Source organism: Pedobacter caeni (genome assembly GCF_900129215.1).
Classification (GTDB): domain Bacteria; phylum Bacteroidota; class Bacteroidia; order Sphingobacteriales; family Sphingobacteriaceae; genus Pedobacter; species Pedobacter caeni.
Genome location: NZ_FQUQ01000001.1, coordinates 576,339 through 634,009 on the forward strand (window position 1 = coordinate 576,339; position 57,671 = coordinate 634,009).

Consider the following 57,671-nt stretch of genomic DNA (forward strand, 5'->3'; position numbering starts at 1 on the left):
GAGATCAGCAGCAGCACATCTGCATAGCGGATAACGGGAAAGTTTACATTGGTTTGGCCTGGTTGTACAAAACCCTGGTTGTATTTCTTAACATATGGGACCGCAACAAATCCGGAGCTGCCGGTAAAACCTTCAGCAAGGGAAATAGCTTTTCGTAAATCGCCAGGTTCATAAGCAGCGATCAGATCTGTGGTAGGGGTATTCCAACCACTGTTAAAGTTCAGGTTTGTTCCGGGATCATTGGTCACAGCCGTGCCGGAATTGAAGGGTGCAAACTGATACATGAAGTTGCTCGACAAATTGGTTCCTGCGGTTGAATAGTATTGTATTTCAAACACAGACTCTGCATTGTTCTTGTTGGTGGTCAGGAAGATATCCCCATAAGCTGGCAGGATACTATATCCGGTTACCTTTCTCAAAACAGTAATTGCCTCTCCAAATTTTTTCTGCGTCATGTAGACCTCACCTAAAAGTGCATTTGCAGCACCTTTGGTTGCTCTCCCTTTTTCTGAGGAAGGATAGCTGCCCACATCTGGTAGCCCGTTCGCCGCATCAGTCAGGTCCGAGATGATCTGGTTGTAAACTTCAGTTACGCTAGCTCTGCCTTTTGAAGGTGCCTCACCCGGAGATTTAATGGCTTCCAGGCGTAAAGGAACGCCACCAAATTGTCTCACCAGGTTGAAATAATGAAAGGCACGGAGGAATTTCACTTCTCCTGTGGCCTGAGTTTTAGCTGCAGCAGACATTTCAATTCTTCCCACATTGTTCAGTACATCGTTGCATCGGGAAATGGCTACATAACAGTCTCTCCAATAGTCCTGAATGAGGGTGTTTGTAGAGTTTACCAGCAGCTGATCTACCAGCTCCCTGTTTTCCTGTCCCCTTTGTGGCGCATTGTACTGGAAGGTGGTATTGTCCGAACGCATTTCGCCAAATACCCAATAACTAAAAGTGCCCATTCCTCGTAAGCTGCTATACGCGCCTACGACACCTTGCTTAAGGTCTGATTCTGTTTTCCAGAAATTGGCATCGGTTAAACCGGATTCCGGTTCCTGATTTAAAAAGCTCTTTTTGCATCCTCCAACAGAAATAGCGATAAGAAGGAGGGCTAGGAATATATATTTCGATTGATTTCTCATGGTTAAATTCATTTTAAGTTAAAAGGTCATATTAATTCCGGCAGTGATGACCCTTGGCAGCGGGTAACTGGTAAAATCACGTCCGGGAGTCAGCACAGAAAAACCGTCATTGGTGCTTGCCTGAGGATTCGCACCGCTATACTTGCTGAACGTAACCAGGTTCTGGATGCTGCCATATAAGCGGAGCCCCTTGATCACCCTCGAGCTGCTGATGAACTTTTGTTTGAAATTATAGCCCAGGGTGATGTTCTGGATGCGTAGAAAGCTGGCATCTTCGATCCATTGTGAGTTCACTTCCCGATAAAGTGTTCTGCCATTTACGGTAGTAGGTACGAGACCATCCCCGGGGTTCGAAGGGGATCTGAACCTGTTTAATACCTTGCGGTCTACGTTGAACACCCCATCGATATTCGTCAGGAATTCATTTCCGGTTTTCATGATTTGTCCGCCTTGTGAACCAATGATCAGCACATTCAGGTCGAAATTTTTATAGCCGAAACTATTCGTGATTCCGTAGTTGAAATCAGGTTGGGAATTTCCAATAACCGTGAAATCTTTAACCGCTTCTATAATTCCATTGCCATCAAGATCCTTATACCTGACCGATCCGACGATAGAGGAATTGTGTTTTGGCTGTGTGGCAAGTTCATCTGCGTTCTGGTAAATGCCATCAAACACAAATCCGAAGAACTGGCCCAATGGTTTGCCCACCTGACTGATATGGGTATAATTCCCTTCACCACTACGGCCACTATAAATAGGTGCATTGTTGTTGCCGGGGTTCAGTTCTAAAACGATATTCCGGTTAAAGCTGATGTTTAAATTGGTGTCCCAGGTAAACGCACCTGTCAGGTTTTTGGAAGTCAGTCCAAATTCAAAGCCGCGGTTCCTTACTTTTCCAATGTTTACGGTTGCACCGGAATACCCGGACGCAAGTGGAAGTTCCACATTTAAGAGGAGGTCGCTGGTGATGCGGTTATAAAAATCAGCAGTCAGGTTCAGTCTGCTGTTGAAAACGGAGAGGTCCAGACCCAGATCGAATTCATCTGAATTTTCCCAGGTCAGTTTTTCATTCGCAATTGATCCGGATGCCCGGCCACTCGCCAATTGTCCGCCAAAGGAGTAATTTGCTGATCCTATTCCTGAGGCATAGGAGTAATTGCCGATGTTAAAATTACCTGTACGTCCATAACTGGTCCTTAGCTTCAGGTCGTTGATCCATTTAACATTTTTCAAAAACTCTTCTTCAGAGGCCCTCCAGGCAAATGCGCCGGATGGAAATGTGCCGTAACGAACAGTCGCACCGAAACGTGAAGAACCATCAGAACGAATGGTACCGGTAAGCAGATATTTGTCTTTAAAAGTATAGTTTACCCTTGCAAGGTAAGAGATCAGAGACCATTTTTCTACGCCTGCAGATGCTCCGTTGAGTAAGGTTGAAGCATTAATGGTTTTAATCAGGTCATCCGGATAGTTTGTGGCGCCGAAGGAATAACCGTTGTAACGTTCTTTCTGAGCGGTATATCCCACAACTGCATTGATGCGATGGTCTTTTGCAAAGGTCTTATCATAGGCGAGTGTAAACTCAGAAAGCCAGTTGGTATTGGTATTCTGTGCAGTATTGGAGCTTGGAATAGAGAGGTTTGGATTTGGATTCCCCGTTTCACCGATCACAAAGGTCGGATTGAATGCAAAGGAACTGTTATTGGTGTAATCAAGGTTAAAGCTATACTTTGCTTTCAAGCCATCAATGATCTGATATTCAGCAAAAGCAGTGGCCAGTCCTCTGAAATAATCGGCTTTAGTACCAGAAAATTCCAGGGTATTTAAAGGGTTTCCCGCTCCGATTGCACCAGGGGAGGTAATGAATACCGTTCTATTTCCTGAGGCATCCGTAACCGGAACAAGTGGACTAAGCCAAAGCGCACGGGTCAGTACATCTCTTTGTCCGGACTCAAACCCACTTCTGTGCTGAGTACCACCACTTGGGGCAAGGCTGATGCCTACCTTCACTTTTTTACTCAGGTCGGATTGCAGGTTGAAATTCAGGGAGTAACGTTTATAGTCTGTATACCTTACCGTTCCTTCCTGCTCCAGTCTGTTAATGGAAGCCGAATACTTTGTCGATTCAGATCCTCCTCTGATGCTTGCATCCACGCTGTTTTGCATCGCTGTGCGCAATACGGCATCATACCAGTTTGTACCCTCACCATATTGGGCAGGATTTCTGAATTCTGCCGGGATGTCACTCTCTTTTGGAACCAATCCTCTGGAAGCAAAGTCATCGGTGATGATGTCTTTTCTGAATTGTGCATATTCTGTGCCATTAAGTACCTTTGGCCTGCCTTTTTGAGGGACCTGCTGACTACCGATATAGCTGTTTACATTCACTACAGGAGCCCCTGTTTTTCCTTTTTTTGTGGTGATGACAATCACTCCGTTTGAACCTCTTGACCCATAGATTGCGGTGGAAGAAGCATCTTTTAAAACCGTAACGGACTCAATGTCATCGGGGCTAAGAACATTCAGCGGGTTATAACTCTGACCTCCCGTGTTGGAAATGGCAAAACCATCCACCACAAATAAAGGACTATTGGATGCCCCTATAGAGCCGGCACCTCTCACCTGGATGTTTACTCCGCCACCCGGCGCACCGGTAGGCGTGCTGATCTGGACACCCGGAATTTGTCCAACCATTTTCTGATCAATAGAACTTACCGGTAAGTCTTTGATCTGCGAGGCCGAAATGCTGGAAACAGAGCCGGTCAGGTCTTTCTTCTGGCTTGTTCCATAGCCGATCACGATCACTTCAGACAGTTGGTCATTCTGTACTGTAAGTGCCACATTTACAGAAGTCTGGTCTGCGATGGTAAATTCTTTACTGGCGTAGCCAATATAGCTGAAAACGAGGACCGCGCCCTTAGGTGCTTCCAGTGCAAAAGCTCCGGATGTATTCGTTACCGTTCCAGTAGTTGAGTTTTTAACTTTAACAGACACTCCGGGAAGCGGACCTCCGTCGCTAAAGTCTGTCACCTTTCCTGTAATCTTTAAACTTTGTGCATAAATGAAGCTGCTCAGGAAGCACAGACAGCACATCAGACCTATTCCTTTTTTTGATAGGCCGATTAGATTTTTTTTGCTCATAATACGTTGATTTGGTTTAGTAAGGTTTTGTTCATTTTATCGATTTATCAAATAGTTAAATAGGGATTGTTGAGCTAATCTCGTACATCAGATTTGTGTCGGCAACCTGCACCATCCTGCATGGGGACAGTTTTTCAGGAGCAGCCATTGTCCTAAAGAAGAGCATTCAATGCCTGAATTACGATGGTCTGGTTCAGGCTGACGATAGGGGTTGAAAGGGCCTGGTAGGGCTTGGAGCCCATTTAAACCTGTTTATGCCGGGGATCTGGTTTTCCAGAAAACACGTGTGGTATATCGCTTCTTACAGGGGTGAATGCCACATGAGCCTTGAAAGATTAAAATTTGCAGTACAACAACATAGCCGGAAGATGCTTTCTTCCGGCTATACAGGTCTTAAAAAGAAGGCTAAAGATCAATAGTGGTGTTGCGCTGCCGAATAGAATTTGAGTTGAATAATGTCGTTGGGTAAGGCTTTGCTATTCCATGATTTGTGAATGGCAAGGGCAGCACCAACTGCGGTTGCCTGTGCCATAGAGGCGGCAAATACTTCAAGTTCCGGAAATGCTGCCGACAGCAGGTTCATGAATATCGCATTTTTACTAAAGCCCCCATCCACGAAAATCCGTTTCACAGTAGTTCCTTTTAAGACCATTTGTGTCGCATGGTACTGCTGAGCTATCAGATCCAGCATTAGCTGATGGTAAGCGATGAGGTCTGTGGCATAATCGCTGAGCTTTCTTTTGGAAAACAGCGACTCATTTATTGTTCCGGAGCTTGGTTCCACTTTTGGTTCATCGTCTGGTTCAGGGTTTTTCCTGAGCAGTTCTATGATCCCCGGATCGAACACCGCATTGCGGTAACTGATCACATCTCCGCCGAAATGGGCTGCAATGCGCTTTATCTGCTGCTCATGCTCATAACCGGCAAAAACACGGGAGGCTTTTACGGGTTTACCCTCAAACTGAAGGTAACACAGACAATCGTTCTTTAATTCATCTACCGTTAAGGGATCCGAATTAAATGGATTCATACTGATGCACCAGGTGCCTGTAGACAAGAGAATGAAGGGCTCCTGAAAATTGATCAGGTAGGGGATCAATGCTGCTGAGCTGTCATGGAATCCAATACCCACCGCATAATTGTTCCCCGGAAAAGCCGCCGGCATCACATGATCCGATGGCGCAACAGGGGCCAGCTTGTCCAGAATACCTTCCGCCTTGACCCATTTATGATAGTCCTGCTTTTCGAAATCCCAGAGGGCAGTATGACAACCTATGCTGGTAAGGTCAGAATAAACCGCTCCGGAGATCAGATAACTTAAATACTGAGGCAGATGAAGTGCATACTTTATCTGTTCAAAAAGTTCCGGTTTTTCCTGTTTGATCCGGTAAAGTTGTAGTCCGGAATTCAGGCTGCCCAATACAGGAGAGGCCGTCGTATTGGCAAAGGATTCTTCCCCTCCATACTTCGCATAAAACTGATGTTTCAGCTCCTCAGGATAGGGCTTCAGGTAATTATATAAGGGGGCTAAAGGTTGTCCGTCTTTATCGATGTACACCAGACTGGCTCCATAAGTGGTGAAATTAATGGACTTGACCTCAAATTTCGGGTTCTTAAACACCTCCCTCAGCGAGTCAAATATGGAGAGCCTCAGGCTTTCCAGGTTTTCACATGGATCACCATCCTCATCAACAGTTTCTGTAAATCTGGCCGTTCTTTCAAAAACAATATGGTATTGCTCGTCAAAAAGGAATAACTTCTTATTCGTCTTGCCGACATCAAAAATGGCAATTACAGGAACCGGTTTGTTTTGCTGTCCCATTAATTATAATCCTGTAGCGATGGTTTTATTGCCGCGGTTTCTGATCAGTTCTTTTCGCACCTGGCTTTCCCTGTACAAGGTTAAGGGCGACAAAGCCGCACCAGCACGTAAACGGGCCTCGGCAACCAATGGCCTTACATCTGTTCTGAAAGCGTGTTGCAGGATTTCCTGACAACGGACTACATCATTTTCCGCCTGAGCCTGTACCAGTGCTGCACGGTCTACAGAAAGGGCCTGTGCATAAGCAATCATGATGGCTTCCACCGACTGGAGCAGGTCTTCCAGCGGATCTTTTACATTGTGTGAAGCATCAATCATCCAGGCAAGGTCTTTTGTATGGTTCATTCCACGCTGATCCATTCCTTCTACCAGTTCATTGAAGATCAGGAACAACTGATAGGGTTTCATACAACCGGCAGTCAGGTCGTCGTCCCCGTATTTTGAATCGTTAAAATGAAAGCCCCCGAGCTTGCCTTCCATCAGCAATAAGGAAACGATCTGTTCGATATTTGCATTGGGCAGGTGATGTCCAAGATCCACTAATGTGAAAGCTTTAGGGCCAAGTTTATTGGCATACAACAACGATTGTCCCCAGTCTCCAACCGTGGTAGAGTAGAAGTTAGGCTCGAAGGCTTTGTATTCTACAAAGACCTTCCAGTCTGCGGGTAAAGCGGCATAAATTTCCTGAAGACTTTCCAGCGTATTTTGAAAGGCCTTTCTGAAGTTGAGCTGTCCGGGGAAGCAGGAGCCATCGGCAAGCCAGATGGTCAGTGCTTTTGAGCCCAGTTCCACACCCTGACGGATCACCTCTATATTATGCGCAATGGCTTGTTGCCTGACTGCCTTATCCACATGCTGCAGGGAGCCAAATTTATAACTCTGGGGCTGATCAGGCTGATCCTGAAAGGTATTGGAGTTCATGGCATCGAAGTTCAAGCCATATTGACTGGCTATTGCTTTGATTGCCGGAACATTTGAGGTGCTGTCCCATGGAATGTGCAGGGAAACGGCTGCACTGGAGGCGTTCAATTGATGTAACAGGCCGATGTCTTCCAGCTTTTCTTCTATGTTTCCGGGTTCACCCCCAAGAGAGAAACGGCCAAAACGCGTTCCTCCGGTACCTAATGCCCAACTTGGGATACCGATTTGAAAGTCGGTCAGTTTTTGCAGTATCAATGCGGAATTTTGAATTTCGGTGGTCACATAGGCCAGTTGTTGCTGGTGTCTGGAGAATAATCGCTCATTATGAGAGGTGATCTGGTGCTGCTCTAATTTCATAATCTTATTTTTAACGTAAAAAGGCGTTGGCTACGCCACCATCAACGTTTAGTACATTTCCGGTTGATTTGTTCATCAATCCACCCACAAAAACAAAACATGCATTTGCAATGTCTTCAGGGAGGATCATTTCATTGAGTAAGGTACGTTTTGCATAGAAAGCCGGCAACTCTGCCACGGTAATTCCATATGCTTTTGCCCTTCCTTCGGCCCAGGCGCCCTCCCAGATTTTACTTTCTGAGATCACGGCATCGGGATTCACGGTATTTACACGGATATGATCTCCTCCCAGTTCTGCTGCATTTAACCTGCTCAGATGCAGTTGTGCCGCTTTTGCAGAACCATAACCCGCGTTATTAGGGCCGGAAACCAGGGCGTTCTTGCTGACGATATTGATGACATCGCCACCAATGGATTGTTTTCTAAGGACTTCAACACCTGCTTGTGTAACGAGGAACTGCCCTTTCACAAGGATGTCGTACAAGAGGTCCCAGTCTTTTTCAGTATGTTCTTCAATAGGTTTGGAGATGGATATTCCTGCGCAATTGACCACAATATCAACCCCTCCAAATGCTAAACAAGCATAGTGATATGCCTGGCGAACGGCATCAGCACTGGTCACGTCCAGTAGGACCGCTGCATAGGCATCTTCAGCAAATTCGGCTTTAAAGCTTTCTTTTGCCTGAGCCAGTCGGTTGTCATCATTGTCGTTGATAACCACACAGGCACCCTCATTGATGAATTTCCGGGCAATTGCTTTTCCTATACCACCCGCACTGCCGGTAATCAATGCTACTTTTCCGGTAAGTGGCTTAGGCTTAGGCATCCGCTGTAACTTCGCTTCTTCCAACAGCCAGTATTCTATATTAAAAGCTTCCTGTTTTGGCAATGAAGTATATTGGGAAATGGCTTCAGCGCCTTTCATGACATTGATGGCATTGATATAAAACTCTGCGGCAACCCTTGCGGTTTGTTTGTCCTTAGCGAAAGAGAACAGGCCAATTCCGGGATATAAGATGATCACAGGATTGGAGTCCCGGATTGCAGGACTATCTTCGTGCTTACAACTCTGGTAATAATCCCTGTACATTTGCCGGTATGCTTCAAACTCCGGAGCCAGTTTGGTCTTGATTAAATCCAGGTCTGTCCCATTTTCTCCAGTCTCCAGCTTTAATACCAATGGACTGATCTTGGTTCTTAAAAAATGGTCAGGACAGCTGGTGCCCATAGGGGCGAGGCGGTCCAGGTCATTGGAATTGATAAATTCCAGCACTCTGGCATCATCTGTGAAATGGCCAACCATATGTCTTTCACTGGAACAGAAGCCCCTTAAAACGGGAGCAATCAGTGCAGCTTGTTTCAGGCGATGGTCCTGTGTGCTGGCCGCTATTTTTTGTCCGCCAAAGACAGGTCCTTTTTTGCCATATTCAGATTCCAGAAACTCAGAACATTTTTCGACTACTTCCAGCGTGTTCAGGTAACATTCATAAGCGGTATCCCCCCAGGTAAATAAGCCATGGGAACCCAGCATAATGCCCCGGATTCCAGGGTTTTCATCCAGGCATTTGCGCAATTGAAGGCCGAGTTCAAAGCCTGGTTTCTGCCAGGGCACCCAGCCCACTGTTCCTTTAAATAATTCCTTTGTAATTTGTTCTCCATCCGCTGCCGCGGCAATGGCGATCGCTGCATCGGGATGTAAATGATCTATATGGGCAAAAGGTAAGAAACCATGTAATGGCGTATCAATAGAAGGGGCTTTTGATTCCAGGTCATAGATACAATGGTTAAATAAGGCTACCATTTCATCCTCATGGGCCAGGCCTCTGTAAATATTTTTCAGGTTTCTCAGCTGATCTACGTACAATGCGGCAAGGCCAGTCTTTTTGAGGGTGCCTATGTCACCTCCAGAGCCTTTAACCCACATTACTTCTGTGTATTCTCCGCTGAGCGGGTGTTTGGTAATCGCTTTGCAGGAGGTATTGCCACCTCCATAATTGGTGAGGCGCAAATCTGCACCCAGTAAATTTGAACGGTAGATCAGTAATGCGATTTCATCTCCGGCTAGTGTGGCTGCCTTTTCCTCATCCCACAAATAGCTTACATGCTTAAAATCAGTTGTTCGAGAAGTCATAAATTCCAGTAGTTATATAGTTTTATTTGATAGAATTTCCATATCCGACGATCACTACAGACAAGATAATCATTGTTATGCCCAGGATTACGGTCGTCAGGGTTTTTCTTTTTACTCCTGCCCATTCTTTGAGCACCAGGCCCCATATGTTGGCTACCAGAATGATAAATGCCATGTGCAGGATCCAGGAGCTGGCACCGTTACCAAGTTTACTTTCGCCCATTCCATAGAAAAAGAATTGTAAAAACCAGGTGGTGCCGGCAAGTGCAGAGAACGCATAGTTTGCCAGCAGGGGTGTATTTCTATTGGTATAGTCCCCAAAAGTTTTGTTTCTAAAGTTCAGTACCATGCACCAGAATAGGTTGGTGCTGAGGCCGCCCCATAAAATGAGGATATAGGTCACATTGTTCTGGAACAGGAATTCTCCCTGGTTGGGATGGGTACTTTTCCAAATTTCATTGGCCTGATGGGCCATGTCTTTTCCGGCATCAATACCAAATGCAAAACAGGCACTGAGTATTCCGGAAACGATAGACAGGATCAATCCTAAGCCCAGTTTGTATTCCTTGTTTGAGGGGTCTGTCTTTCCGGCAGAGATGAGGTCTTTTTCTTTCATTCCTCCGGCTTTACCGCAAATGATGATTCCGAGTACGCAGACCAGCAGGCCCAGCAAGACCATCTGCCCCCATGGGTTGTTCAACATATCGGAGAAACTGTCTTTTCCGGCCTTAGGCCAGAAATTATAATATAGGGAGGGGATTAATGCGCCGAAAACAGAACATAGACCGAGGATGATGGAGCTTCCCAGAGAAACCCCCAGGTACCTGACCCCCAATCCGTAAGTCAGTCCGCCAATGCCCCATAATACACCAAAGAAATAGGTGAGGAGCAGAATTTTTCCTTGTGTTGCGGCAATGATGGAAGGAAAATCTTCGATGGTTAGGTATGCGGCCAGGGGTGGCACAATGAGCCAGGAAAAAAGTCCGCCTATGATCCAGTAACTTTCCCAGGCCCAGCCTTTCACTTTTTTATAAGGAATGTAAAAGCTACCGGAAGCAAAGCCTCCTGTGAAATGGAAAATGATACCGAGAATTACCTGCATACGTTTAGGGCTATAAATGGTTTAGTTTTATGGCCCTAATTTATACAAGTTGAAAGGATCAACTGTCCTGTACCATCATGGTACTCCGGTAAAAAGAAGAGAAATTCTCTATAAAGAAGCTCTTTTGGTATAATAGAATGGAATTTCTATATGTCTTTTTGAATGGTCAAGGATCAGTTCGGCTGCTACTGCACCCATAAACCTGAAATCGGTAGATATGGTAGTGATGCCATCTAACAGGATCTTTTTCAAAGGAGTTTCATTGTAGGAGATCACCCCAACGTCTTTGCCGATTTTATAATTCATATCGATCATTCGTTCCAGTAAAACCACCAGGTCGTCTTCCATTAAATTGATAAATACTTCTCCTTCATTAATGGGTTCGGTCTCAATGTTGCTGACCACCTGATGGGAAAAAGCGTACTGCTGGCAAAAGCGATGAAAGCCATCCAGGATTTCCTTGGGAAAATAACCTGGTTCAGGAAAAATGATCTTTAGCGTATGGTATTTACTCAAAGGCTCCAGGGCTTGCTCCAATGCCTCATAGATGTTCTTTTCAAAGTTTTCGTATACTGCTCCAAAATCACCATCAATTCCAGGAATGAGCTTATCCAGCAAGATCAGTTTTGCTTTCGGAATAGCGTTAATGATTTCCTCTGCATATTCTTCTCCTTCCATAAAATGAGGGATGATCACATAATGCGTATAATCTTCCTTTTTATTGGTCAGAAAGCGCTTAAAAAGACTAAGATCATTGTTGTAAATGTAAAAATCTACAGAAACATCATGGCCAAGGGCATGGATAAACGCATCATAAACTATTTTTTTATGTGCACTGAGCTTATTGAACAGCAAAAACACCTTTAACTTTCTTTTTACATCTGTACTGCTGATGTAATAGCCCTTGCCCGGAACAGAGTTGATGACCCCAATAGATTTCAGGTATTTATAGCCCTTTTCCGCCGTATCCCTGGAAATCTCCAGTTTATAGCTCAATTCGTTTATAGATGGGAGCAAGGCTTCTTTTTTTAGCTTTCCAAGTTCAACGGATTTGATGATGGCGTCTGAAAGCTGCAGGTATTTAGGCGTTGCAGAGTACTCATCAACATGGATAAAATCAAAAAAGGTTTCGGTCTTCATGGCTTAAAAAAAAGCAATTTACAGATTTGCGGGAATATGCTATAGAAAATGATCAGCCTCCTCATCGATCATTCGTGATTTTGTATAGATTTGAGTAGACTATGAGAGGGAAAATAAAAGAAGAATTAGGAGACCATCTAAATGGGGCTTGCTTAACAGCAGGCTCAGACTGTTTAGTATTAGGTATACAGGGGGATTGGTACTTCCTGCTGGATGAATTTAATGTTTTTGGTATTCTCAGGAAAGGTGAGGTAGAAATAACCGATGAGGAGAAACCTGATTTCTGGATAGAGCGTAACGGAAGAACAGTTCCTGAAGAATGGCATTGGGAAAATTTCCTCAGTCTGCAAGGTTGTCCGTATGACGAGTGGAACGAAATATGGTTCATTACACAATTTGCGAAAGGTTTTTCAAAATTCAATTTACCGGAACTACCTCAGCCGTTTAACAAAGCGAATGACATTGACTATAAATACCAAATAGTGAAAAATTATCTGCAAATAGCAGAAGACTTTGATAATCTTATAGAACCTGAGCCAATAAGCTGGGGGTATTTATTTTACAGGTTTGAGAATGACCTAAGTAGTATCAGGTGGGCTGATGGAAAGCAGATACCCTTTAAAAAGGTATTGATCTCAGGAGAAAGTTCAGGTTTTGATGTTTTAAAAGGTCTGATATATGAAATAGGAAGTTCATTTCAGCGTCTGAAACCGTCGGTGGATAGGGAATTGCTGGATGGAATCAGGAACAGAATATTGTTTTCCATCTGGGCAATTTTTGGGACTAAAGAATTTGAAGTTTACAAATTGGTTTATGATAAACATTCTGAATCGGACTACCTTCTTCAATATGGGACGGAACACTACTTTACATTGTCATTTGAACTTCTTACTTAAATAAGATATATTTATCTATGAAAAAAATATTCCTTTCTTTATTGCTGATCTCAACCTGTAGCCACCTTCTTTTTTCTCAGGAGGTAAATACTGCCAAATTGGATAGTTTCTTTAATGCTTTGGATAGGAATAATCGCGCTATGGGCAGTTTTGCCATCTCAAGAAAGGGGAAAGTGGTGTATCAGAGGTCTATTGGGTATGCTTCGCTGGAAGAACAGAACAAGATTTTGGCATCCAATGTCAGCCAATACCGAATCGGTTCTATTACTAAAGTCTTTACCTCGGTTTTGATCTTTCAGCTCATAGAACAAGGGAAAATCACATTAGACACCAAACTCTCTAAGTTTTTTCCTCAATTTCCGAATGCAGAAAATATTACCATAGAAAATTTGCTTAGCCACACCAGTGGTCTGGCTGATTATGTTAACGATCCGAAAGACCAGATATGGATTACCAACCCACATACAAAAGCCGAACTGCTGGATGTTGTTGCTAAAGGCAAAATACATTTTGAACCCGGAAAAGGAATGTCCTATTGTAATTCTGGATTCCTGCTTCTTGGTTATATACTGGAAGAGATCACTGGTCAGTCTTACGCTAAACTTATTGAGAAACGGATCTCTGCAAAAATTGGCCTGAAGCATACTTTTTCATCAAAAATTAACAATTCAGGAGCCCTTGAGGCCAGACCATATGCCATTGCCGAACCATGGAAGTCAGTAAAAGACCTTTATTTTCCCAATATAATTGGCGTAGGGGATATTTTATCAACACCAACAGATATGCTGACTTTTATCAATGCCCTGACTGAAGGAAAGTTGGTAAGCACCAATAGCTTTGATCTGATGAAGCGTTTTAAATCTCCGGGAAATACAGGAATGGGGCTTTTTGGTGTTCCATTTAATGAGAAGCTAGGTATAGGCCATAGTGGCGGAACCCGGGGCACTTTTAGTTTCCTGGTGAAAATGGAAGCTGATGATCTTGCTTATGCCGGATGTATTAATGGCGCAAATTTTATGCCTAATGATGTTACGATTGCGGCATTAGTTATTTCTTACAACCAGCCTTATAAGATCCCTGTTTTTTTAACTGCTGCAGAGCTGGAACCTTTTCTTGGCAATTATTCATCGGCACAACATAATTTAAAAATCAGTATTACACAAAAATCGGCTACGCTGATTGGGCAGGCAACAGGTCAATCGCCCTTTGTTCTTTCTGCAATTGATAAAAACAAATTTGAATTCATGCAATCCGGTATATCTGTAGAATTCAATAAGGAAAAACAACAGATGATTTTTAAACAAGGCGGAAAGACCAGTTTATTTGAAAAAGAGAAACCACAGTAAGTTTTTGATCAGCTCAGGGAATCTGCTCAAAGAAGAAAATAAAAGGGAGGCACCTGGTCTGGTGCCTCCCTTTTATTTTCATAACTTATTAAATAGCCTATTTCCAGCCGCCTCCCAGCGCCTTATATAAAGACAACTGGTTGAGCACCTGGTGTTTCTTTGCCTGAACTTCATTCATCTCTGCATCCAAAACGTTTCTTTGGCTGGTGATGATGTCCAGGTAAGTTACCCTTCCCGTCAGGAAAAGAATATTTGCCGCTTTAACCGCTGCATTTAAAGCCTTCACTTCGTCAGAAATGTGAATTCTTTTCTGGTTGATGTAGGCCTGTGATTTTAACGCATCCTGGACTTCATTGTAAGCCTTGAGGACGATCTTCTCATAGTTTTGGAAGGCGATACCATAGGCAGCAACATAACTCTCGTATTCCGCACGTATGCGGTGCTGATTAAAAATGGGGGCGGTCAGGCCACCGAGTAATCCATAAGCCAATGCGGTTTGAGGTTGGAACAGTTTACCCAGGTCAAAGGACTGCAAACCGATCTGTGGTGCCAGTACAATGGCCGGCAAAAATGCGGCACTTGCTGCTTTACCTTCTTTCTGTGAAGCAATCAATTCCAATCCTGCCTGTCTGATATCCGGTCTTAAAGCAATCATTTGCAAAGGAGTTCCTTCATCTAAATTTTTTGTAGAAATAAATGGTTCAAGTCCTTTTTCTGTCAGCTGAATAGGCCCATTAAACCTTCCCGTTAAAAAGTTTAAATGATGTTGCATCAGACTAACCTGTTGCAGTACTTCCTGTTCTTTCGCTTTTGAATTGGCAAGCACTGCTTTAAATTGTTGAACACCTAATTCTGTGGCCATGCCGGCTTCTTTCTGAACTTCGATCAGCTGAAGTCCTTTCTGCTGCAGGCCGATATTTCTGTTCAGGATTTTAAGCTCTTCATCCAGGGTCAGTAATTCAAAATAGGCCGTTGCGACACTGCTGACCAGCTCCGTCTGAACCAGTTTTTGCCCTTCATAAGTAGCCAGGAATTTATTCAGTGCTGCCTGTTTTTTGTTTTTAAGCTTTCCCCATAGATCCAGTTCCCAGGAAGTTCTGATACCCACAAAATAGTCTGGAACGGGATTAGGCAGCCGCTCGTTATCCTGTAGGTTTCCGGAGAAATTGGTATCGTAATTACCGATTCCATCAACCGTGTAGAAACCATACCTGCGCAAACCTGCCTCCACGGCAAGGTCTATGTTAGGCAACATGGCACCTTTACGCAGGCGTAAATTGGCTTTCGCCATTTCAATATGGTGCAGGGCCTGCTTCATGTCAGTATTGTTTGCCAGCGCAGTATCGATTAAAGCAATGAGGTGTTCATCCTTAAAGAATTCCTTCCATTGGGTGTTGGCAACTGTTACGGTATCAGTCTTTTGTCCATAAGAAGAAGGTGTGCTTCGGTGTTGGTGTTCAGGAAGTTCTTTCTTCAGGTTACAACTGCTGATCAAGATGATACCCGCTATAACTGTCGCTGCATTTGTGGCAATGGCTACCTTCTTTTTCATCAATGAAGAGAACAATACATAAAGGCCAGGGATTACAATTACACCGACTATCGTTCCGATGATCATTCCACCCACGGCTGCAGTTCCGATAGAACGGTTCCCCAATGCACCTGCTCCACTTGCAATCATTAGAGGAACAAGTCCGGCAGCAAAAGCGAAGGAGGTCATTAAGATCGGACGTAAACGGGCTACAGAACCCTCTATTGCAGCCTGTAAAAAGCCCATGCCTTCCTGCTGCTTGATAATGGCATACTCTACAATGAGAATGGCGTTCTTTCCAAGCAAGCCGATGAGCATCACCAGTGCAACCTGTGCGTATATGTTGTTTTCCAGACCGAACATCCATAAAAACAGGAATGCCCCAAAAATACCGGCAGGTAAGGATAGTAATACCGGCAATGGAAGCAGGAAGCTTTCATATTGTGCAGCGAGGATCAGGTATACGAAAAGTAAACATAGCGCAAAGATGTACAATGCCTGGTTTCCGGAGAGGATTTGTTCCCTCGTCATACCAGACCATTCGATTTCGTAACCTGCAGGTAACTTTTTAGCCACCTTTTCAACCGCTTCAATCGCCTGTCCGCTGCTGAATCCTGCTGTCGCATCCCCATTTAGCATGGCTGAAGAAAACATGTTATAGCGGGTAATCTGCTCCGGTCCATATACCCGTTCCATGGTAATAAAAGTGGAGAAAGGAAACATTTCTTCTTTGTCGTTTTTAATGAAAAGGTTCAACACATCCTCCGGTTTCTCCCGGTAATTAGGGCCTGCCTGTACCATTACTTTATACATTTGTCCGTAACGGATAAAGTTGGTCGCATAAAAACTGCCCATTAAGGTTTGCAAGGTGTTCATTGCATTCTCCACACTGATCCCTTTTTTCGCGGCCAGGTCATGATCTACCTTGATGAGGTATTGTGGAAAGCTTACGTCAAACGTGCTGAATACATTACCGATCTCTGGCGTAGCCTTTAAATCTTCCATGAACTTTTTCATCACCTCTGATGTCTTGTTGAGGTCGTCAGCGCCTGTTTTATCCAGGAGGCGCAATTCAAATCCGGATGAGTTACCAAAGCCAGGAACGGTAGGTGGAGGGAAAAACTCGATGTCTGCATCCATAATATGGGCAGTGGCTTTTTTCAGCTCCGTAATCATTTCCGTGACCGATTCTTTTCTATTGTCCCAGGCCACCAGGTTGATCATTCCCATTCCATAGGAAGCTCCTGAAACTTCGTTCACAATGCTATAGCCCGCAAGGGTGGAAACCGTTTCCACTGCTTTCATTTTACGGCTAATCGCATCAATTTCATTGAGCACACTTTCCGTTCTGTCTACTGTTGCCCCTGGAGGGGTAGTCACATTCACATAGATCATTCCCTGATCTTCTGTAGGAATAAAGCCTGAGGGAAGGATACTGCTCATTCCCCAGGTGGTGATAAAAAAGATGATGAGCAAGGCAAAAGTCAGAATTCGTCGTCCCGCTATCCTGCCAAGCAGGTTTTTATAACCTCCGGCCATTTTGTTGTAGCCCTTATTGAAGACTGCAAAAAATCTGGCCATCCAGCCTTTGGCTTCCGGTTTATCATGCGGAGAACGGAGGATAATGGCACATAGGGCAGGGGTAAGTGTTAAGGCATTGATTCCGGAAATGATAATTGCCGAGGCCAGTGTTAAAGAGAATTGTCTGTAGAAAATACCAACCGGTCCGGAAAGGAAGGCCACCGGGATAAACACTGCCGACATCACCAGTGTGATCGCCACTACCGGTTTACCCACTTCTTTCATCGCAGCGATGGTGGCTTCCATAGGCTGCAAATGTTCTTCTTCCATCTTCGCGTATACCGCTTCGACCACTACAATGGCATTGTCGACCACAATACCGATCGCAAGTACCAGGGCAAAAAGGGTGAGCAGGTTGATGGAGAAGCCCAGCATCTGCATAAAAAACAAAGCCCCGATCAGACATACCGGAACGGCAAGCGCAGGGATTAAGGTAGAACGGAAATCTTGTAAAAAGATAAACACCACAATAAATACAAGCACAAAAGCCTCCAGCAAAGTGATCAGTACGCTGGAGATCGATGCATCAAGAAAACGGGAAACATCATAACCCATGGTATATTTCATTCCCGGCGGGAAGGAATTTTCCTGCAATGAGGCCATCTTTTCCTTCACATTTTTGATGACTTCCTGGGCGTTTGAACCCGGTAGTTGCTTCATCATAATGGATGCAGAAGGCCGTCCATCGGTTTTAGAAACCATTTCGTAATCCAGTGAACCAAATTCTACATCAGCAATGTCTTTGATCCGGATAATGGAACCATCTGCATTTGCCCTGATCGGAATGTTTTTATACTCTTCGGCATCAGAAAATTTACCAGGATAGCGCAATACATACTGCTGCATGTTGACTGATTTATCGGACCCGATTCCGGTTTGTCCGGGAGCAGCCTCCACGTTTTGCCTTCTGAGGGCAGCGATTACATCGTCACTTGAAATCTTGTAAGCCGCCAGACGGTCTGGCTTCAGCCAGACACGCATCGCATAATCCCTTAAACCCATGATCTGGGCAAAACCCACACCTTCAATCCGTTTGAGTTCTTTCAGGATGTTAATGTCAGTAAAGTTATAGATAAAGCGTTCATCAGCAGACTTGTCATCACTGTAGATGTTGAGGTACATGAGCATGCTGTTCACCTCTTTTTCGGTGGTTACACCAGCTTTAATTACCTCTTCGGGCAATTCATCCAACACGGTAGTCACCCTGTTTTGTACGTTTACAGCGGCAATATCAGGGTCTGTACCTACTTTAAAGAACACCTGGATTAAGGTCGTTCCATTGTTGGTGGATACAGAGCTCATATAGGTCATGCCTGCAACTCCATTGATGGCCCTTTCCAAAGGAATGGCAACGGCATTTGTACTTACTTCGGCATTGGCTCCTGTATAGTTTGCGGTGACCACCACCGAAGGGGGCACGATGTCAGGAAACTGGGTTACAGGCAGGGTAAACAGGGCCAGTAGTCCCAAAAGGGTAATAAAAAGCGATATGACCAGCGATAATACCGGTCGTTTTATAAATTGTTCAAACATAATATGATGGGATTTATGCGGATTGCCCTAATGGAGCTATCTGCAATAAATACGGGTTGAATTAGGAAATATGTTTAGTTTTTAGCAATTGGATTAGTGTCTTTTAAGTTAAGGTCGACCGGCTTGATCTGAATTCCGTCACGCAGGTTTTGGGTGCCTTCAAAAACAATCTTATCGGATTTTGTTAACCCGGAGCTGACCATATAGTAATGACCCACTCTTTGTCCGGCCAGGAATGGTGTCATTTTAATCTTGTTGTCTGGCCCTAAAACATAAACATAGGTTCTGTCCTGGATCTCAAAAACAGACTTCTGGTGTACGGCAAGGATTTCTCCGGTTTCTATCGGAACGCTGATTTTACCCGAAGCACCGTGTTTCAATAGACCCTCAGGGTTAGGAAAGGTCGCTTTTAACGACAACGAGCCCGTCTGACTTGCGAATTCACTTTCTGCAAATCGTGCCTGGCCTGCAAAGGGATAAACAGCACCATCTGCAAGGGTCAGTTTAACCTGTTTCTTAAAGTTGTTTTTTACATATCCGGCATCACTGGCAATGCTCAGGTATTCTTTTTCCGTGATGGAAAAGTAGACATTCACAGCACTCAGGTCGGACACAGAGGTGAGGAGGGAACCTTCCTCCAACAGGCTGCCTGCTTTTAACGGCAATCGGTCAATCCGGCCGCTGAAAGGAGATTTGATCAGGGTATTGGACAACCTGGACTTTGCATAGCGCAATACAGACCTGGCTTCGGCAATCCGCGATTCTGCCGCTTTAACTTTGGCTGCTGCCAGATCAAGCTCTGTTTTGGAAACAATGTTGTTTTTTACCAGCAGTTTTGTTCTTTGCTGTTCCAGTTCAACTGTCTTTGCATCGGCAATGGAATTGTTCAATACCGCTTCTGCTTTACTGAGATCAGCCTTATACTCTTCGTCGTTTATCTTAAACAGAATCTGCCCTTCTTTTACTGCTGAGCCTTCTTCTACATATATTTTCTCTAAGAAACCGGATAAGCGGGACCGGACTTCTACATTTTTTACGGCCTGTATATCGGCAATATATTCTTTGTAAATCGTGGTGTCTAACACATGGATCGCAGCAACAGGCACGGATTTGGACTTGTCGGTGGTAGGGGTTTCTTTACTTTCAGAAGAGGTACAGCTGACAAGTGCAAGTGCAACAAAAAGAGGGGAATAAGCTAAAAAATTAACCTTCATGGCAATACTGATTTTTGTGGACGTATGTATTTACGCCCAGATGTATAAATGGTTTAATGGAATTCGCAGGAATAGAATGGATGAGATTAGTAAAGGCCGGGGCTCAGGCAAAGCAGAAATTTGCCCGCGCTTAATGCAGGGGCCTGTTTATGAAATGCCGGTCTATAGGAATTACTAATAAAAAAGAGGGCTTGCCCTAGAATGGTTTTAACCTGAAAAGGTGGGAGTAATAACTCGGTAAACAAACACTTTTTGTTCTGTAAAGCGGATGTTCAATGACAATTAGTTTTCCGATCTGCTTAAACAGAAAAAAGGAAAGAAAAACGATGATTGCAGGTAAGATATAAATGCCGGTCTGGAAAAGACGGTAATTCTCATTCGGAATTTTTATGTCGTCTTCGTAGTTGTGCATTGGAATATCCAGCAGGTCATCAAGTACAATTTCCAGAATTGAGTCGCCCGCAAACGTAGACTGCTTTTGATTTATGGAAGTGTCTCCAGCTTCATAAGCAATAATGTTGAGGTACGCAAACAACGATAGAAAATGAAATAGTTTGATAAACATACGGTTTCAAAGATATAACAATAGGCTACCTGATTGTTTGCAGATAATTGTCTTGACATTTTTATGATAAATGCCGTGTTTACTTTAAACGGTTTGACAGGTAATCTTCAATCTTGCCCTTCAGGCGGTCATGTTCCACCTTGATTTTTTTTAGTTCTTCCTCCTTATACCTTAATCCGGCTGCAGGATCTATAATACAAAATTGCTTTGTGCTTTGCTTGCCCCTGTAGATGTCTACTCTTTCTCCGGAATCCAGAAATTCCTGAGGGGTATACCATATTCTGGTGGCCACTGAATAAATCAGGCACCTGGCCAGCCGGGCTTCTTTTGCAATAGGTTCTTTAGCTACAAATGAAGGATCTTTGATCCTTCTTTCCTTCCAATCTCTGTCGATCATCTCCTTAGTGTTATGTTTTACACTGCAATAATGCTAAAAATATTAGCAAATACAAATTATTGTGTTTCTTTTTACCGGCGGGAACTCCAAACCTGTACAGGGATTAATCTCTTATCATTTCAGGAGAGTCGCAGATTTTTAACTGGCATTTATTTTCTCAAAACTTTTACAATCAGTTTTCAATGAGTAGCACTAATTTTATTAGATTAGAATCATTGATTACAAAATCAACTTTAAAGGGAGATAAATACGGATGAACAAAAAAATACAATCTACAAATACCAATCCTCCTGATCTTCAGCTTGTCCTCGAAAATGAGCTTGTCAAACTTGTTCCACTACAGGAAGGTGATTTTCAACGGCTTTATGCAGTGGCATCAGATCCCCTCATCTGGGAACAACATCCCAATAAGGACCGTTACAAAAGAGATGTGTTTGAAAGTTTTTTCAAGGGAGCAATGGAATCTGGTGGTGCTTATCTGATATTAAATAAAGATTCCGGAGAGGTCGTTGGCAGCAGCAGGTATTATGATTTCGACCAGGAAAAGAAGCAGGTCTTTATTGGCTACACCTTTGTTGGCCGTAAGTTCTGGGGACAGGGATACAACCCTGCCTTTAAGCAGCTGATGATCGATTATGCTTTTCAATTTGCTGATCAGGTGATGTTCCATATCGGAGCAGAGAATGTCCGCTCACAGATGGCCATCGGAAGGTTAAATGCCCTGAAAGTTGGAGAAGAGGAGGTGGCCTACTATGGCGAAACACCTAAAAAGAATTTTGTTTATCAGATCAGTAAACAAGACTGGTCGGGGATTTAAGCCAACATCATATGAAAATCAGCGATAAGGATACAGGTAAGATATTTGAATTATTATCACGCATTCGGGATGAGGACCCTGATGCGCGAAAAGAAGCTGCAGCCTTTGCAGATCAGATTTATTATTGGGAGGAGCAAAATTCCAATGTCCTTCTTGTTTTTGAGCATTGTGAGGTTGATCGGGTACAGAAATGTTTTGCCGGTTATCGGGGCGGAGCTTCCAGTTTCTATATTCCCTCCGGTTTTAAAATTAGAAATGTAACACTGGATAACAGAATTTATACTTTTGTTGCTGAAGATGGGAGGTCGGTTTCTGCGGGTTTAGAAGAAATCGGAAGGATGTGGGACCTGATTCCTTTGGGCGCTGGAAGGGTAAATGAAAGTTATATAGACTGGGCCTTCAGCAATTGCAGCCGGAAAAAGGATACTGCAGACTATACCCAGCAGGGAATAGGGGAATTTACTTTTGCCTATGGCACTTACACTTTCGACGAGTATCAATCAAAGGATCACAGTTTTTCTATTATCGTTCATGTCGATGATGTCAAAGACCTCCATACCTGCCTTTCGGAGATTGATCCGGTTTTAAGACGCATTCCTGAACTGGACAGTACCTCGAGGAAAGAACTCGCTGCTAAGCTATCCATCACAAAAGAGGAACTGGAAATGATTAGTCTCGATGCACTGGACTATTACAGGTATGGAGAATTTGACCTGACCTATTGTTTGCCTGAAGATTCAGCAGTAGAATATGTCAGGGTCTGTTATTCAAAGGAAGGCCTGCCGGTTGAGGCTACCTTCGGCAATTTTTAAATGACCAACCTTACTTCCAGCTTTGGAATTCTCCGGCCTCATAACTGAGTACGCCTGTTTTAGCATCATATGCGTCTTTAGACAGGATAGGGATGGGCATCGCTATTTTCGACTGTTCAGGATGATGGGTTCTATTCACCAGAGTAGTAACCTTCGCAGGAATGATGGGCTTTCCGTTCATGAGGATGTTCTTAATGTCCAGCTTAACTACCGGCAAGTCCTTATAATTGATGGCCGAATTTGCCGCTTTCGGTTTCTCCTTAGCAAAATTGATCACCGCACCATATTGCTCCAGAAAAATGATGTTGTATGGACTGATGGACAATTTTTTTCCTGGAAAAGCCATGGATCCTATGATGACTTTCTTTCCTGTTTGCAGGTCCTGAACACTCATGGTCACCCAGCTGTGTTCATATTCGCCCCAGGCAAACATCAGGTCCTTACTTTTATACCCTGCAGGAAGCGGCTTCCCTTTCACCTCTCCCGACTTATACAAGGTCAGCCGATAAGTGCCCTTATCCCATTTTAGCTTATTCCGGACGCTGATAAAATCGCCCTCCCCATCACTGCTGGCATAATAGCCCTCTCCCTTTAAAGCAGCGGTATCCCTCTCCATCCATCTTGAAAAAATCCCTCCACGGCCAATCTTTCTCTCTTTTCCTCCTTTGACAGGCCTCCCATCTGAGGAGGTCTGGATACCCCCATAAAAAGGAATTCCATTAAATGAACCATTGAATGGGGAAATGTAAAAGTTATACCCCTTGGGGATTTTGGTTTTAATTTCCACATCTACAGAAAAGCGCTGAAAATCTAAATTTGCGGTATCTAAGGGAATAAAAGTGTTAATGAAATGCAAAGGGGCCAACACAATACTATCAGGATACTGAATGTCACTCTGCATTTTTTTCCTAATCTCTTTATCGATGTCAGAATTCTCATATTTCTTTTTAAGCGTTTCTTTATTGGGGTTTTCTGTCTGAGCGGATATGCTATAAGAATTGGTGACCAGTAAGGCCAGCGTAAGGAGTCGTTTCATAAGTATATCAGATATTTGGGACTGCAATATCGATAAAACTAAATGCTTGTAAATGGAGTGTAATGTTAAATATTGTTAACGGTGATTTAGTATCGTTTCCATGACCACCTTTCGCAGGTATTTACTAACCGGTACCTGATGCTTTTGAATGTGCAGGATATTCCCATCAATAGTGTCAATTTTCTGTATCCCTGCAATATAAGACTTATGGGTTTGTATAAACTGTCTGGCAGGTAATTTTTCCAGTAATGATTTGATCGTAGTATGGGTTACGATTTTTTTGTCTTTGAGATGAATGGCTACATAGTTTTCCATTCCTTCGATAAATAAGATGTCAGCAAAGACGATTTTTTCAAATTTACCATTAACCTTTAGAAACAAATAAGTCTGGCCCTGTTCCGAAACGGTGCTCATTTCAAAGTAGTCTTTGGCTTTTGTGGCCGCTTTTAAGAAACGTTCATAGGAAATCGGTTTTAAGAGATAATCCATTACCTCAAGTTCAAAGCCCTGAATGGCATATTGTTCGTAGGCTGTGGTAAATATGACTTTAGGAGGGTTGCGGACCGTTTTCAGGAATTCAATGCCGGTGATGAGGGGCATTTGTATGTCCAGGAAAAGCAGGTCTACAGGTTGCCTTTCCAGCAGGCTGTTCAGCTGTAAAGCATCTTCACAGCTTCCCTTGAGGTCAAGGAAACTGATCTTTTCTATATACCCTTGTAAACCTTTCCGGGCATAAGGCTCATCATCCGTAATGATGCAAGTGATTTTATCGCTCATACCTGAGTTTTAACATGACTTTAAACTGGTCATTTTCCTGTTTTATGTCTAACAAATGGCGGTCAGGGTAAACAAGATTAAGCCGTCGTTTAAGATTTTCCAGGCCAATGCCGCCTGTTTTGCTTTCAGTGGTTTTAATGGTCGGAACATCATTCTCCACACGAAATATGATGTTTTCATCATCTATTTCAGCAGCAATGCTCATCTGATACCCGCCACCTACAAATTTAAATGCATTTTCTATCAATGGCAAAAAGAACAGGGGATACACTTGTTGCTCCTTTAACTGAGGATCGAAAAACAGGCTCAGCTTCAATCTGTCGGTACTCCGTACTTTTTGCAATTCAATAAAGCTTTGCAGGTAGTCAATTTCCAAAATTACATCAACCTGTTGTTGCTGGTCGTAAAGCTGATACCTGAGCAATTCAGAAAACTTTTCAATACTTCTCTTTGCACCGGGCAAGTCCTCGTCCATCTGGAAGTAAATGGTATTTAAAGCGTTAAAAAGAAAATGAGGATGATATTGGGCTTTAAGGAATTTGAGTTCTGTTTCCAGATGTTCATTCGTTATTTTTTCCAGCAGGACCTTATTGTCTACATAAGCCTTTAACCAACTTCTGCTGCGTGCAATGCCGTAGTAAATAATGGCATATAAAGTTGGGATGATGGTCAGGTCTGCTACATCTACCCAGGAAAGTCCATCATCTGTAAATGTGGCCATTGGGATCAGGATCAGGTAGGTCAGGAGCAGATTGACACCTATAAGCTGTAGTAATTCTCTGATGATGCCCTGGTAATTTAAATGATGGCGCCGCCCTTTGTCGTAAAACCGGAAGAGTGCTTCGAAAATGGCAATGCTTAAATAACCCAGCAGGATGCTGCAAAGGATTTCAAAAATGTTTAAAGCTAAGTCTCTTTTCCAAAATTGGGTGTCAACCGCAAGATCATGCAACAACCTGATCGTGAAATAGATCAGGAGGCCATAAAGTGCCGGGAAAATATACTTTTTGAATAACTTCATGTCAGGTGGTTTCTTCTTTCAGCTTTTCAGTTCCCTCTGTTTTTTTGATAGGTTTCATCCCGAATAAAAATCTGCTGACTGCAAAAGGACGGATCAGCAAATGATAAGTCAGTACACTAATAAAAAAGGTGAGAGCTAAAGTATAAATATATTTAGATAAAATACTTTCATCAGGCAGCTGAACAATGTAATACACCAGAATGACGATCACGGTCTGATGCAGGATGTAAAAGGGATAAGCCGCTTCATTTAGATAGCTCAGCAGTTTGTATTTGCGGTTGAGGTAATGTTTTCCATATCCAGTTAACGCAAATACCCATGCCCATGCGACGATTGGTTTTAACGCATAAAATAGGGACGCAAAGGATTCATCCCGAAAATACCAGTTCTCATAACCCGGTTCAATTTTATTCCACCTTAAGTAGTTCAGCAACATCAGTGCTAAAAAGCCTATGGTTAAGGCAAACCTACGGTTACGTTCCAGGCTATCCATCAATTTGGGTTCAAGGATACAGATAAAGCCGGCCATGAGAAAGAGTAACCAGTACACAAAATAGGCGGGATCGTTAATCAGATCATTGGTTTCAGGAAAGGCGGGACTCATCAGTGTATACCAGATGATTCCCGGGAGCATCAGCAGGTATACCCGTTTATCTTTAGCCAGCATTTCCAGTTTTGTTTTGAAACCATTGCTCTTTGAAGAGATCAGCCATGCAAACAAGGGTGCAAACATCAGGTCGTATATAAACAAATAGGCAATAAACCAAAGGTGGTGCCAGCTGAAATTGCCCTTTGGGTAGGGGACAAAATCGAATATCCTTGGGTACCATTCCCAAAAACTACCTTGATATCCACTTACCAGGCGTTCCATATAAACCTGAGGTGGAACAATGATCAATATGCTGAATACAAGAGGAATCAATAGCCTGCGAAAGCGTAAGCCGATGAAGTTTAACGTAGATCTCCGTTGCATCATGTAAAAGCTTACCGTACCGGAAATGAAGAACAACAAAGGCATGCGGAAAAGATGGAGAAACATATTGGACTCCATCAGCAGGTTGCTGGTTTCTGCATTTTTGATATGCCATCCATCTTCCGCAACATAGGGCATGGCCGAATGAAAAAATAATACCCCTGCTATGGATAATATCCTGAGCCAATCAAGATAGGTTTGTCGTGCTGTGTTTTCCATTTTTGTTCTTTTTACACAAGAAAAGAACTTCGCGTAAAATGGAGCGCTTTTTTTTGACCACAGGGCGGATTTTCCTGATCAATAGGTTATTTATGGATTTACAGCCATGTGCAGGGCAATTCTGTTTCCCTCGCTATCCTTAAATTCGGCAACAGATCCATATTCGCCATTGGAGGTTTCAGGATATAAAATTTCCCCTCCGTTTTTCAGGGCTAATTTTAGTGTGGCATCAATATTTTCTGTCCTGAAGTAGATCAGGGTGCCATTTATAGTCGGTTTGTATATTTCTCCTTTCGCCAGGGCTCCTGAAATACCGCTATCGGCTACTGTAAAAGGAAATAATGCCATTTCATTGTGATCGATGGTGTCTTTTTCAAAGTCAAAATTGAAAACGGCAGCGTAAAACTTTATGGCCCTGGCCATATCGGTTACCGGAATTTCAAAATAGACCACAGGGTTGGAGTTCTTTTTGGTGCTCATCTTTGATGTTGTTATTGCGTCTTTTGTAAGGGATTCTTTCTTCTCGCTTTTACAGGAATATAGCGTAATGATCAGCCCGATGCCGGTTAATAAGCAGGTTGTTTTTTTGCTGATCATCTTAAGTGTAAATTGTAAATATCATCATTGGGATAATCGCTTCTATCAAAATGCCTGGTAATTTTTTATCGTATAAATCAGTCCGTTTTCAAATATACAAAATGGATATGTCTAAAATGTGCCAATTCTTGTCCTGTGCCGTCTTTTTGGAAAGGGATAAGGATTGGGATATTTAATTTTGAAGAATTACACCGTCAGATTTCTTAATAAATTAAGTAACTTGATGGCCTGGAATTAAGGACATTAAAATGAAACTCAATATAGACGAAAGCATACATCTCGAACTGATTGGCGAACAACACGCTATTGGATTGTATGAAGTCATTAATGCCCATAGGGCACATTTCTCGGAATTTTTAGCCTGGGGTGACAATGGTCAGTCGCTGGAAAATTTCGTTAATTACATCAAAAATTGCGAACAAAACTATCTGGAGGGAGCTGAAATAAATTTTGTGGTCTTCTCAGATGGAATTCCTGTTGGAAAAATGGGATTACACTATATCAATACGCAAAATAAATGCGCCGAAATTGGCTACTGGCTCAGTAAAAGTGAGGAAGGCAAGGGAATCATTACCAAATCATGCAAAGGTTTGATTGGTTATGCTTTCAAAGAATTGGGTTTAAACAGAATAGAAATTCTTGCTGCGGAAGGCAATGTCAGAAGCCTGGCCATCCCAAAGAAACTGAATTTCACAAAAGAAGGCATATTGAGACAGGCAGAACTGGTTAATGATAAATTTCTTGACCTGGTTTTATATTCAATGCTGAGAGAAGAATGGGAATCATAAGAAACATCATCATCTGTGGCTTTCTGTTGTCTGTGTTTAGTGCATGTGCGCAAAAGCCTAAGGACGATAAGATCAAAGGCTACCGCATGTCGAGACTGACCGGGAATATGGAGTTTTACAACAGCAAAAATGAGAAAATAGTGGAATATCCATTCAGCAACATCACCCTGGACGAAAAAGAATTGGGTTTTTATACCGTAGGAACATTAACCAAACGTGGGATTATGACTGACAGAGGGGTTATGGTAGTCGATACCCTTTATGAGTGGCTGGGCATCATTGACATGAATCTGGCCATCGTTTATGATAAAAGTAAGTATGGATTAATAGATTTTAAAGGAAAGATCATTGTTCCTGTAATTTATGATGATATCACAGAAGCTAAAACTCCCGGCTGCTTTGAAGTAAAGAAAGATGGGAAATCAGGAATTATGAATAAAGAGGGGAAGTTCATTAGCCCACTAAAATAGCATTATGGAAATGATCCTTTTATTAGTATTGTCATTGCCCTTACTGGGGTATGTCGTTTATAAGCAAACGAGAAAAGGGGTTGCCTCATCAGTAAAAACCCTGGAATACGTATTCATTGTGAGTTTTACACTTTCTTTTTTATTGTTCTGCTGCGGGTTAATGATTTATGATGCGGACTATCATAAGGCTATTGATATTGTTGATGGGGGCTATTCGCCTTTTGCATCGAAACACCTGCTCAGTCTCCTGACCTTTTTTTTCCTCGCAGCACTCGGATTACTGATGCTCTGGCTAAAAGGCAGAAAGATGCCTCCCTTGTTGTTTGTACTGATGTTGGTTTTTGTTTTAATCGGCATACCCATCAGTGCTGCGGTATTTTGCCAGGTCACCTATAACACGGAGAACTATGCTGCCTGGATGTTCGGATTCTTACCTTTTGTTTATATCGTAACTACGGTAGCGGTAATTTGTAAATGCGTTGTGGAAGAGGCAGCGGTTGCAAATGACAAGGTTTACCGGAATAAAGTACTGAATTATTTGAACCAGAAGATGTCAAATACCAAACATCAGCCATTTTATATATTGATTTTGATGGTTCCTGTCTTTGTCATCATAGTGGCCATATTGATCTTGTTCGGACAGGAATCAGATTCGATGACCAAGGTGTTTACCGAAACAACAACATGGCGTTTTTCGACTAAGACTCATCCGCCGTTTTTAGATCATCAAGGTCATTATTTATGCACAGTTGCTGTTTGTGGCGATCCGAAAGTAGTAAAACCGCTTCGTTTGGGCCTAAGACATGGGCATGAAATTATCGTAAACAGGCAGTTGCTCATTGCCAATGCTTTTGAAGAGTTGATCCAGGAAAACCTTCCCGGCTTGCATCGGGTAATCAGGGGTTTTTATGATAAATACGGTTATCCCTTGTCAAAAAAGATCACCAGTCAGCAGGGATCAAACCTGGTTTACAGGTTGATGAAACCTCTTGAGTATTTCTTTCTGCTGTGTTTGTATATGTGTAGCACAAAACCAGAGGAAAAGATTGCGAAGCAATATTCGCAATCCTGATAACTCGTTTCATTTAGATCAGTCCGGCGCTGTCAATCATTTTCACCTGTTTACCCATCTTTTTCTGAATCACTTCAAAATGATGTAATTCCGCCTGACTAACCAGTGAGATCGCATCTCCTGCAGTGTCTGCCCGGCCTGTTCTGCCGATACGGTGAATATAATCTTTAGGGGAGCGTGGCAATTCATAATTGATGACAAAGGGAAGGAAATTAATGTCTATTCCTCTTGCCATCAGGTCTGTAGCCACCAATACCCTGAGCTTGCCAGATTTAAAGTCATGCAAGATGTCCGTTCTGGCACCCTGACTTTTCTTGCTGTGAATAGCTAAGGCATTGATCTTATTTTTAAGCAGCTTATTCACAATCGCATCAGCCTGATGAACGGAGGAAGCAAAGACCAATACTTGTTTCATTTGATGATGGTTGATCAAATAACGTAAGAACGGACCTTTCTTTTCATCTGAAACGATATAAGCCAGCTGATTGATCAGGTCTAATGAAGCTTCTTCTTCTTTGATCTCGATGACCAGAGGATCCTGCAACAGGATCTGTTGAATATTTTGAAGGTCATTGTTTAAGGTGGCAGATAACAATATGTTTTGACGCTTTTCAGGTAACAGTGAAATAATTCTGTTCACTTCTTCTTTAAAACCCAGGTTCAGCATCTTATCAGCCTCGTCAAGTACGAAAGTTTCAATGCTGGATAGGTGCACGGCATTTGCATCCACCAGTTCCAATAATCTTCCTGGAGTGGCAACAAGCACATTTATTCCTTGTAAAGCCATCATTTGGGGGTTAATGGAAACACCACCATATACGGCTAAGGTTTTAATGGACTCGGGAACTTGCATGCTAAAGGTAAGGAAAACATCTTTTACCTGCTCCGCAAGCTCACGTGTAGGGACCAATACCAGTACATTGGCGTGGCGGTTTTTTACGCCAAATGACTTTTGTAAATTGTTCAAAAGGGGAAGAACATAACTGGCCGTTTTTCCTGAACCTGTTTTAGCTATGGCCAAAACATCCTTTTTATCTATTATAGCTGGTATTGCTGCTTGCTGAATGGGAGTGGGTACTGTAAATTGCTGATTTACCAATGCTTTCAATAAAGCAGGTGATAAACCCAGAGATGTAAAAGACATGTTACTCGGATTTTTGTGTAAAAATAAACAAAAATTATCGTTAGAAAGCTTTTACTTTACATTAGATTAAAAACCGAAACCCTGATATATGAAGAATGAAGTACGCATGGCAGTTGGTTTGCCTTCTGATTTAGAAAATGAACTCTTTAATTTGAACGATGAAGCTGCTGAACTCCTGGAGGCGGGAAAGCTGGAAGAATCATTGGAAAAAATAAAAATGGCATGGGAGAAATTGCCGCAACCCAAATTCAATACCTCCTGTTCGCGCATGATATTAATAGACCTGATCCCTGTTTTGAATAAGTCAGGAAAACATGATGAGGCACTTCAACTGGTTAAAGACTGGATCCTTGAAGAGGAAAGCAGCGGCTATAAGATCTACGATACCATGCCATATATCTTACATGGGGAAACTTTGTTGTATCTTAACCAGGTAGAGGGGACGAAGGATGCTTTTTATCAGGCGGTTAAGTATGGTGCTACAAAAAGAGATTTTAGCGACCATCCTGATTTTTATTTTGAACTGGCTAAGAAGAAACTGAATGACAATAAGGAGATCCTGGAGCTGTTTCATAAAGAGGTTTTATCTCAGCCCGGGCTCAGTATCAGACCTGGGTTTACGGAACTTTCAGAGGAATTAGCTGAGCGCATTCAAGTGCTAAGGGAACGGGGTGAGGATTTATTTGATGATGGAAAATTTCGGAAAGCTATCCGGATCTGGACTGAGGCTTTGGCATTGGTCCCTGAACCCAGGAATTTGTATGAGGAAACATTTTTGCTGGAAATGTCCCTTGGCGATGGTTATTATATGTTGAATAACTTCAGGCGATCACTGGTTCATCTTTATAATGCAAAGGGGAACATGGAAACCAATGCCTATGAAGACCCATTCCTGATGTTGCGCATAGGCCAGGTGTTTTTTGAATTGGAGCAGGATAAGGAAGCCAAAGAATTCCTGATCAGGGCATACGTGCTGGAGGGACCGGATATATTTAGCGGCGAAGAGGATAAATATTTCAAGTTTATGAATGCACATCTGAGTATCAACTGATCTGTCTGATCAATAACTAAGTAATTAGTCATATATTTACCTCAATAAATCTATCATTAACAATGGAAATTAAAGATCTTACCAAAGGAGAGGCACAGTTGATGCATATTTTATGGAAGCTTGAAAAAGCATTTGTTAAAGAAATTGTTCAGGAATTGCCGGACCCGAAACCAGCATACAGCACGGTATCCACGTTGATCAGAATTTTAGAATCAAAAGGGGTAATTGGATATGAAGCCTTTGGTAAAACCCATAGATATTATCCGTTAATTACCAGGGAGGCCTATAAGCGTTACGAAGCAGAGAAATTGTTAGGAAACTATTTTGAAAACTCCGCTCAGGATATGCTTTCTTTTTTTATCCGGGAAAAGAAGCTTAATGTAAAAGAGATTGATGAAGTATTAAAGATGATTGATCAGATTAAAGATTAGGATATGGCTGTTTACTTATTACAGGCGAACATTTACCTTCTGGTATTTTATGCCTTTTATCAATTGTTGTTAAGAACGGAAACCTATTTTACCCTTAATCGCATTTATCTGCTTAGTGCAGTAGTTTTATCATTTGTCATTCCAATAATAAAACTGGATTGGTCATTTCAGGAAGCGATAAACCCGGTGATAAAGTCACAAATTAAAAGTGTCTGGCTGGAGTCTGAATCCTTCCCGACAACAGGTCCTGATTGGAAAGATTACCTTGTTCTGGTCTATTTAACAGGGCTTATCCTGAGTTCAATACTTTTTATTTACAGGCTTATTCTGCTCAAAAAAATCATTTCAAACCCAGTTAAGGGAATGGCCTTTTCTTTTTTCAGGATCAAAGTAATTGATCCGGACTTGCAGGGGCTGGACCTGATCAATCATCATGAAGAAGCACACATTAAGCAATGGCATAGCTTAGATATTCTGTTGGTAGAATTTGTGAGCTTGTTTAGCTGGTTTAATCCGGTGGTGTATGCCTATAAATTCAGTCTGAAGAACCTGCACGAGTACCTGGCGGATGAACGGGTAGTGTCGCTAAATGGGGAGAAGAAAAAATACGCTTATTTTTTGTTGTCCAAATCGCTGGAAACCATGCCCGCGTTGGTTAATCCATTTATAAAGCAGTCGCAGGTTAAATTACGGATTGCAATGTTGCAGAAAAAGAGATCAAACAAGCTCAACCTTCTTAAATATGGTTTGTATCTGCCCTTAATCTTAATTGCGGTATTATGCTCCTCTGCAATCATAGATCAGAAAACAACAGTAGAAATAAACAGAGAAGCCATGTTTCCGGGTGGATTGACTGAGTTCAGGTCTTTTCTGATCCGGTCAGCAAAACAACATCAGCCTGCCAGGAGAAGGGTGGAAGGAACAGTAACCTTATCTTTCCTGGTTAATGCCGACGGAAAAGTTAGTAATGCGGAGATTGTTAAGGGCGTAAATGAGGAAATAAATCAGGAAGCAATCCGGTTGATTACCAGCAGTCCGAATTGGAAACCTGCAATTGTAAATGGCCAGTTGGTAAATGTTAAATATCAGATAAATATTAATTTTGAGAATAAATCTTAGTTATGAGGCTTTTAAGGCCTTTTTCTAATTATTTAGTTGAGTGAGCTAAATAATTAGTTGTAAAACTAGTTGTTTAGTTATATGTTTGGGTTTATAATTCTAACCCCAGATATATGACCATGTTTAATCCCCTGAAACGAATCAGCAGACAAGGCTACCTTGTCTTTTTTATGGTGTTACTTTTTTCTGTTCAACAGGTAAAGGCACAAATTCAAAATACCGGACAAATTAAGGGCTTTCTTATCGACGAACACAAAGCTGCTCTTCCATTTGCAACTGTAATGCTTAAGAACGAGTCGGATTCAAGCTTATATAAAAGCATGTTGAGCGATGAGAAAGGGCATTTTAGTTTTGATCAGCTGAAAACTGGTCAATACTTCCTGCAGATAGGCATGATGAGTTATGAAAGCATCTATATCAGAAAGATAACGATAGATAAAGAAACCATTAAAGACCTTGGTGTTCTTGCGCTGAGACCAGCCGCAATTCTGTTGAAGGGAGTAAGTATAGCCGGTAAATCGCCCTTTATTGAGCGAAGGGCAGATAAAATCATCATCAACCTGAACGAACTGGCAGATGGTTCATCAATGCTGGAGACGATGAATAAACTACCTGGTGTGCAGGTGAGCCCAAATGATGAACTCCGTTTAAACGGGAGGGGAGTGCAGATTTATTTAGATGGAAAAGCCACGACGCTTTCTGCCGATGCGCTGGCCGGCCTGTTAAAAGGAATGTCTTCCTCAGGTATTCAAAAAGTAGAGCTGATCGCACAACCATCTGCCAAATATGATGCAGCTGGCAGTGGCGGCATTATTAACATCGTTAGAAAGAAAAACTATAAAGCAGGATTGAACGGGAATGTGTACGGGGGACTTGGACATTGGAAGTATAACAAGCACAATGCTGGTCTGAATTTAAATTATAAAACCCAATCTTTTAATGCTTTGCTGACTGCCGATTATTCCTTCAATAAGTATTATGTCAATTCAGAAATCAGCACAGATTTTTTCAATCCACAACAGCAGGCAATTGGATCAAATGCCTCTGAACTGACCAGTGTGCGAAGTACCCGCAATTATACACCTAATCTGGGACTTGATTTTTACCTTTCCAAAAAGACAACACTTTCTGTTTCTGTAAAGCCAGGTCTTCAGTTCCTTCATAAAGACGCGGAATCTGAAATCAGCACTTTCGATGTGACAAAAGCGAGAACGGGCTTTAGCCGATTTTCCAACCTGGTAAAGACCAGAGCAACAAATTTGTCCTCTGGTCTGCGCCTGCAGCATTTGATAGACACTGCAGGTAGGGAATTTACATTGGATTTTGATTATTTCAGGTATGGGAATTATGGAGATCAGGACAATAACAATGATTTTTATGCTCCTTCAGGAACGTTTTTAGAACGGTACAAAAGCATCTTGAATCAGGACAGGGTGTTTAGCGTATATGGTGTTAAAGGAGATTATACCCATCCTTTAGGAAAGCACCTTCAGTTAGAAACGGGATTCAAGTCGAGCTATGTCATTTCTGATAACAGTAACCTTTCCTATGATGCTAATGGTACTGTTCCGATCTTAGATGAGGCAAATACAGACTTCTTCAAATATCAGGAGAACATCAATGCAATGTATGTTACCCTTAGTCAGAACAGCAAAAAACTGACCTGGCAGTTAGGGCTCAGGGGAGAGCATACCTATGGGAAGGGGGAGCAGGTTCAAAATGCTGCAGATTTTCAAAGGAATTATGTGCAGCTTTTTCCATCCCTGCACCTTGACTATAAATTGAGCAAAAACCATAGCTTAAGTCTGGGAGCCAACAAGAGGATTGAACGCCCCGGTTATGAAAACCTGAACCCTTTGGTCAGGATATTAAATTCTACGAATTACCTTCAGGGTAATCCTTCGCTAAGGCCTGCTGTTTCTTACCACCAGGTGCTCAATTTCAGTTATAAAAATGCCTTTATTATGGCACTGGATTATAGCATCACCTTACGCGATTTCACTTCTGTAACCGCCTCCTATGACAATACCGGGATTACGACCACCAAACCTGATAACAACAGGTATTCTCAATACTTTAGTTTCTTCATGGCATTTAACAAACCGGTTAACCGCTGGTGGACCACTTATACAAATGCAAGCCTTGTACAGCGGACTTTTAAAAGCATACTGAATGATCAGGTTTTGAATAACAATGGCCGGCCGGCTTTTAATTTCAGTACCTATAACAATTTTGCAATCACGCCAAAATTTTCACTGATGTTCCTGTTGAATTATTATGGGAAATCTGAAGAAAGAAATATTGTTAATGATCCATATTTTATGTTTACTGCTGGTATCAAACGGGTTTTTATGGGTAAAAGAGCTTCCGCTCAGTTAAATTTTGTGGATATTTTTAATTCCTATAAAAGTCGTTATACCCAGAACTCAGGCGTCATTAAACAACTGTATGAGAACCATTTTGAAACCAGAACGATCAGGCTTAATTTGAGTTATAGCTTTGGTGGTACGTTAAGCCGTACAAAGAACAGCGCAAGTGCCGATGAGGAAAGAAACAGAACGAACATTAAAGAAAATTAAAAGCTTAAATTATTTATCGGAATGTAGAATAGGCTGATAATTTGGTAAATATTGTATCTTGTTTGCTTTTAAGAACAAAATCAATGAGTGTAAGCAATTATAGTAAAGTGAGAAAAATAATGCTTACTGCAGGAGCGGTGATCTCCTTAGTAAGTGTATTTGTTATTTATCCGATAGAATATTCGAAGTCCAGCTATGTGTCGGATTTTATCCTTTCAATTACCGGGATTACCATCGGTACCTTGCTCATTTTGTATGGGCTTACAGGGGGACTTTTTATTAAATATCTGGGATTCCTGGTGCTAAGTGCCATTACAGGTTTCTTCTGCTGGTACTTTTATCCTGTCGCAGACAATTGGTGGTCAGGAGTGATGGCACTATATTGCGGCATCCCGTCCGGAATAATTGCGGCATTGCTATTTTTTATAATAAGATATTATTTGTTCTTTCGAAACAAAGCGTTTCCTGTAGACAGGAGTGCGAGAAATATATTATTTCTCAAACAGCTGGTGTTGTACTTTGTGCTGCTGGCGATCGTATCTGTTTTATTTTTAAAAGGAGGAGATTGGATTTATGATATTTTTCAAAGTTAACTTATCTGCATGAATAACCTTAAACAGTATATTAAAGACAAAAACTGGGCTGAAATTTTAAATCAATGTAAAAGCCTGAACGGGACTGACCGTGCAGAGAGGATAAAATATTTAATATCCTTAGATATTGACCGCGATATTTTAGAAATGCAGGGGCATTTGCTGAACGGACAAGCACGCACGGATTTTTATAGCAACCGACAAAAGGTAGACAGCACGCTGAATTTCGCATTGATTAGCTGTATGAGGGAATTTGAGGACATGAAGAAGATCGAAAGACCAGAACATAGCTGGAATCCCATGTTGGCCTTCCTGGCAAAACCCAGTATCGGGATTGAACCTTTACTCAAATTCTATGAACTTTTTCCGCCGGATTATCTGGCAAAGGTGGTTAAAGCTTCCCAAAAAGACCGGTTCACCACTATTGATTTCAAAATACTGTGGACATTTTACCTGCAGGGCTGGATCGCTTTTGATGAAAGTTATTTTGTTACCCGTTTGTTTACTATAACCATGTTTAACAGGAATACTGAGGAAGATGCCGCCTTTTTACTGGCAAATCGGGAAGCGATCGACAGGGTATTTCTTCAATTCCACAGATATGAAATCCCAGTACTTGACATTTCCAAATGGAAGGCCAGGGAAGGAAATGTCTGTAAAAAGGTAAATGAATTCTGGACGGAAATTATCCGGATCATGCAGGAAAAGGGATATGTATTCGACCGCATCCTCGTGCAGCACCTATTGGAATCTCTGCTGAACAACTGGAAAAAGCCTCATCTGGATTGGCACATCCGGTTGCTGGACTTACTTAATACCAGACCGGAAGAATATCTGCAGCATCAACATTTACTATTTTCTCTCTTAAATACAGGTAGTACCAGTCTGATTAATTTTGCAGTCAAACAAATCAAAGAGATCTCTAAAGCAGAAGGCTTTGATGAAAATGGATTTGTAGGCAATATCACGGCGATTTTTCCAAAAGAGAAGACAGAAAAGTCAATCCTGCTGAGTCTGGATATTCTGGATTCCATTTTGAAAAAGAAAGTACATGAGCATCTGGATATTTCTTCTGAGTTATCCATGGTATTGCTTCAGAATGATCCAAAAGTACAGGAAAAGGGAGCGAGGCTCCTGGTAAACTATGTTGACCCGGAAATCCTGAAGAATGTTGTTGAACCTTACTTAAGTAATTTAAAACTTAAAACCCTTGAAATTCTTGGTTTGGACAGTGCTCCGCTTTCTCCATCAGAAGAAGATGAGGCATTTGAAGCAGCAGAACAATTGGAACAGGTGGTTATTCCTGCAACCTGGGAAGAGTTGTTATTTCAGATCGGTAATTTCATCAGAACTAAGTCTGCCTTAGATTTTGACCTCTTTCTGGAAGGATTGAACCAGTTGCAGGAGGAGATCCCTGCCGATTATAAGAAGCAACTGAAGCCTTATTGTAAGCAATTGTTTGGCAGATTTTGGGATACAGACTTAATGATCTTTTTCTCTGAATTTATGCAACATTGGGTTGGCGAAAATACTCAGGAAAAAGTAAAAACCAGGAATGACAGCATTCCTTTTGTAAAGAATAAGCTGGATTGGATGCAGCAAAAACTGGCTTCTAAAAACAAATTGCCTTTTCTTTCTACCCCAAGCCATCAACCTTTTTACCTGCATCCGAAAGTGCTGGTGCAGCGCCTGCTACAGTATGAGCAAGAACAGGTAAATATTGAAATGGAGGACCTGATAATCGCTTGTAACAGATTGTTATATAAGTATGCAGATGAAGATACACTTGATCTTGTTAAACGCTTAAAAGGAAGCTATGCTCCTGCGGTGCAATATTATTTAGGAGCTGCAGATGAGGTTAAGCCCGCTGAAGATATGCTGGCACTTTGGGCACAGGTAACGAGGATTAAACAACCTGATCAGCTGTTTGCTGAGTTTGAAAATACGGTAGCGAAAAGCTATCCTTCGGTAGTCAGTCCTTTTCATCTGGATTTTGAAGTTGTGGTCGATAAAAGCGAATATGCCACATGGTACAATCTCTTCCTGCAACAAAATTGGAATTATAGCTGGCATAGAAAGGCTGACACCACACATTATCCTGCATTTTTTTACAATTCTGCTCCTTTTTCTATCGGATTCAGGGAAACCATTCCCTTTCAGATGAGTTTAATGCCGCAATACCCTGGCCCATTGTTGTGCCGTTATATCCCAACAAACGCTATGGGAAATGAGGTTCGGGAGCTGGAAAACTGCCTGTACCCAATGCAATTTTTAATGGACCACCAGTTAGATGTGCATGGTAGCGGCTGGCTTTATATAGCTGTTTGTTTATTGTTTGAAAAGAAGATTTCGAGAGATCTGGCTACGGAGTATGTTCAGTTTTCATTGCTAAACAGAAAAAGAGCACTTTCTGACCTGGCCGATATCCTGGGAAAACTGATCGCCAGAGGTTATGCACCTGTCAACAGGTTTATAGAATATTTAGATCGTCCTTTTGTTTCACAAACGATCAGGGAGTTTCAGTGGTTATGCCTGGAAAGGATTCTGGAACATTTCGACGGAGCGCAGCTGCCAATTAACAGCAAGAAAATAATTGCTTATTACACAGAAGTTTCTGTTCATCTTGATAAAGTGCTAGATCAGGATCTTTTAAGCAAAGTAAAGCGCAAATGAATTTAGATTTCGAATATCAGTATCAAAATACTTCTACTATAGATGTAAAGGGCCGGGATAAATCATTTATCCTGGCACATTGCTCTGAAATTGAACAGGACAACGAAGTACCTTGTTTTTTTTATGGCAACATCATCAATTCATTTGTCGCTTCTAAATGTTTGAGCACACTTGGCAAAACCGTACGTTCGCATTTTGCGATTACGCCGGATCAACGTATTAACATGCGCGATCCTATAGTTTCTGTAGGGAATGAGCAACTTCATTTTGAGGCATTTTCATCTTGTAATAGCGTTTATGCGAGGATTGACGTACAGAAAGGCGGAATTGAGGGGGAGTTTATTCAATCGGGCTGCACCAATGTTGATTTTAATGATGTAACCATCCGTGCCTTCAATACGGTTGGCAGGACAGATAAATTGCTGGTCGGAGTAGGTTCAAAGGAGCTAAGGATCATTACTGACCGCGCAGAAAGCAGGGAGAAGAAGGTGAGTTTGCCTGATCGCTGGATTAAAGGCCTTGGGAATGTGCAGGTGTATTTATCTCAAATGGATCTCGTTTTTAAGTTGAACAAAGTTGAAGCGTTGCAACTCTTTAAAGCCATTCCTAAAACAGCGGTTAAATCTGATTATTTTCTATACAAATCCGGGAACAGTTATACTTTTTCTGCTGCAGCAAAACCCAATAGCTTAAAAATCGGTGGCATTCACAGGCTTAATCTGATGGAAAACCTGTTGTTATTTGTTGATAGTGTTTCTTTTTATCAACATGAAGATCAGCAAAGTACAGCAGTGGTGCTGAATTTTAAAGACATACAGATGTTGTTTTTGTTGTCAGAAAGTGTATACAGGGGATTTTCGGGTGAAGGTAAGCATATGGAGAACCTGATGGTTCAACTACCGGAAGAATGGTTATTTGGCATCAACGGTTATTTTAAAACCAATGAGGTTTTTCAGCCTGCGCTTGTTTCAATAGAGCATGACATTCAGCTGGCAACGATGGAGGCTTTGCAGGCTTCATTGTCCAGTATGGGATTGCTGGGTTACGATTTATTGACTAATCAGTATTTTTATAGAAAGCTTCCCTTTAAGTTGTCGCGCTTAAAACGCTTTAATCCAAGACTGCAGAATGCCTTAAAATTGTTCGGTGAAGATGGGGTTGTGGTATTGCAGAACGATAAAAACGGCATCAAAGCGGAGGTTAAAGGAACAGCTGGTGTAAGTCATATTGTTGCCGGAAAAGGGAATGACCTGCAATGTACCTGTACCTGGTTTACCAATAACAAGACTAACAGAGGATTATGTAAGCATATATTGGCGGTAAAGATGAAGCTGTCTGAATAGACAAAGGATAGTTAAGGTCCTGGTCATAAGAATGAGAGCTCAGATGAGTGCCATAAAATTAAAGAAATGAATAAGAATGATTTTTGGGATATGAGCCGCCCATCTGACGGTCCTATCCTTGATGCAGAGTTGATCGCATATGCGGAAAAGGTATTAAATGTACGATTACCGATTCTGTTGATCGATTTGTTAAAGATTAAAAACGGGGGAAGCACCAGAGACTTTGCACTACCTACGACTATAAAGACGTGTTTAGGTGATTCTTATTTAAGGATCGACGAGTTATATGGTATTGGAGATGATCATCTTTCGTCAAAGGCTAATCTGCTGCATAGTGCCTATTTGATTAAAGAATGGGGTTTGCCTGACAAACAAGTTTTACTTCTTGGAGATGGACATTGGTGGATAACTTTAGATTACAGAAATGGTGCAGAACCAACGGTAAATTGGATAGATGTCGAAAATGAGCAGGACTTCTTAATTGCTCCAACATTTAACGCGTTTGTGAACAGTCTTGAATCACTGGATAAATATGAACCAACGGAAAAGAATGATCGCGTGACACATCAAACTATTATGTGGGAAAACTTTTTAGACGAGGAAAAGCTAGCTGAACTGGGGGAGCGGTTTTTGACAGATGTGAATGAAAGGAGAAGAAAAAACGGGTTACCGGACATTCAAAAGAAATAGATCGAACAGGTCAAAAATATGAAATCAAACAAAATAAGCATGGTGTTAATGGTTTTAGGAGGTACCCTGGGACTAGCTCTTTGCTTCTTTGATGCGATGCTCAGTTATTCGGATACTGCAGCAGCAGAATATAGCGGGTTTAAAATGGATATTCCCAGGTATGATGTTTTCCTGATCCGGGCGGTTATGCTTACTTTGGCAGGTGTAGTCGTAGATTGGGGAATAAGCAAGGCCGTAAAATGGTTGTTCTTTTTCATGGCAATTCCAGTGTTAAGATCAGAGGCAATTGCGGGTCTTTACTCTGTCTGCGGCTCATAATATCATCAGACCAGCAACCTTGATAAAGATGGAATAGATTACTATTATTAGTCTCAAATCGTAAGCCGATTAGTAAGAGTTCCTTAGCAGAACGATGATCATTTTAGGTCTTTTAAAAACAATCTAAAACGCCGAACTTAGTTATCGCACATTTGCTTTTTACTAGCTAGCTCGAATGAGAATTGGAAATTATGGACAATGCCCAAAAATATATAAAGTTATACTTAGAAGAATCACAGAAGTGTTTCAAAAAGTGGGGATATTATTATCCACCAAGAGATCGGAATGAATTTGAAAGTTGTAATAGAGAAATTTTTGAAGAACACCTCAATGACTTTAAGACTGAGGTCATAAAAACCGAACTCCACATCGGTTTATTGGATGCGACCGACGAGTTTGGTTTTTATGAAGCTTTCCGGAATAATGACAATGAAATACTAAATAATGTATTGTACCAGGTTACCAGACAGAGACTTCTGGATAGCGGTATGACCGCAAGTGGTACAGACCATAGTAATGTGTTGATGACTGCAGCATCTGCCTTTGCTTGCAATGATTTTGAAATTATAAACCATTTCTTTCCTAAAGAATTGCCTCACTCCAAAGGGATATATTATACTGAAGTCGCCACAAATTTGTTAAAAGTGCTTTATTATAAAGAAGATGAGCTACATGATGGGGCAATAGAAAAAGCAGATAAGTTTCTAAGCAAGAAGATCACCACCTGGGATAAATATGTTGTTTCTTATTTTTTATCATTAATAAACAGGGATGTCACTCAGGCAGATTTTTGTCTGCAAGAGCTTTGTACTGCCTATCAGAAGATGGGTTATCCCAAAAGTAACCTTGACAAATGCTTTGCTTCTGAGATTCATGGGATGTACCGCTTTGCCAGAATTATTGATGAAGCGTTTTTTAATAAAATCAGTCGACCAAAACATGCTTGCTTTTTTGAGGCATTCGAGCTCTGGCAAGAAGAACATCAATATCCGAAAGGAAGGATGTTCTACATCTATCCTCAGGAGATGGATTATATGAACAAAATCTTCGAGGCGCAGCTACCAGTAATGTCTTTAATAGGGGCCAAATCCCCTAAAGGCAGGGAGCATTATAAAGATGTAGAGCAGTTCGCAGCAGACTTAACAGAGAACGTAAAGCATATTCTTTAATTAACACATACAAACGGAGAACTTATGGGAGCCTGGGGTACTGGAATATTAGATAACGATAGTGCAATGGACTTGTATGGCTTTTTTGAGAAGCTATATGATAAACAGATTCTAGATATAGAAAGCATTAAGCAAAAAACAATTGCACAATTCGGCTTACTAAACGAAAATAATGAACCCGTTTATGGGGCCGAAGAATGGCTGGCTTATGCCCTGATTTGTTGGGAGTGTAAGGCATTGGATGAATCCACAATTGGAGTGGTCAAAGAAATTATAAATGACAGGGAAGAAATAGAAGATGACTGGGAAGATCTTGCAGAAAAACGGATTGGTGAAATGGAAAAGTTTCTTGTTAAAATTCAAACGCCTGCAAAACGGAAAAAGACAGTTAGAAAATCGTTTGTTGTAGATGTTCCATTCCAGCCGGGAGATTGTATTGTTGTCGCATGTGAAGACGGGATGTTCAGTGGGTTAATTTTATTGGATATTGACAAAAAACATGCTGATGAACCAAACATGTGGTCATATTTCTTTGGAACAACACGCATCTATAGTGAAAATCCACCCACATTGGAAGAGATGATTAACAGTCATTTTCTGGTGGTAAACTATGGTGAAACCTTTGAAGGTAAGGATGCCAGTTGGATTAAAGATCCTAAATTATGGGTTAGGGGGGCTTTCATTGGATCAGTGAAAAATGAAAAAGAAAAACAAGCCGCAGAAGACAGAATGAAGAACATCAGAATTATAGGAAATGTTAAACTGGATTCAAAGCCCATATATAAATTATCTTATGGTGGTTTTCGCTTAGATGATCGTTATCAACTAAAAAGTCAGACAGAATGGGAAAAGAAACATAAAGAAAGCATGGATCTGTCATATCCGGTTAAGAAATATATCGCGAATGATCCTGGTACAAACAAAAACAGTTGGAAATTCTGGAAGTAAATCAATACTAAAAACAACGACTATAGAGGTACTGAAGCGGCGCTCTCAAGCCCATCCTGAGCTTCCAATGCAGATCTTCCGGATGATCATGAAAACACGACAAAAGCGCATACCTTACATCATTCCAGCAGTTTAGCCTGACGACAACCCTTTATATCACTACGGACTAATAAATACGTCAGAATTTTAATAATTCTTAAGATTCCTTAAGATGCTAAATTAAAAAAATGTAATAGTATAAATTTGTGAATATGGAAAGCCATATACTATTAGTCGAAGACGATGAAGAGATCAGTCGTCTGATTGGAATCTCTTTGCGAAATGAAAACTATAAGGTCAGCAGTGTCAGCAACAGCAAGGATAGTTATGCGGTACTAGAACAGCAGGCGGTAGATTTACTACTTCTGGACATTATGCTGCCAGGAGAGGATGGCATTGCTATGTGCAGAGAGATAAGAGAAAAATATACCATGCCTATCATTTTCTTAACCGCCAAAACCGGAGAAATCGATAAGATAAAAGGATTCTCTGTTGGAGCAGATGATTATATCACTAAACCATTTAGTGCTGTGGAGCTGATCGCAAGGGTAAAAGCACATTTGCGGAGGCATCATCAATACAGCATACTGAGTAATGATCCCATTGTAAAAATAGATTCACTAACCATTGACAAAAGATCTCATCAGGTTGAGCTTGATGGGAATATGATAAAGCTTACCCCAAAAGAATACGAGATCCTTGAATTACTTGCGACGCATAAAGGGAAAGTTTTTAGCATTTCAAAAATATACGAATCCATCTGGAAGACAAATTATTTGCCAGCTGATAATTCTGTGATGGTGCATATTGCTAATTTGAGGCAAAAATTAGAACCAGGTACCAAACATCCCCGGTTTATTAAAACGATCTGGGGCTTCGGTTATAAAATCTAAAAAAATGTTTTCAAAAATAACCATACGCCTTTTTGTAATCGTATTTATCTCTTTTATTATTGGGCTTGGAGGATTTATGCTGACCTATCTTTTTCAAAAAAAAAGACATGAAAGTTATCTGGAACAAATCAGTAAAAGGGCTAAAGAATACGAAACTTTATACCAGAAATCTAAGTCAATAGTAGCTTATTACGAGCTAAATCCGCAGGTTTTGCCGGAAAGAATTATTGATTCGCTTTCGACTTATATGAACAGTTTCAGTACGGAATACAACGCAGACATCCTATATACAGGTATAGATGGAAAAGTAATCTCATCGAATACTAAGATCCTGGAGGTTCCAATTCAGGAATGGATGAAGAAACTTTTTAATCCTAATATACGCAGTGAAGATCTGACAGATAACCTTATATTTCCGGTCATACGGAACCACCAATCCTTTTTTTTTGTTATTCGTGCTCCTTTTGATGAAATCATTGTCCCAACCCTGAGTACAGATTTTCAAATATTAAGCATCTGCTTTTTGGTTTCCATATTTGCTTTTGCGGTTCCTTTCTTCCTGTTTCTGCTACCTTATATCCGGTATATTAATTTGCTATCAAGGGAAGTGAGCGCCATCTCTGAGAAGGGATTTAAAAACCGGGTAACTGTGAAGGGCAGGCATGAACTGTCACATTTGGCTGAAAATGTCAATGAGATGGCGAGTCAGTTGGAAAGCATCTTTGTTCAGGAAAGAAACATGGAAGAAAGCAAAAATTTATTGATTTCTAATATGGCCCATGATCTCAATGGCCCATTAACTGCTATTACCGGCTACCTTAAGCTATTTGATACCAACTTAAGTGAAAATGAAAAAAAAGAATATTTGAATATCATTTACACCAAAACAATGCGCCTGAATTTGTTGATAAATGACCTGTTTGAACTGGTTAAATTATCCGATCCTCAATACCACCTAAATAGGGTCAATACAGACATGACTGAGCTGATTAGAGAGGTGATGATGGAGTACCTGGTATTATTCCATGAAAAAAATATTGACATACGTCTTACTGGATTTAGCGAATCCAGTATGGTCGCTGTTGATATTAATATGTTTGTGCGTGTGCTTGATAACTTGTTCAGCAATGCCTTAAAATATAGTCGGGATAAAAGTGTCTTTCAGATTTCCATAGAAAAACTAAACAACGGATACCTCAGGCTAAGTTTCGAGAGTTCACCACTGAATTTTCCTAAAGAAAAACTTCCATTTCTTTTCGACCGTTTCTTTAAAGCTGATCAGTCAAGAAAAAGCAGCGGCAGTGGTGTTGGACTTTCAATTGCAAAATCAATTATAAACAGGCATCGTGGGGTAATCTTTTCAGAATATAAAAATGAAAATCTAAGGTTTGTAATCGAATTAAGAACGCATCCCAGCCAACTTTAGAAATCTTAATTACTGCTTAAGGATTCTTTATTTTTCCTTAAGCATTTCTTTACATGCTGTGATCACTTTTGTTATAAATAAACAGAAATGATGATAACATTCGCAAAAGAAGCATTACAAAATATCAGACAAACGGGTTCTATTATTGAAAGCTCATCGTTTTTATGTAGGAAAATGACCTCTGCAATCGATTTTTCAAAAGAGTTAAATATGGTAGAACTCGGAGCGGGAACAGGAAAAATGACCAAATGGATTTTATCTCAAATGTCAAAATCTTCCAGCTTAATGAGTTTTGAGGTTAATTCATCTCTCTTTACCCAATTAAGTGGTATAGAAGATGACAGACTTCATGCCATCAATAGAACGGCAGGGGATTTAAGGGTTTTTCAACAAAACAGCACCGTTGATTATATTATCTCAGGACTTCCTTTAGCAAACATAGATCAAGAGGAAAAATCCAGGTTCATTTACGATTGCTATAAGGCACTAAAGCCTGGTGGGTATTTTATACAATTCCAATATTCCTTGAACGACTTTTCTATGATTAAAAATCGGTTTAAGATGGTAAATCTGGGATTTACTTTTTTCAATTTTCCACCTGCATTTGTTTACTATGCAATTAAAACTGCAAAATAGTTTAAGTAGAAATGGCAAAAGAGATAATCAAATTGGTCTGGGCAGCATTTCTGTTCATGCTTCTTGTCCTATACTTCAAATATCATGCGGTTATTACGCCAGCTCAGATTGCTGCATTTCTTCAAAGGAACACGAATGCCCTGATCTTGTGTTATTCGCTGATCTCTGTCCTCAGAGGGCTGACTCTTATTCCATCAACACCTTTTCTTTTAGCTGGGCTAATTCTATTCCCAGGCGCCAGATTGCTCGTTTTTATCATTACTATTACCAGCCTGTTCATGTCTTCAAGTTTGATTTTCTTTTGTTCAGCTCTGCTTGGATTTACTGATTATTTTGAAAAGCTACATCCCGATAAAATCAATCGTATACGAACCCGGCTAAGTCGCCCTTCCGGAAGTTACTTTATATTTTTTTGGTCATTTCTGCCCGTTACACCAACAGATTTGGTCTGTTATGTTGCAGGATCGCTTAAAATAAAATATATTCATTTTATTATTCCGCTTATGATTGGGGAAATCATTATATGTGCAATATATAGCTTCATTAACTTTACAGCATATTTATCACAACTCTTTTAAAAGAAATAAAAATGAAAAAGCTCATCGATAATAAAGACTATAAGGGGATCGAAGAGGCACTCTCAATCCATCCTGAGCTTGCCAATGAAGGCCTCCCATATGATCATGAAAACACCACAAAAGCGCACCCCTTACATCGGCTTTGTGATGGTGTGTTTTCCGGTCAATATACAGAGGAAGAGGCCATTAAAATGGCGGGGATATTTTTAGCCCATGGAGCAAATATTGATGGTAACGAACCTGCATTTAAACAAGATTCACCTCTTACTGCCGCATCCAGTTTAAATGCAGATCAGGTTGCTTTTTTTTATATGGAAAATGGGGCCAGTATCCATCATGCCGGTTGCCACGGCGGAACCGCATTACATTGGGCAGCCTGGTGTGGAAGAAGTAAAGTGGTTAAAAAGCTAATTGAACATGGAGCAGAAGTGAATAAGCGGTGTATAGATTTTAAATCAACACCGCTGTTCTGGGCAGTTCATGCATTAAAGAATGGAGGATCAGATCATTTAACTGAAAGTATGGAGTGCATCAAAATCCTCATTCAAAACGGCGCAGATAAAAAAATTCCAAATGATGATGGAGAAAACATTTGTGATTTACTCAATGATGAAGATGTCATGTTAAAAGAACTCTTGCAATGCGGGTAAAAGTTATGGTAATATATCGCTACTTTTCATTGCGCTTGTTTTAGTTTGTCTGGGGGCCCCATCATAGAAATGATTGCCAATTATTTTTACCTGTGTACAACCCGTAAAATTGAACGCTGGTTTGGTTTTACCTGCGGACAAAAAATCAGACTTTTCTATTTTATTGTTCGAAAAAATCAAGCCTTTAGTACTTCTTGCCGTTAATAGCGGGCTGTCATAAACCTTAAATGTATTGTTTTCTATATTGATGTTCTTATGTACGTAATATCCGGGAACGACTTCCTTATTTTGGGGATTGATGCTGATGATGTAGTTGTCCGGAGCAGAGTTAAAGCCACATTCTATAAACTGGTTATTGCGGATATCCAGGTCCATTACAGGACCGGATTCATACCAGCCGGAAGCATCATTTTCAATTAAAATGGCATGCATTCCCGTTCGGTAATAGACATTGTTTTCGATCACAACCTTCCTCCGGGTGCTGATCAGCGTTCCTCTGGAGATCGTCTTTTCAAAACGACAGTTTTTAATGTTCAGAGAAGGAGTCCAGGTGACGTTTTCTAAGGCATCACCCACTTTAAGTGCTGCAGAAAAAGGTTTCTTCATTTCTACCAGCATTTCCCTTTCTGAAATTAGCTTTGCTGTTTTAATGACGCCCTCTTCAAAAATCTGCAAGGAAGCAGTATGCAGATAAGCTACAGAATCCCCGGCAATAAAAGCCTCGAAACCATAGGTCTGGTGGTGCATAAACCTTAGTTTTACGGTCGTTGGTGATACGATTTCCGTTATTTTTAAATGGGTTCCATGAACATTTACCGGGTCATCGTGCAAGCCGTTAAACCGGCAGTTACTGATGGTGATTTGTCCCTTACAACCCGAAAAATGCATCCCATCAGCAGAAGAGGCGATGAGCCTTCCGCTTCCTTTTTCCGGTTCCACAAAAATGCCGTCGTAATTCAGGTTCTCGGAAAACTGGGAAACAATCCCTAAGCCATGCATTGACTTCATGTGCAGGTTACTTAAGCGGATGTTTTTTGAGCGGTTAATGAAAGCACCCACATAATCGCGGTAACGGTCTCTTATCGTTAAAACCTCAGCCGGTTTACCGTTAAACTTAGAAAAATCCCCACTGAACTTAACCCTGAGTGGCCCGGTTTGTTCTGCCTTGCTCTTTAAAAACGGATCCCAGCTGCTATACAGTAACATTCCTTTTTCAGGACGTACCAATACCGCATGATGGTTCCTGGCGATCCATTTTTCACCATACCATTCCAACCGGCCATCTATAATGGCAAACTTAGAATCCCGATGAATATCCGCAACTACATGCTGCGCTGATACTTCCTTTAAGGTCATTTCAGACATCCCCGGACGTTCGTAGTTGATCGATAAGTTTTGTATGCTGATCTGGCTGCAATCATCTAATACCCAGGTAATCATTTTTCCGTGGAAAACAAATTCCGACCCATTACCTTCAATGGTTACGTTCTTCAATCCTTTGAGGTATAAACCTACCCGCTGTTTCTTTATCGGGAATTCTGTTTCTGAAGAGCTATTAGAAATGTAATACGCTGTTTCGGTAGCCTTGTCCGGCCAGAAATCATATCTTCCTTTGGGAAAATTCAAAACAGTTTGATCCTGACCCTTGCTGGCTTCAATTGCTTTTTTTACACCTTCAGTGGCATCCGAAAAGCTATCCGGCAGGGCACCATACCTGGTCACATCAATAGGTTGTGCTTGCAGACTGAGTGTACAGACCAGTATCAGCAATGAAAAATAATACTTCATGGTGTTCATTGTTTGGAGATTGTCCCCTTGGTTTTTATTTACATTCTAATGTACAGATAAGCTTGCTGATCTGGTCTCATCCGTAGGATAATCCATTAGAATAATAAATTAGTCTATTGAAGGATCAGGGTGATCGGTTAACTTTGTTTGTGAACCACAAATGCAAAACAACCAAATAAACAACCTGAGATCATACTGTAATGTATAAAACAACTATTCTTAAAACCAGCGCCTTTATCTTAATATCCTCCATTGGCTTAGCTGTTAATGCACAAAAACCTAAATTGCCGGACGCGGCCTATAACCTGGTCCTTAAAGCACCGGTGAGCACCTGGGATGAAGCACTTCCTCTGGGCAATGGCCTGATGGGTGGTCTGTTATGGGGCGAAAAAAACACCATCAGACTGTCTTTGGACAGAGGGGATTTATGGGATGAGCGTACGAATGGAGAAAAGGAATGGTGGAAAAAATACACCTATCAGAAAGGTGCAGACATGATTGCCAAAAAGGAATTTAAAACTGTCGGTTCCTGGTGGGACGAACCTTATAACGGAGTCAGCCCGACTAAATTACCTGGTGGCCGGATAGAATTGAAATTTCCGGGTCAGGAAGAAGTAAAGGAGTTTGAACTGATGGAGGCAACCGCCGAGGGAATCACCAGGTTCAGGTCAGGAGCCGTTATGCATACTTTTTACAGTGCGACTGATCCGGTAGCCCTGATGTCTATAGTAGGAGTGGTTCCGGATGCGGTGAAGTTGTTCAGCCCAATGGATGTGTATCGTAAAAATACCAAAGGAGATGGCGGACCAAGTAGTGGAGGATCGGTTAACAAATTAGGTTATCCTGAAGCAATCAAGGGCAAATCAGCAACCGCAGAATGGTACATACAGGAAGCCGCTGACGGACTTAAATATTGCGTGTATATCGATAACAAGAAAAACGGTAAAGAGACTTTGATTGCTTTAACCATCACCTCTACAGCAGATGGCAAAGACCCTTTGGCACTGGCCGCTGAGCGATGCGCTGCCGCATTGCAAAAAGGGTATGTAAAGATGCGCATGCCACATGCAAAATGGTGGGCCGGATTCTGGGAGAAGTCAAGTGTCAGTATTCCAGATACAGCGGTTCAGAAACAATACAACCTGGTACAGTATTTTTATGGTGCAGCATCCCGTTTAAATGCGCCGCCAATGCCACTTCAAGGGGTCTGGACTGCTGATGATGGTACTTTGCCACCCTGGAAAGGGGATTACCACAATGACCTGAATACACAGATGACCTATATTGCTTATCAGCAATCGGGCAGATATAATGAGGGGGCATCCTATTTGAATTTCCTTTGGGATCGCCGTGATTTTTTCAGAGATTTTGCCAGAGACTTTTATGGTACTGCCGGCCTGGCTTGTCCGGGTGTAATGTCTTATTCCGGACAACCTTTGGGTGGCTGGGGACAATACAGCATGTCACCCTCAATGAGTGCATGGAGTGCACATCTATTCTACCTGCATTGGTTGTATACTGCTGATGATACTTTCCTCAAAGAAAAAGCTTATCCATGGAGCTCTGATGTTGGGGAATGCATGCTGGGTCTGTTGAAAAAGGACAGCAATGGTCTGCTTAAACTACCGCTTTCTTCTTCTCCGGAGATTTTTGACGATAGCCCTAAAGCCTGGTTGGAACCCAACAGTAATTACGATCTGATGAGTATAAAAATGCTGTTTCTGTCTTTAAAAGAAATGGCTGAGGAAATGGGCAAAACTGCAGATGCAAAGAAATGGGCTGCTGCAGCATTGGCTCTTGGCGATTTCCATACCAAAGCTGATGGAACACTACTTTTGGATGCTAAAAATGAATTGACGACCAGCCACCGCCACCTTTCCAATATTATCGGGATCTATCCCTTTAACCTGATTACCAGCGAAGGCGGTCAAAAGGACCATCAAATGATTGATGCGAGTACGAAAAGCTGGGATAAATTAGGTACCCGGAGCTGGGTAGGTTATACTTTTTCCTGGATGAGCTGCCTGAAAGCAAGAGTAGGAGATGCTGAGGCTGCAGTCAAAAACCTGGACATTTTCGTTAAGGCCTTCGTGTTGCGTAACGGATTTCATGTGAATGGAGATCAGACCAAAAGTGGTTATTCAGGATTTACTTACAGACCCTTCACTCTGGAAGGTAACTTTCTGGCGGCTCAGGCCGTACATGAAATGTTATTGCAAAGCTGGAGTGCTACTCCTGGTGATCTTCATACTGGTGTGATCCGGATTTTCCCGGCAACACCTGAAAAATGGAAGGATGTTTCGTTTACAGATTTGAGGGCTGAGGGTGGTTATCTGGTCTCAGCGGTAAGAAAAACCAATAAGACAGCGAGCTTTAGCATTACTGCCACAAGATCGGCAAAGTTACGCATCAAAGATAATTTTGGTGGAAGAGCACCCATATGGAATGTTAAAGGGGTAAGGAAAACAGGTGATGTCTATGAAGTTAATTTGAATAAAGGTCAACAATTGAAAGCTTCTTTTAACTAATTTTTGAAGAAGAGGCCCTGTTGGCAAACAAGGTCTCTTCTTTCTTAGCCAAAACTTAAACTTTGGAACTCCTGTTCTTAAAGTAAGGATCTGCTATAAATCATTGAAATGTGTCCAACACAAACGTTTGTGTTGAAATAAGTGTTCACCTGAATACCGCATCAGGATTGAATTTCCCGGTAGTTAAATTACTTCCTTTTATTGAATTAACCTGGATTTTGTTAAGTCCGGATAGCCATTTTCTGCACACAAACCAAAGCTCTTATGGTTTTCCGATTTTATACTGCAAACGTTTGTGTAAATTCATAATGAAGATTACTTTTTTTAATTTGATTCCTGTCGTAATATTATTCAACTAACCAGACAAAATGCGATTAACAGTTAATACTAGGCAAGAGATGGCCATGTCATTGTCAATGTGAAAACGTTATCATAAACAGCCACAGAACCAAGCCCATTTCAATACAACAGATTAAACCAACAACACACCAAATTAAACCAATGAAGAAACGAACATTCTTAACCTTACTCATCCCTCTTTTGCTGAATACTGAGACCGTCCTGAGTCAGTCGCCTGTATTATCCGGTGATTCCATTTTCTATCAAATGAAAAAAGTGGCCGATTGGCAATGGCAGAACTTAGAAAGCCAGGGATGGAAAAACCCTAAAAAAGACTGGACCAGTGGAGCGATGTATACCGGAATGATGGCCTGGGCTAAACTGTCAAACGACGAAAGTTATTACCGTAAACTGATCCAGGTTGGAGAGGATAATAAGTGGGAGGTAGGGAAGTACCGTCATTTTGCTGATGATTATTGCGTAGGTCAGTTGTATTCCCAATTGTATACGATCTATAAAGATCCAAAGTATATCAGAGATTTTAAGACTTTGGCAGATACCATTACCATGCTACCACATCAGGAAGAGCTGGAATGGAAAAACAGGATCTATTTAAGAGAGTGGGCATGGTGCGACGCTTTATTTATGGGACCTCCTGCACTGGGTTATTTAACAGAGGCAACCGGTGATCCTAAATACCTGGACAAGTCTGTGCAGTTATGGAATAAATCAACCAGCTATCTCTACGATAAAGATGAAAACCTGTATTACAGGGACAGTCGTTATTTTGATAAAAAGGAGAAGAATGGAACTAAAGTATTCTGGGGCCGTGGCAACGGATGGGTAATCGGTGGATTGGTAAGGGTACTTTCAGTGATGCCGGAGCACCATCCGGAGCGAAAAAATCTGGAGCAGCTATTTGTGAAGATGTCGGGAAAACTGGCAGAATTGCAGCAAGCTGATGGTAGCTGGCATGCCAGTCTGCTTGATCCTCAAAGCTATCCCTCAAAAGAGACCAGTGGTACCGGATTTATTTGTTATGCAATGGCATGGGGCATCAACCATCACCTGCTTCCTGCCAAAAGCTACCTCCCTGTAGTGAATAAGGCCTGGTCGGCTATGGTAACCTCTGTTCATCCTGATGGGAAATTAGGATATGTACAGGCACAAGGTGCTGCACCTGATAAGGTCGGATTCGAGGATACCGATGTATACGGAGTGGGAGCATTCCTCCTTGCAGGCAGCGAAATGCTTCCATTATACCTGAACAATAGAGATCAGGTGTTCATTAAGGAAGTCTATAATGGTATTGCCAGCCCTAAACAGGAAGTGGTAGCGTTGAAATGGTTGGAGGTTTCGAAGAAAGTAAAAGGGATAAAACCTCAGCATGTTTTGGTGAGAGATGGTGCAACGGGAGTCCTGATGCCTTCCAGCATAATTTACAAAGGTAAAACGCCTCAACAGCTTCGTTTTAATGCAGCACTTTCTGGCGGAACCAGCAGATTTTTTGTGATCAGTACCAAATAATTTTATAGTCAGCAAAAAGTTAAAGAACCAACTCAGCAATGAATAAACTTAAACACCTGTTTCTATTGACAGTACTTATCCTTACTGTTCATCCTCTTGTTCAGGCGCAGTCCTCAAAGAAAACGAAACTAAATCAGACAACAAGCCCGGCACAGGATCGTCTGTATTGGGCAGAATTATTGTACAAAATGTCTTCTCCGGTGATTCTAAACCTCTCCGCAGGAACATTGAAAAAGAACATGCCTGTAGAAGTTCCTCCGGGTCAGAAGACCGATTTCTTTAAAAAAGTAACCTATCTTGAAGCTGTAGGACGTACTATGGCAGGGGTAGCGCCATGGCTTGCCCTTCCGGATGATGAGACCAAAGAAGGTCAGATGCGTAAAAAATTGCGTACGGCACTATTAGAAGGCATCAGAAATGCGGTAGACCCTGCAAATCCTGATTACCTGAATTTCAGAACGGAAAGTCAGCCTATCGTAGACGCAGCATACATGGCTCAGGCATTTTTAAGAGCACCAAAAGCGCTGTGGGATCCATTGGATGCCTTAACGAAAACCAGAATTGCCGAAGAGTTTAAATCTCTGCGTACCCGTACAGGGGCTTATAACAATTGGTTGCTTTTTGCCGGAATAAATGAAGCCTTCCTGATGACTATTGGCGAACAGCCAGATCCGGCAAGGCTGGAGTTTGCCAAAAGAAAAATCCTGGAATGGTATCAGGGAGATGGCTGGTATAGTGATGGACCGAGCTTAAGTATCGATTACTACAACTCTTATGTGATCCATCCAATGCTCGTTGATTTTTTTAAAGTCCTGTCAGATCATAAGAAAATCAAGGATGAACTATATGGTACTGCTGTAAAACGCATGATCCGCTATTCAGAGTTTTCAGAGCGGATCATTGGTCCTGATGGCACTTATCCACCGATGGGCAGGTCTGTAACTTATCGTACAGCGGCTTTTCAGGCTTTAGGTCAGGTGGCATTGATGGAAAAATTGCCTTCAGAAATTAGTCCTGCACAAGTCAGGTCTGCTCTTACAGCAGTCATGCACAGAATGTTTGATCAATGCGACAATTTCGACAAATCCGGTTGGCTGGTACTGGGTTTCTGCGGTTCACAACCTGGAATCGCTGATGTATATACATCTACAGGGAGTTTGTACATGGCAACACTTGGATTTTTACCTTTAGGATTACCAGCAGATAATGTATTCTGGACAGCACCAACAGCAGACTGGACCGCAAAAAAAGCCTGGTCCGGACAGGCATTTAAAAAAGATTATCATGTAGAATATTAAAATTATGACCTTTTTATTTTTAATCTGTCAAAGTAAAAAGGTCATTTTTGTATTTTGCAGCAGAATAACCAGGTTGCTAAATGAAACTTATTAAATTGTCAATATTAACTTTTTCACTATTTTTCCTGACTGGTTGCAGTGATTCAAATATTGAAAAGCAAAAGAAACCGCTCGTAAAGCAAAAACAAGTCCATAAATCCAGTATTTCAGCAGAGGATGCGGCAAAAATGGCAATGAAAAAATTTGATCAGTATTTGCCCGGAATTCTGAAAGAACATGATGCTGTTATCGACCTTCAGGAAGCCGTCACAGGGGATTTTACTGGTGATGGACTTGAAGATGTTGCCATATATTTTTCATTGGCACCTGTGGGTGGGGGGAATGCCATTGTTGGACAAGGGCTGACGTTATACAAAAATACGGGCAAAGGTGTTAAAGTGATTGCCGGATATGAACCGGATTACCTGTTTAGCTTTGATAAAATAAGTAACGGAAAAATTCATGTCACTAAATTAGAATATTCTGAAAATGATGGCAGGTGTTGCCCCTCTATAAAAACAGCGCATACACTCACCATTTCTGGCAACACTGCTTTTTAGTACGGAGTGATGTATCAGGCTTGAATAACAACCGAAGTATAAAGACTATACAATTCCCAACCTAAGGATTGATACAATAGCTTTCCTTCTTCCGTGGCAACAAGGACTTTTTTGGAAATGCCTTTTGACAATGAAATCTTTTCAAGCTCTTTCATCAAAAATCTTCCGAGGCCCTTCCTTTGGTGATGACTTTCGGTAATTATGCGATCATATACTGCAAAATCATCAACAAGAGCCACGCGACCTGTTGAGGCCAGTTCACCATTTTGAGCCAGGATCTTAACAACGTAAGTGGAATGATATTCTTCAAATTCCAGGTGATAATCCTGAGATAAACTCATCTCCGGAAAATCCATAGGCCGGAAACAGGTCATCAAATAACCTTGTGGTTCAATGGTCCAGTTTCCAGGGATGTTTGGGCTTACTTCATCAACCGATGCACAGACTTTTAAAAATACCCAGGGTTCATCAATAGCTTCTGACAGCTCCTTAAAGTCATCATTAAGTTTCGGAAATACATAACGGCTTTTTTGTTTTTCATCACCAACGTCAACCTTAAAACCTGACTTAAACCCAACAGGTAATGGCACCTTTCTTGACAAAGACCAGCCCTTAAGCCAGCTCTCAACAATCACTGAAGAAACATCTTTTTCCATTGAACTAAAGTCCGAAAAAAAATGGAATCCCTGTTTATCCACGATCAAAAAATCTGTTAACCTTATTCTTCATGTGCTTTATTGGATTTAATAATCAACAATTTCGTTCTGATCAATGTTATTTATAAATAGATCTAACCATTTATAAGCTTCTTGTTCAGTATCCTCATCAAGGGGTAAATTTGAATCAAAAGCGATAAGGTTTAACGCCTGTCCTTTTGGCAAATCCCGATTATTAATTAGATTTTTAATGTTATTCCATGTTTCTTCGGAGAGCTTTCCCGATGCTTTCAAAGCTTTAATTTCCGCAATAGCATCTCTATACTTATAATATTTAAAATGTTCTGCCAAAAGCCCCCTAAGTTGTTCTATTGTTGTATTCATGAATTATTGATTTTTCCGGATAACTCGTTCAGGCACTGGCAAGGTATAAACTTTTTCATCATGTGGCAATAACTTCAATTGTTATCCATACGCTTTTTTCAGTTTGTTTACTTATCTTTCTTGTTAAAATAGAATATCAGGAATCAACTTGAAAAAGCATATCTAATCATGAAACACGAGATAGAAAGAGCCATAGATCTTTGCATTGAAGCATTGAATAACAGGAATGGGGAGGCCAGTCAGACAGTTGAGGGAGATGGGGTAAAAGTATTGGAAACGATTCATAAAATTGCGCAAACCCCTTATCAAGGCAGGGGATTGGGCATCGGCGACTTTGGATACCAGTCGTACAGAAGTTCCTGGGAAGATATTTACAAAAGATTTGAAGGTAAAAAAAATATCAGCTATTCATTAGACTGGAAAACGGCGGTATTGTGGCTTTACGACAGCGCAAATTATTCTGAAGCTAAAATTCTGACCTCTGCTCAGAAGATTGTCAATGACGATATCATCTTCAATCATATCATGAAGCACATCATGACCAATCTGGTCCTTAAAAATGAGATTGCAGAGGCGGAAAGATTGATCCCTGATTTTAAGAAGACGAAAATTTTCAAAGAGTCCGATAACCATGATCAGGGGTATTTGATTATTCTTAAACATTATGCTTTAAAAGGAGATCCCGTAGGTTTTTTTAAGTACTTTAAACAAAGTAAACCTGCAGTAAATAAATCTGAACTGAACGAATTGAAAGATTTGTTGGTACAGTTCTTTGCAGCCTCAAATGGAATCGAAGAATCAATTGCCCTATGTCAGCACAAAAACCTTGGAAATAAATACTATTTCAGCGCCCTGGTCGCATTTTCCGGGC

The 57,671-nt window shown here is 41.4% G+C and carries 49 protein-coding genes (2 of these 49 cut by a window edge); 29 read left to right on the forward strand and 20 right to left on the reverse strand.

Going from position 1 to position 57,671, the window contains the following annotated elements; translation table 11 throughout:
• The 7 genes from BUC20_RS02340 to BUC20_RS02370 all read right to left on the reverse strand — a co-directional run.
• Nucleotides 1-1,139, reverse strand: partial view of a RagB/SusD family nutrient uptake outer membrane protein gene (locus BUC20_RS02340; protein ID WP_073229402.1) — the 5' portion only. 379 nt of this gene lie to the left of the window's left edge; the window shows 1,139 of its 1,518 coding nt (coding positions 1-1,139); the start codon lies at nucleotides 1,137-1,139; its stop codon lies off the left edge, out of view.
• Nucleotides 1,140-1,157: 18 nt separating this feature from the next.
• Nucleotides 1,158-4,283 (reverse strand): SusC/RagA family TonB-linked outer membrane protein, encoded by a 3,126-nt coding sequence (locus BUC20_RS02345; protein ID WP_073226897.1) that lies wholly within the window; start codon nucleotides 4,281-4,283, stop codon nucleotides 1,158-1,160.
• A 412-nt stretch (nucleotides 4,284-4,695) separates the two neighbouring features.
• Nucleotides 4,696-6,105: an FGGY-family carbohydrate kinase gene (locus tag BUC20_RS02350; RefSeq protein ID WP_073226901.1), complete on the reverse strand. Its 1,410-nt coding sequence runs from the start codon at nucleotides 6,103-6,105 to the stop codon at nucleotides 4,696-4,698.
• Between the two features lie 3 nt (nucleotides 6,106-6,108).
• A complete protein-coding gene (locus tag BUC20_RS02355; protein ID WP_073226903.1) occupies nucleotides 6,109-7,383 on the reverse strand; it encodes a sugar isomerase in 1,275 nt (424 codons plus the stop codon).
• Between the two features lie 10 nt (nucleotides 7,384-7,393).
• A complete protein-coding gene (locus BUC20_RS02360; RefSeq protein WP_073226906.1) occupies nucleotides 7,394-9,514 on the reverse strand; it encodes a bifunctional aldolase/short-chain dehydrogenase in 2,121 nt (706 codons plus the stop codon).
• A 22-nt stretch (nucleotides 9,515-9,536) separates the two neighbouring features.
• Entirely contained in the window at nucleotides 9,537-10,616 is a 1,080-nt protein-coding gene (gene rhaT, locus BUC20_RS02365) for an L-rhamnose/proton symporter RhaT (RefSeq protein ID WP_073226907.1), read from the reverse strand.
• A 108-nt stretch (nucleotides 10,617-10,724) separates the two neighbouring features.
• Nucleotides 10,725-11,756 carry a GntR family transcriptional regulator gene (locus tag BUC20_RS02370; RefSeq protein ID WP_073226910.1) on the reverse strand — a complete coding sequence of 344 codons (1,032 nt, stop codon included), beginning with the start codon at nucleotides 11,754-11,756 and terminating at the stop codon, nucleotides 10,725-10,727.
• A gap of 101 nt (nucleotides 11,757-11,857) precedes the next feature.
• Between BUC20_RS02370 and BUC20_RS02375 the strand changes: the two genes are divergently transcribed.
• Nucleotides 11,858-12,652 (forward strand): hypothetical protein, encoded by a 795-nt coding sequence (locus BUC20_RS02375; RefSeq protein WP_073226912.1) that lies wholly within the window; start codon nucleotides 11,858-11,860, stop codon nucleotides 12,650-12,652.
• Between the two features lie 17 nt (nucleotides 12,653-12,669).
• On the forward strand, nucleotides 12,670-13,998 hold the full coding sequence (locus BUC20_RS02380) for a serine hydrolase domain-containing protein (protein ID WP_073226915.1): 1,329 nt from the start codon (nucleotides 12,670-12,672) through the stop codon (nucleotides 13,996-13,998).
• Between the two features lie 97 nt (nucleotides 13,999-14,095).
• On the opposite strand, the gene BUC20_RS02385 is transcribed toward BUC20_RS02380, so the two are convergent.
• Together BUC20_RS02385 and BUC20_RS02390 are read right to left on the reverse strand one after the other, a co-directional pair.
• Nucleotides 14,096-18,643 carry an efflux RND transporter permease subunit gene (locus BUC20_RS02385; RefSeq protein ID WP_073226918.1) on the reverse strand — a complete coding sequence of 1,516 codons (4,548 nt, stop codon included), beginning with the start codon at nucleotides 18,641-18,643 and terminating at the stop codon, nucleotides 14,096-14,098.
• A gap of 74 nt (nucleotides 18,644-18,717) precedes the next feature.
• Nucleotides 18,718-19,857, reverse strand: coding sequence for an efflux RND transporter periplasmic adaptor subunit (locus BUC20_RS02390; RefSeq protein ID WP_073226919.1), 1,140 nt, complete (start codon nucleotides 19,855-19,857; stop codon nucleotides 18,718-18,720).
• On the opposite strand from BUC20_RS02390, the gene BUC20_RS02395 reads away from it, so the two are divergent.
• A complete protein-coding gene (locus BUC20_RS02395; RefSeq protein WP_073226923.1) occupies nucleotides 19,856-20,035 on the forward strand; it encodes a hypothetical protein in 180 nt (59 codons plus the stop codon). The genes BUC20_RS02390 and BUC20_RS02395 overlap by 2 nt on opposite strands.
• 18 nt (nucleotides 20,036-20,053) lie before the next feature.
• On the opposite strand, the gene BUC20_RS02400 is transcribed toward BUC20_RS02395, so the two are convergent.
• Together BUC20_RS02400 and BUC20_RS02405 are read right to left on the reverse strand one after the other, a co-directional pair.
• On the reverse strand, nucleotides 20,054-20,422 hold the full coding sequence (locus BUC20_RS02400; RefSeq protein WP_073226925.1) for a hypothetical protein: 369 nt from the start codon (nucleotides 20,420-20,422) through the stop codon (nucleotides 20,054-20,056).
• A 79-nt stretch (nucleotides 20,423-20,501) separates the two neighbouring features.
• A complete protein-coding gene (locus BUC20_RS02405) occupies nucleotides 20,502-20,819 on the reverse strand; it encodes a hypothetical protein (RefSeq protein WP_073226928.1) in 318 nt (105 codons plus the stop codon).
• 253 nt (nucleotides 20,820-21,072) lie between these two features.
• On the opposite strand from BUC20_RS02405, the gene BUC20_RS02410 reads away from it, so the two are divergent.
• Together BUC20_RS02410 and BUC20_RS02415 are read left to right on the forward strand one after the other, a co-directional pair.
• Nucleotides 21,073-21,636, forward strand: a complete 564-nt coding sequence (locus BUC20_RS02410) for a GNAT family N-acetyltransferase (RefSeq protein WP_073226930.1) — start codon at nucleotides 21,073-21,075, stop codon at nucleotides 21,634-21,636.
• Between the two features lie 11 nt (nucleotides 21,637-21,647).
• On the forward strand, nucleotides 21,648-22,448 hold the full coding sequence (locus tag BUC20_RS02415; RefSeq protein WP_073226932.1) for a hypothetical protein: 801 nt from the start codon (nucleotides 21,648-21,650) through the stop codon (nucleotides 22,446-22,448).
• Nucleotides 22,449-22,458: 10 nt separating this feature from the next.
• On the opposite strand, the gene BUC20_RS02420 is transcribed toward BUC20_RS02415, so the two are convergent.
• From BUC20_RS02420 to BUC20_RS02440, 5 genes are all read right to left on the reverse strand, one after another.
• Entirely contained in the window at nucleotides 22,459-23,484 is a 1,026-nt protein-coding gene (locus tag BUC20_RS02420) for a hypothetical protein (RefSeq protein WP_073226934.1), read from the reverse strand.
• A gap of 75 nt (nucleotides 23,485-23,559) precedes the next feature.
• On the reverse strand, nucleotides 23,560-24,261 hold the full coding sequence (locus BUC20_RS02425) for a LytR/AlgR family response regulator transcription factor (RefSeq protein ID WP_073226937.1): 702 nt from the start codon (nucleotides 24,259-24,261) through the stop codon (nucleotides 23,560-23,562).
• Entirely contained in the window at nucleotides 24,251-25,282 is a 1,032-nt protein-coding gene (locus tag BUC20_RS02430) for a sensor histidine kinase (RefSeq protein ID WP_073226940.1), read from the reverse strand. Before BUC20_RS02430 ends, BUC20_RS02425 begins: the two co-directional genes overlap by 11 nt.
• A gap of 1 nt (nucleotide 25,283) precedes the next feature.
• Nucleotides 25,284-26,474, reverse strand: a complete 1,191-nt coding sequence (locus BUC20_RS02435; RefSeq protein ID WP_073226942.1) for an acyltransferase family protein — start codon at nucleotides 26,472-26,474, stop codon at nucleotides 25,284-25,286.
• Between the two features lie 90 nt (nucleotides 26,475-26,564).
• Entirely contained in the window at nucleotides 26,565-27,071 is a 507-nt protein-coding gene (locus BUC20_RS02440; protein WP_084528462.1) for a VOC family protein, read from the reverse strand.
• A 248-nt stretch (nucleotides 27,072-27,319) separates the two neighbouring features.
• On the opposite strand from BUC20_RS02440, the gene BUC20_RS02445 reads away from it, so the two are divergent.
• The 3 genes from BUC20_RS02445 to BUC20_RS02455 are packed head-to-tail and all read left to right on the forward strand — an operon-like array spanning nucleotide 27,320 to nucleotide 29,401.
• Entirely contained in the window at nucleotides 27,320-27,859 is a 540-nt protein-coding gene (locus BUC20_RS02445; protein WP_073226945.1) for a GNAT family N-acetyltransferase, read from the forward strand.
• The gene (locus tag BUC20_RS02450) at nucleotides 27,847-28,329 is read left to right on the forward strand and encodes a WG repeat-containing protein (protein ID WP_073226947.1); all 483 of its coding nucleotides are present in this window, start codon (nucleotides 27,847-27,849) and stop codon (nucleotides 28,327-28,329) included. Before BUC20_RS02445 ends, BUC20_RS02450 begins: the two co-directional genes overlap by 13 nt.
• A gap of 4 nt (nucleotides 28,330-28,333) precedes the next feature.
• A complete protein-coding gene (locus tag BUC20_RS02455) occupies nucleotides 28,334-29,401 on the forward strand; it encodes a DUF6688 domain-containing protein (RefSeq protein WP_073226950.1) in 1,068 nt (355 codons plus the stop codon).
• Between the two features lie 13 nt (nucleotides 29,402-29,414).
• Here the strand turns inward: BUC20_RS02455 and BUC20_RS02460 are convergent, their stop codons facing one another.
• The gene (locus BUC20_RS02460) at nucleotides 29,415-30,545 is read right to left on the reverse strand and encodes a DEAD/DEAH box helicase (RefSeq protein WP_073226953.1); all 1,131 of its coding nucleotides are present in this window, start codon (nucleotides 30,543-30,545) and stop codon (nucleotides 29,415-29,417) included.
• Between the two features lie 88 nt (nucleotides 30,546-30,633).
• On the opposite strand from BUC20_RS02460, the gene BUC20_RS33525 reads away from it, so the two are divergent.
• The 16 genes from BUC20_RS33525 to BUC20_RS02540 all read left to right on the forward strand — a co-directional run bounded on the left by BUC20_RS33525 (nucleotide 30,634) and on the right by BUC20_RS02540 (nucleotide 47,681).
• Nucleotides 30,634-31,596, forward strand: a complete 963-nt coding sequence (locus BUC20_RS33525; protein WP_084528464.1) for a tetratricopeptide repeat protein — start codon at nucleotides 30,634-30,636, stop codon at nucleotides 31,594-31,596.
• A gap of 62 nt (nucleotides 31,597-31,658) precedes the next feature.
• Nucleotides 31,659-32,027, forward strand: a complete 369-nt coding sequence (locus BUC20_RS02470) for a BlaI/MecI/CopY family transcriptional regulator (RefSeq protein WP_073226955.1) — start codon at nucleotides 31,659-31,661, stop codon at nucleotides 32,025-32,027.
• A gap of 3 nt (nucleotides 32,028-32,030) precedes the next feature.
• Nucleotides 32,031-33,146 (forward strand): M56 family metallopeptidase, encoded by a 1,116-nt coding sequence (locus tag BUC20_RS02475; RefSeq protein ID WP_073226956.1) that lies wholly within the window; start codon nucleotides 32,031-32,033, stop codon nucleotides 33,144-33,146.
• 113 nt (nucleotides 33,147-33,259) lie between these two features.
• A complete protein-coding gene (locus BUC20_RS02480) occupies nucleotides 33,260-35,725 on the forward strand; it encodes a TonB-dependent receptor (protein ID WP_073226959.1) in 2,466 nt (821 codons plus the stop codon).
• Nucleotides 35,726-35,808: 83 nt separating this feature from the next.
• Nucleotides 35,809-36,318, forward strand: coding sequence for a hypothetical protein (locus BUC20_RS02485; protein ID WP_073226960.1), 510 nt, complete (start codon nucleotides 35,809-35,811; stop codon nucleotides 36,316-36,318).
• Nucleotides 36,319-36,327: 9 nt separating this feature from the next.
• On the forward strand, nucleotides 36,328-38,991 hold the full coding sequence (locus tag BUC20_RS02490) for a DUF6493 family protein (protein ID WP_073226963.1): 2,664 nt from the start codon (nucleotides 36,328-36,330) through the stop codon (nucleotides 38,989-38,991).
• A complete protein-coding gene (locus tag BUC20_RS02495) occupies nucleotides 38,988-40,334 on the forward strand; it encodes an SWIM zinc finger family protein (protein WP_073226966.1) in 1,347 nt (448 codons plus the stop codon). Before BUC20_RS02490 ends, BUC20_RS02495 begins: the two co-directional genes overlap by 4 nt.
• A gap of 66 nt (nucleotides 40,335-40,400) precedes the next feature.
• The gene (locus tag BUC20_RS02500; protein WP_073226969.1) at nucleotides 40,401-41,024 is read left to right on the forward strand and encodes an SMI1/KNR4 family protein; all 624 of its coding nucleotides are present in this window, start codon (nucleotides 40,401-40,403) and stop codon (nucleotides 41,022-41,024) included.
• A gap of 18 nt (nucleotides 41,025-41,042) precedes the next feature.
• Complete coding sequence (locus BUC20_RS02505) at nucleotides 41,043-41,342, forward strand: hypothetical protein (RefSeq protein ID WP_143166677.1); 300 nt, start codon at nucleotides 41,043-41,045, stop codon at nucleotides 41,340-41,342.
• Nucleotides 41,343-41,533: 191 nt separating this feature from the next.
• On the forward strand, nucleotides 41,534-42,511 hold the full coding sequence (locus BUC20_RS02510; protein WP_073226975.1) for a hypothetical protein: 978 nt from the start codon (nucleotides 41,534-41,536) through the stop codon (nucleotides 42,509-42,511).
• Between the two features lie 24 nt (nucleotides 42,512-42,535).
• Entirely contained in the window at nucleotides 42,536-43,459 is a 924-nt protein-coding gene (locus BUC20_RS02515; protein ID WP_073226977.1) for a hypothetical protein, read from the forward strand.
• A 251-nt stretch (nucleotides 43,460-43,710) separates the two neighbouring features.
• Nucleotides 43,711-44,391, forward strand: a complete 681-nt coding sequence (locus BUC20_RS02520) for a response regulator transcription factor (protein ID WP_073226980.1) — start codon at nucleotides 43,711-43,713, stop codon at nucleotides 44,389-44,391.
• A gap of 4 nt (nucleotides 44,392-44,395) precedes the next feature.
• Nucleotides 44,396-45,817: a sensor histidine kinase gene (locus BUC20_RS02525; RefSeq protein WP_073226982.1), complete on the forward strand. Its 1,422-nt coding sequence runs from the start codon at nucleotides 44,396-44,398 to the stop codon at nucleotides 45,815-45,817.
• A gap of 87 nt (nucleotides 45,818-45,904) precedes the next feature.
• The gene (locus BUC20_RS02530) at nucleotides 45,905-46,453 is read left to right on the forward strand and encodes a class I SAM-dependent methyltransferase (protein WP_084528466.1); all 549 of its coding nucleotides are present in this window, start codon (nucleotides 45,905-45,907) and stop codon (nucleotides 46,451-46,453) included.
• A gap of 11 nt (nucleotides 46,454-46,464) precedes the next feature.
• Nucleotides 46,465-47,031 carry a VTT domain-containing protein gene (locus BUC20_RS02535; protein WP_073226988.1) on the forward strand — a complete coding sequence of 189 codons (567 nt, stop codon included), beginning with the start codon at nucleotides 46,465-46,467 and terminating at the stop codon, nucleotides 47,029-47,031.
• Between the two features lie 11 nt (nucleotides 47,032-47,042).
• Nucleotides 47,043-47,681 carry an ankyrin repeat domain-containing protein gene (locus tag BUC20_RS02540; protein ID WP_073226991.1) on the forward strand — a complete coding sequence of 213 codons (639 nt, stop codon included), beginning with the start codon at nucleotides 47,043-47,045 and terminating at the stop codon, nucleotides 47,679-47,681.
• A gap of 3 nt (nucleotides 47,682-47,684) precedes the next feature.
• On the opposite strand, the gene BUC20_RS02545 is transcribed toward BUC20_RS02540, so the two are convergent.
• On the reverse strand, nucleotides 47,685-49,469 hold the full coding sequence (locus BUC20_RS02545) for a right-handed parallel beta-helix repeat-containing protein (RefSeq protein WP_143166678.1): 1,785 nt from the start codon (nucleotides 49,467-49,469) through the stop codon (nucleotides 47,685-47,687).
• A 200-nt stretch (nucleotides 49,470-49,669) separates the two neighbouring features.
• Here BUC20_RS02545 and BUC20_RS02550 point away from each other — a divergent pair, with 200 nt between their 5' ends.
• From BUC20_RS02550 to BUC20_RS02565, 4 genes are all read left to right on the forward strand, one after another.
• Entirely contained in the window at nucleotides 49,670-51,997 is a 2,328-nt protein-coding gene (locus BUC20_RS02550) for a glycosyl hydrolase family 95 catalytic domain-containing protein (RefSeq protein WP_073226996.1), read from the forward strand.
• A gap of 501 nt (nucleotides 51,998-52,498) precedes the next feature.
• Complete coding sequence (locus BUC20_RS02555; RefSeq protein ID WP_073226999.1) at nucleotides 52,499-53,863, forward strand: glycoside hydrolase family 88/105 protein; 1,365 nt, start codon at nucleotides 52,499-52,501, stop codon at nucleotides 53,861-53,863.
• Nucleotides 53,864-53,901: 38 nt separating this feature from the next.
• The gene (locus BUC20_RS02560; RefSeq protein ID WP_073227002.1) at nucleotides 53,902-55,161 is read left to right on the forward strand and encodes a DUF2264 domain-containing protein; all 1,260 of its coding nucleotides are present in this window, start codon (nucleotides 53,902-53,904) and stop codon (nucleotides 55,159-55,161) included.
• An 80-nt stretch (nucleotides 55,162-55,241) separates the two neighbouring features.
• Nucleotides 55,242-55,760, forward strand: coding sequence for a hypothetical protein (locus tag BUC20_RS02565; RefSeq protein WP_073227004.1), 519 nt, complete (start codon nucleotides 55,242-55,244; stop codon nucleotides 55,758-55,760).
• A gap of 14 nt (nucleotides 55,761-55,774) precedes the next feature.
• Here BUC20_RS02565 and BUC20_RS02570 read toward each other — a convergent pair whose 3' ends face one another.
• Nucleotides 55,775-56,416: a GNAT family N-acetyltransferase gene (locus BUC20_RS02570; RefSeq protein WP_073227007.1), complete on the reverse strand. Its 642-nt coding sequence runs from the start codon at nucleotides 56,414-56,416 to the stop codon at nucleotides 55,775-55,777.
• 87 nt (nucleotides 56,417-56,503) lie between these two features.
• On the reverse strand, nucleotides 56,504-56,800 hold the full coding sequence (locus BUC20_RS02575; RefSeq protein WP_073227009.1) for a hypothetical protein: 297 nt from the start codon (nucleotides 56,798-56,800) through the stop codon (nucleotides 56,504-56,506).
• A gap of 168 nt (nucleotides 56,801-56,968) precedes the next feature.
• Between BUC20_RS02575 and BUC20_RS02580 the strand changes: the two genes are divergently transcribed.
• Nucleotides 56,969-57,671: the 5' portion of a hypothetical protein gene (locus BUC20_RS02580; protein ID WP_073227011.1), read on the forward strand. The gene runs 314 nt beyond the window's last position; 703 of the gene's 1,017 nt are visible here — the first part of the coding sequence; its start codon is at nucleotides 56,969-56,971; its stop codon lies beyond the right edge, outside the window.

Bases quoted from the DNA above. Each gene is read 5' to 3' on its own strand.
- BUC20_RS02345 (WP_073226897.1), bottom strand. From the start codon at position 4,283: ATGAGCAAAAAAAATCTAATCGGCCTATCAAAAAAAGGAATAGGTCTG.
- BUC20_RS02350 (WP_073226901.1), bottom strand. From the start codon at position 6,105: ATGGGACAGCAAAACAAACCGGTTCCTGTAATTGCCATTTTTGATGTC.
- BUC20_RS02355 (WP_073226903.1), bottom strand. From the start codon at position 7,383: ATGAAATTAGAGCAGCACCAGATCACCTCTCATAATGAGCGATTATTC.
- BUC20_RS02360 (WP_073226906.1), bottom strand. From the start codon at position 9,514: ATGACTTCTCGAACAACTGATTTTAAGCATGTAAGCTATTTGTGGGAT.
- rhaT (WP_073226907.1), bottom strand. From the start codon at position 10,616: ATGCAGGTAATTCTCGGTATCATTTTCCATTTCACAGGAGGCTTTGCT.
- BUC20_RS02370 (WP_073226910.1), bottom strand. From the start codon at position 11,756: ATGAAGACCGAAACCTTTTTTGATTTTATCCATGTTGATGAGTACTCT.
- BUC20_RS02375 (WP_073226912.1), top strand. From the start codon at position 11,858: ATGAGAGGGAAAATAAAAGAAGAATTAGGAGACCATCTAAATGGGGCT.
- BUC20_RS02380 (WP_073226915.1), top strand. From the start codon at position 12,670: ATGAAAAAAATATTCCTTTCTTTATTGCTGATCTCAACCTGTAGCCAC.
- BUC20_RS02385 (WP_073226918.1), bottom strand. From the start codon at position 18,643: ATGTTTGAACAATTTATAAAACGACCGGTATTATCGCTGGTCATATCG.
- BUC20_RS02395 (WP_073226923.1), top strand. From the start codon at position 19,856: ATGGCAATACTGATTTTTGTGGACGTATGTATTTACGCCCAGATGTAT.
- BUC20_RS02390 (WP_073226919.1), bottom strand. From the start codon at position 19,857: ATGAAGGTTAATTTTTTAGCTTATTCCCCTCTTTTTGTTGCACTTGCA.
- BUC20_RS02400 (WP_073226925.1), bottom strand. From the start codon at position 20,422: ATGTTTATCAAACTATTTCATTTTCTATCGTTGTTTGCGTACCTCAAC.
- BUC20_RS02405 (WP_073226928.1), bottom strand. From the start codon at position 20,819: ATGATCGACAGAGATTGGAAGGAAAGAAGGATCAAAGATCCTTCATTT.
- BUC20_RS02410 (WP_073226930.1), top strand. From the start codon at position 21,073: ATGAACAAAAAAATACAATCTACAAATACCAATCCTCCTGATCTTCAG.
- BUC20_RS02415 (WP_073226932.1), top strand. From the start codon at position 21,648: ATGAAAATCAGCGATAAGGATACAGGTAAGATATTTGAATTATTATCA.
- BUC20_RS02420 (WP_073226934.1), bottom strand. From the start codon at position 23,484: ATGAAACGACTCCTTACGCTGGCCTTACTGGTCACCAATTCTTATAGC.
- BUC20_RS02425 (WP_073226937.1), bottom strand. From the start codon at position 24,261: ATGAGCGATAAAATCACTTGCATCATTACGGATGATGAGCCTTATGCC.
- BUC20_RS02430 (WP_073226940.1), bottom strand. From the start codon at position 25,282: ATGAAGTTATTCAAAAAGTATATTTTCCCGGCACTTTATGGCCTCCTG.
- BUC20_RS02435 (WP_073226942.1), bottom strand. From the start codon at position 26,474: ATGGAAAACACAGCACGACAAACCTATCTTGATTGGCTCAGGATATTA.
- BUC20_RS02440 (WP_084528462.1), bottom strand. From the start codon at position 27,071: ATGATCAGCAAAAAAACAACCTGCTTATTAACCGGCATCGGGCTGATC.
- BUC20_RS02445 (WP_073226945.1), top strand. From the start codon at position 27,320: ATGAAACTCAATATAGACGAAAGCATACATCTCGAACTGATTGGCGAA.
- BUC20_RS02450 (WP_073226947.1), top strand. From the start codon at position 27,847: ATGGGAATCATAAGAAACATCATCATCTGTGGCTTTCTGTTGTCTGTG.
- BUC20_RS02455 (WP_073226950.1), top strand. From the start codon at position 28,334: ATGGAAATGATCCTTTTATTAGTATTGTCATTGCCCTTACTGGGGTAT.
- BUC20_RS02460 (WP_073226953.1), bottom strand. From the start codon at position 30,545: ATGTCTTTTACATCTCTGGGTTTATCACCTGCTTTATTGAAAGCATTG.
- BUC20_RS33525 (WP_084528464.1), top strand. From the start codon at position 30,634: ATGAAGAATGAAGTACGCATGGCAGTTGGTTTGCCTTCTGATTTAGAA.
- BUC20_RS02470 (WP_073226955.1), top strand. From the start codon at position 31,659: ATGGAAATTAAAGATCTTACCAAAGGAGAGGCACAGTTGATGCATATT.
- BUC20_RS02475 (WP_073226956.1), top strand. From the start codon at position 32,031: ATGGCTGTTTACTTATTACAGGCGAACATTTACCTTCTGGTATTTTAT.
- BUC20_RS02480 (WP_073226959.1), top strand. From the start codon at position 33,260: ATGACCATGTTTAATCCCCTGAAACGAATCAGCAGACAAGGCTACCTT.
- BUC20_RS02485 (WP_073226960.1), top strand. From the start codon at position 35,809: ATGAGTGTAAGCAATTATAGTAAAGTGAGAAAAATAATGCTTACTGCA.
- BUC20_RS02490 (WP_073226963.1), top strand. From the start codon at position 36,328: ATGAATAACCTTAAACAGTATATTAAAGACAAAAACTGGGCTGAAATT.
- BUC20_RS02495 (WP_073226966.1), top strand. From the start codon at position 38,988: ATGAATTTAGATTTCGAATATCAGTATCAAAATACTTCTACTATAGAT.
- BUC20_RS02500 (WP_073226969.1), top strand. From the start codon at position 40,401: ATGAATAAGAATGATTTTTGGGATATGAGCCGCCCATCTGACGGTCCT.
- BUC20_RS02505 (WP_143166677.1), top strand. From the start codon at position 41,043: ATGAAATCAAACAAAATAAGCATGGTGTTAATGGTTTTAGGAGGTACC.
- BUC20_RS02510 (WP_073226975.1), top strand. From the start codon at position 41,534: ATGGACAATGCCCAAAAATATATAAAGTTATACTTAGAAGAATCACAG.
- BUC20_RS02515 (WP_073226977.1), top strand. From the start codon at position 42,536: ATGGGAGCCTGGGGTACTGGAATATTAGATAACGATAGTGCAATGGAC.
- BUC20_RS02520 (WP_073226980.1), top strand. From the start codon at position 43,711: ATGGAAAGCCATATACTATTAGTCGAAGACGATGAAGAGATCAGTCGT.
- BUC20_RS02525 (WP_073226982.1), top strand. From the start codon at position 44,396: ATGTTTTCAAAAATAACCATACGCCTTTTTGTAATCGTATTTATCTCT.
- BUC20_RS02530 (WP_084528466.1), top strand. From the start codon at position 45,905: ATGATGATAACATTCGCAAAAGAAGCATTACAAAATATCAGACAAACG.
- BUC20_RS02535 (WP_073226988.1), top strand. From the start codon at position 46,465: ATGGCAAAAGAGATAATCAAATTGGTCTGGGCAGCATTTCTGTTCATG.
- BUC20_RS02540 (WP_073226991.1), top strand. From the start codon at position 47,043: ATGAAAAAGCTCATCGATAATAAAGACTATAAGGGGATCGAAGAGGCA.
- BUC20_RS02545 (WP_143166678.1), bottom strand. From the start codon at position 49,469: ATGAAGTATTATTTTTCATTGCTGATACTGGTCTGTACACTCAGTCTG.
- BUC20_RS02550 (WP_073226996.1), top strand. From the start codon at position 49,670: ATGTATAAAACAACTATTCTTAAAACCAGCGCCTTTATCTTAATATCC.
- BUC20_RS02555 (WP_073226999.1), top strand. From the start codon at position 52,499: ATGAAGAAACGAACATTCTTAACCTTACTCATCCCTCTTTTGCTGAAT.
- BUC20_RS02560 (WP_073227002.1), top strand. From the start codon at position 53,902: ATGAATAAACTTAAACACCTGTTTCTATTGACAGTACTTATCCTTACT.
- BUC20_RS02565 (WP_073227004.1), top strand. From the start codon at position 55,242: ATGAAACTTATTAAATTGTCAATATTAACTTTTTCACTATTTTTCCTG.
- BUC20_RS02570 (WP_073227007.1), bottom strand. From the start codon at position 56,416: ATGGAAAAAGATGTTTCTTCAGTGATTGTTGAGAGCTGGCTTAAGGGC.
- BUC20_RS02575 (WP_073227009.1), bottom strand. From the start codon at position 56,800: ATGAATACAACAATAGAACAACTTAGGGGGCTTTTGGCAGAACATTTT.